This is a genomic window from Ruegeria sp. CI5, from assembly GCF_056536885.1.
This window is the reverse complement of sequence record NZ_JBQFQN010000006.1, coordinates 57,672-113,291: the sequence shown is the minus strand read 5'-3', so window position 1 is coordinate 113,291 and position 55,620 is coordinate 57,672. Positions and strand designations below refer to the sequence as shown.

At 62.5% G+C, this 55,620-nt stretch carries 56 protein-coding genes and 1 riboswitch (2 of these 57 running past the window's edge); of the genes, 38 read left to right on the top strand and 18 right to left on the bottom strand.

Going from position 1 to position 55,620, the window contains the following annotated elements; all coding sequences use genetic code 11:
- The 4 genes from msrA to ACR0BA_RS16505 all read right to left on the bottom strand — a co-directional run.
- On the bottom strand, window positions 1-276 hold the beginning of the coding sequence (gene msrA, locus ACR0BA_RS16520) for a peptide-methionine (S)-S-oxide reductase MsrA (protein WP_170510640.1). It extends 390 nt beyond the left edge of the window; the window shows 276 of its 666 coding nt (coding positions 1-276); it begins with the start codon at window positions 274-276; the stop codon falls past the left edge of the window.
- Between the two features lie 95 nt (window positions 277-371).
- Entirely contained in the window at window positions 372-653 is a 282-nt protein-coding gene (locus ACR0BA_RS16515) for an SCP2 sterol-binding domain-containing protein (protein ID WP_005979840.1), read from the bottom strand.
- A gap of 74 nt (window positions 654-727) precedes the next feature.
- Window positions 728-1,126: a DUF1810 domain-containing protein gene (locus tag ACR0BA_RS16510; RefSeq protein WP_480729088.1), complete on the bottom strand. Its 399-nt coding sequence runs from the start codon at window positions 1,124-1,126 to the stop codon at window positions 728-730.
- Between the two features lie 32 nt (window positions 1,127-1,158).
- Window positions 1,159-2,385 carry an argininosuccinate synthase gene (locus tag ACR0BA_RS16505; RefSeq protein ID WP_093963907.1) on the bottom strand — a complete coding sequence of 409 codons (1,227 nt, stop codon included), beginning with the start codon at window positions 2,383-2,385 and terminating at the stop codon, window positions 1,159-1,161.
- Window positions 2,386-2,519: 134 nt separating this feature from the next.
- On the opposite strand from ACR0BA_RS16505, the gene ACR0BA_RS16500 reads away from it, so the two are divergent.
- Together ACR0BA_RS16500 and ilvA are read left to right on the top strand one after the other, a co-directional pair.
- Window positions 2,520-3,287 carry a hypothetical protein gene (locus ACR0BA_RS16500; RefSeq protein ID WP_480729031.1) on the top strand — a complete coding sequence of 256 codons (768 nt, stop codon included), beginning with the start codon at window positions 2,520-2,522 and terminating at the stop codon, window positions 3,285-3,287.
- A gap of 59 nt (window positions 3,288-3,346) precedes the next feature.
- A complete protein-coding gene (ilvA, locus tag ACR0BA_RS16495; protein ID WP_480729029.1) occupies window positions 3,347-4,573 on the top strand; it encodes a threonine ammonia-lyase IlvA in 1,227 nt (408 codons plus the stop codon).
- Between the two features lie 4 nt (window positions 4,574-4,577).
- Here the strand turns inward: ilvA and ACR0BA_RS16490 are convergent, their stop codons facing one another.
- Window positions 4,578-4,904, bottom strand: coding sequence for an Hpt domain-containing protein (locus tag ACR0BA_RS16490; protein ID WP_480729028.1), 327 nt, complete (start codon window positions 4,902-4,904; stop codon window positions 4,578-4,580).
- 157 nt (window positions 4,905-5,061) lie between these two features.
- Between ACR0BA_RS16490 and ACR0BA_RS16485 the strand changes: the two genes are divergently transcribed.
- On the top strand, window positions 5,062-6,327 hold the full coding sequence (locus tag ACR0BA_RS16485) for a PP2C family protein-serine/threonine phosphatase (RefSeq protein ID WP_480729026.1): 1,266 nt from the start codon (window positions 5,062-5,064) through the stop codon (window positions 6,325-6,327).
- On the opposite strand, the gene ACR0BA_RS16480 is transcribed toward ACR0BA_RS16485, so the two are convergent.
- Complete coding sequence (locus ACR0BA_RS16480; RefSeq protein WP_170363967.1) at window positions 6,324-6,767, bottom strand: NUDIX hydrolase; 444 nt, start codon at window positions 6,765-6,767, stop codon at window positions 6,324-6,326. The genes ACR0BA_RS16485 and ACR0BA_RS16480 overlap by 4 nt on opposite strands.
- 77 nt (window positions 6,768-6,844) lie before the next feature.
- On the opposite strand from ACR0BA_RS16480, the gene hslO reads away from it, so the two are divergent.
- The 8 genes from hslO (at window position 6,845) to ACR0BA_RS16440 (ending at window position 16,092) form a co-directional block, all read left to right on the top strand.
- A complete protein-coding gene (gene hslO, locus ACR0BA_RS16475; protein WP_093963913.1) occupies window positions 6,845-7,831 on the top strand; it encodes an Hsp33 family molecular chaperone HslO in 987 nt (328 codons plus the stop codon).
- Window positions 7,821-8,420 carry a CoA pyrophosphatase gene (locus ACR0BA_RS16470; RefSeq protein ID WP_480729024.1) on the top strand — a complete coding sequence of 200 codons (600 nt, stop codon included), beginning with the start codon at window positions 7,821-7,823 and terminating at the stop codon, window positions 8,418-8,420. The genes hslO and ACR0BA_RS16470 overlap by 11 nt, the downstream gene beginning before the upstream one ends.
- Entirely contained in the window at window positions 8,420-9,571 is a 1,152-nt protein-coding gene (locus ACR0BA_RS16465) for a CCA tRNA nucleotidyltransferase (protein WP_170434078.1), read from the top strand. Before ACR0BA_RS16470 ends, ACR0BA_RS16465 begins: the two co-directional genes overlap by 1 nt.
- A gap of 191 nt (window positions 9,572-9,762) precedes the next feature.
- The gene (locus tag ACR0BA_RS16460) at window positions 9,763-11,613 is read left to right on the top strand and encodes an ABC transporter ATP-binding protein (RefSeq protein WP_480729022.1); all 1,851 of its coding nucleotides are present in this window, start codon (window positions 9,763-9,765) and stop codon (window positions 11,611-11,613) included.
- A complete protein-coding gene (locus ACR0BA_RS16455; protein WP_480729021.1) occupies window positions 11,610-13,442 on the top strand; it encodes an ABC transporter ATP-binding protein in 1,833 nt (610 codons plus the stop codon). Before ACR0BA_RS16460 ends, ACR0BA_RS16455 begins: the two co-directional genes overlap by 4 nt.
- A gap of 39 nt (window positions 13,443-13,481) precedes the next feature.
- A complete protein-coding gene (locus ACR0BA_RS16450) occupies window positions 13,482-14,711 on the top strand; it encodes a class I SAM-dependent RNA methyltransferase (RefSeq protein ID WP_480729019.1) in 1,230 nt (409 codons plus the stop codon).
- A 20-nt stretch (window positions 14,712-14,731) separates the two neighbouring features.
- Entirely contained in the window at window positions 14,732-15,517 is a 786-nt protein-coding gene (locus tag ACR0BA_RS16445) for an ion transporter (protein WP_170391366.1), read from the top strand.
- A 56-nt stretch (window positions 15,518-15,573) separates the two neighbouring features.
- Window positions 15,574-16,092, top strand: a complete 519-nt coding sequence (locus ACR0BA_RS16440; RefSeq protein WP_480729018.1) for a L,D-transpeptidase family protein — start codon at window positions 15,574-15,576, stop codon at window positions 16,090-16,092.
- Here ACR0BA_RS16440 and ACR0BA_RS16435 read toward each other — a convergent pair.
- The 7 genes from ACR0BA_RS16435 to cysQ form a co-directional block, all read right to left on the bottom strand.
- Window positions 16,076-17,512 carry a nodulation protein NodH gene (locus tag ACR0BA_RS16435; RefSeq protein WP_480729016.1) on the bottom strand — a complete coding sequence of 479 codons (1,437 nt, stop codon included), beginning with the start codon at window positions 17,510-17,512 and terminating at the stop codon, window positions 16,076-16,078. The genes ACR0BA_RS16440 and ACR0BA_RS16435 overlap by 17 nt on opposite strands.
- Window positions 17,513-17,518: 6 nt before the next feature.
- Window positions 17,519-19,222 carry a DUF5927 domain-containing protein gene (locus tag ACR0BA_RS16430; RefSeq protein ID WP_480729015.1) on the bottom strand — a complete coding sequence of 568 codons (1,704 nt, stop codon included), beginning with the start codon at window positions 19,220-19,222 and terminating at the stop codon, window positions 17,519-17,521.
- Window positions 19,219-20,205 carry a glycosyltransferase family 2 protein gene (locus tag ACR0BA_RS16425; protein WP_480729014.1) on the bottom strand — a complete coding sequence of 329 codons (987 nt, stop codon included), beginning with the start codon at window positions 20,203-20,205 and terminating at the stop codon, window positions 19,219-19,221. Before ACR0BA_RS16425 ends, ACR0BA_RS16430 begins: the two co-directional genes overlap by 4 nt.
- Before the next feature lie 185 nt (window positions 20,206-20,390).
- A complete protein-coding gene (locus ACR0BA_RS16420; RefSeq protein WP_480729013.1) occupies window positions 20,391-21,434 on the bottom strand; it encodes a glycosyltransferase family 2 protein in 1,044 nt (347 codons plus the stop codon).
- Between the two features lie 7 nt (window positions 21,435-21,441).
- On the bottom strand, window positions 21,442-22,425 hold the full coding sequence (gene galE / locus ACR0BA_RS16415) for a UDP-glucose 4-epimerase GalE (RefSeq protein ID WP_480729011.1): 984 nt from the start codon (window positions 22,423-22,425) through the stop codon (window positions 21,442-21,444).
- A 73-nt stretch (window positions 22,426-22,498) separates the two neighbouring features.
- Window positions 22,499-23,299: a 3-deoxy-manno-octulosonate cytidylyltransferase family protein gene (locus ACR0BA_RS16410; RefSeq protein WP_480729009.1), complete on the bottom strand. Its 801-nt coding sequence runs from the start codon at window positions 23,297-23,299 to the stop codon at window positions 22,499-22,501.
- Complete coding sequence (gene cysQ, locus ACR0BA_RS16405; protein WP_170361150.1) at window positions 23,299-24,096, bottom strand: 3'(2'),5'-bisphosphate nucleotidase CysQ; 798 nt, start codon at window positions 24,094-24,096, stop codon at window positions 23,299-23,301. Before cysQ ends, ACR0BA_RS16410 begins: the two co-directional genes overlap by 1 nt.
- Before the next feature lie 122 nt (window positions 24,097-24,218).
- On the opposite strand from cysQ, the gene ACR0BA_RS16400 reads away from it, so the two are divergent.
- On the top strand, window positions 24,219-25,040 hold the full coding sequence (locus ACR0BA_RS16400) for an ABC transporter permease (RefSeq protein WP_093963926.1): 822 nt from the start codon (window positions 24,219-24,221) through the stop codon (window positions 25,038-25,040).
- Here ACR0BA_RS16400 and ACR0BA_RS16395 read toward each other — a convergent pair.
- Entirely contained in the window at window positions 25,037-25,639 is a 603-nt protein-coding gene (locus ACR0BA_RS16395; protein WP_480729007.1) for an alpha-ketoglutarate-dependent dioxygenase AlkB family protein, read from the bottom strand. The two genes, ACR0BA_RS16400 and ACR0BA_RS16395, sit on opposite strands and share 4 nt — an antisense overlap.
- Before the next feature lie 213 nt (window positions 25,640-25,852).
- Between ACR0BA_RS16395 and dnaK the strand changes: the two genes are divergently transcribed.
- From dnaK to radC, 13 genes are all read left to right on the top strand, one after another.
- The gene (dnaK, locus tag ACR0BA_RS16390; protein ID WP_170342692.1) at window positions 25,853-27,760 is read left to right on the top strand and encodes a molecular chaperone DnaK; all 1,908 of its coding nucleotides are present in this window, start codon (window positions 25,853-25,855) and stop codon (window positions 27,758-27,760) included.
- Between the two features lie 74 nt (window positions 27,761-27,834).
- On the top strand, window positions 27,835-28,977 hold the full coding sequence (gene dnaJ, locus ACR0BA_RS16385; RefSeq protein ID WP_170361153.1) for a molecular chaperone DnaJ: 1,143 nt from the start codon (window positions 27,835-27,837) through the stop codon (window positions 28,975-28,977).
- 126 nt (window positions 28,978-29,103) lie between these two features.
- Window positions 29,104-29,206: riboswitch (TPP riboswitch) on the top strand.
- Between the two features lie 46 nt (window positions 29,207-29,252).
- Window positions 29,253-30,056, top strand: coding sequence for a bifunctional hydroxymethylpyrimidine kinase/phosphomethylpyrimidine kinase (gene thiD / locus ACR0BA_RS16380; protein ID WP_480729004.1), 804 nt, complete (start codon window positions 29,253-29,255; stop codon window positions 30,054-30,056).
- Window positions 30,053-31,030 carry an FAD-dependent oxidoreductase gene (locus ACR0BA_RS16375; RefSeq protein WP_480729002.1) on the top strand — a complete coding sequence of 326 codons (978 nt, stop codon included), beginning with the start codon at window positions 30,053-30,055 and terminating at the stop codon, window positions 31,028-31,030. The genes thiD and ACR0BA_RS16375 overlap by 4 nt, the downstream gene beginning before the upstream one ends.
- Window positions 31,014-31,208: a sulfur carrier protein ThiS gene (gene thiS, locus ACR0BA_RS16370; RefSeq protein ID WP_480729000.1), complete on the top strand. Its 195-nt coding sequence runs from the start codon at window positions 31,014-31,016 to the stop codon at window positions 31,206-31,208. Before ACR0BA_RS16375 ends, thiS begins: the two co-directional genes overlap by 17 nt.
- Before the next feature lie 2 nt (window positions 31,209-31,210).
- Window positions 31,211-31,981, top strand: coding sequence for a thiazole synthase (locus tag ACR0BA_RS16365; protein ID WP_480636990.1), 771 nt, complete (start codon window positions 31,211-31,213; stop codon window positions 31,979-31,981).
- Window positions 31,978-32,574: a thiamine phosphate synthase gene (locus tag ACR0BA_RS16360; protein ID WP_480728998.1), complete on the top strand. Its 597-nt coding sequence runs from the start codon at window positions 31,978-31,980 to the stop codon at window positions 32,572-32,574. The genes ACR0BA_RS16365 and ACR0BA_RS16360 overlap by 4 nt, the downstream gene beginning before the upstream one ends.
- Window positions 32,571-33,533 carry a ThiF family adenylyltransferase gene (locus ACR0BA_RS16355; RefSeq protein ID WP_480728996.1) on the top strand — a complete coding sequence of 321 codons (963 nt, stop codon included), beginning with the start codon at window positions 32,571-32,573 and terminating at the stop codon, window positions 33,531-33,533. The genes ACR0BA_RS16360 and ACR0BA_RS16355 overlap by 4 nt, the downstream gene beginning before the upstream one ends.
- A 20-nt stretch (window positions 33,534-33,553) precedes the next feature.
- Window positions 33,554-34,489, top strand: a complete 936-nt coding sequence (locus tag ACR0BA_RS16350) for an ABC transporter substrate-binding protein (RefSeq protein ID WP_480728994.1) — start codon at window positions 33,554-33,556, stop codon at window positions 34,487-34,489.
- Complete coding sequence (tenA, locus tag ACR0BA_RS16345; protein ID WP_480728992.1) at window positions 34,486-35,160, top strand: thiaminase II; 675 nt, start codon at window positions 34,486-34,488, stop codon at window positions 35,158-35,160. Before ACR0BA_RS16350 ends, tenA begins: the two co-directional genes overlap by 4 nt.
- Window positions 35,157-35,885 carry an ABC transporter ATP-binding protein gene (locus ACR0BA_RS16340; protein WP_170361166.1) on the top strand — a complete coding sequence of 243 codons (729 nt, stop codon included), beginning with the start codon at window positions 35,157-35,159 and terminating at the stop codon, window positions 35,883-35,885. Before tenA ends, ACR0BA_RS16340 begins: the two co-directional genes overlap by 4 nt.
- Entirely contained in the window at window positions 35,882-36,616 is a 735-nt protein-coding gene (locus ACR0BA_RS16335) for an ABC transporter permease (RefSeq protein ID WP_170361167.1), read from the top strand. The genes ACR0BA_RS16340 and ACR0BA_RS16335 overlap by 4 nt, the downstream gene beginning before the upstream one ends.
- A gap of 36 nt (window positions 36,617-36,652) precedes the next feature.
- The gene (radC, locus tag ACR0BA_RS16330) at window positions 36,653-37,408 is read left to right on the top strand and encodes a RadC family protein (RefSeq protein WP_480728989.1); all 756 of its coding nucleotides are present in this window, start codon (window positions 36,653-36,655) and stop codon (window positions 37,406-37,408) included.
- Between the two features lie 3 nt (window positions 37,409-37,411).
- Here radC and ACR0BA_RS16325 read toward each other — a convergent pair whose 3' ends face one another.
- The 3 genes from ACR0BA_RS16325 to secA form a co-directional block, all read right to left on the bottom strand.
- On the bottom strand, window positions 37,412-38,968 hold the full coding sequence (locus ACR0BA_RS16325; RefSeq protein WP_480728988.1) for a phosphate ABC transporter substrate-binding/OmpA family protein: 1,557 nt from the start codon (window positions 38,966-38,968) through the stop codon (window positions 37,412-37,414).
- Between the two features lie 24 nt (window positions 38,969-38,992).
- Window positions 38,993-39,910, bottom strand: a complete 918-nt coding sequence (locus ACR0BA_RS16320; protein WP_480728986.1) for a hypothetical protein — start codon at window positions 39,908-39,910, stop codon at window positions 38,993-38,995.
- A gap of 100 nt (window positions 39,911-40,010) precedes the next feature.
- The gene (gene secA / locus ACR0BA_RS16315; protein WP_480728985.1) at window positions 40,011-42,716 is read right to left on the bottom strand and encodes a preprotein translocase subunit SecA; all 2,706 of its coding nucleotides are present in this window, start codon (window positions 42,714-42,716) and stop codon (window positions 40,011-40,013) included.
- Window positions 42,717-42,892: 176 nt separating this feature from the next.
- Here secA and ACR0BA_RS16310 point away from each other — a divergent pair, with 176 nt between their 5' ends.
- Genes ACR0BA_RS16310 through mutT form a run of 3 tightly spaced genes read left to right on the top strand, consistent with a single transcriptional unit; the run spans window position 42,893 to window position 45,428 of the window.
- On the top strand, window positions 42,893-43,741 hold the full coding sequence (locus tag ACR0BA_RS16310; RefSeq protein ID WP_480728983.1) for a peptidylprolyl isomerase: 849 nt from the start codon (window positions 42,893-42,895) through the stop codon (window positions 43,739-43,741).
- Window positions 43,742-43,747: 6 nt separating this feature from the next.
- Window positions 43,748-44,974: a bifunctional glutamate N-acetyltransferase/amino-acid acetyltransferase ArgJ gene (gene argJ, locus ACR0BA_RS16305; protein WP_480728981.1), complete on the top strand. Its 1,227-nt coding sequence runs from the start codon at window positions 43,748-43,750 to the stop codon at window positions 44,972-44,974.
- Window positions 44,975-45,029: 55 nt separating this feature from the next.
- Window positions 45,030-45,428 carry an 8-oxo-dGTP diphosphatase MutT gene (mutT, locus tag ACR0BA_RS16300; protein WP_170340762.1) on the top strand — a complete coding sequence of 133 codons (399 nt, stop codon included), beginning with the start codon at window positions 45,030-45,032 and terminating at the stop codon, window positions 45,426-45,428.
- A gap of 101 nt (window positions 45,429-45,529) precedes the next feature.
- On the opposite strand, the gene ACR0BA_RS16295 is transcribed toward mutT, so the two are convergent.
- A complete protein-coding gene (locus tag ACR0BA_RS16295) occupies window positions 45,530-45,946 on the bottom strand; it encodes a MerR family transcriptional regulator (protein ID WP_170600833.1) in 417 nt (138 codons plus the stop codon).
- A 72-nt stretch (window positions 45,947-46,018) separates the two neighbouring features.
- Between ACR0BA_RS16295 and ACR0BA_RS16290 the strand changes: the two genes are divergently transcribed.
- The 10 genes from ACR0BA_RS16290 to ACR0BA_RS16245 form a co-directional block, all read left to right on the top strand.
- Entirely contained in the window at window positions 46,019-46,654 is a 636-nt protein-coding gene (locus ACR0BA_RS16290; protein ID WP_170600835.1) for a cation efflux transmembrane domain-containing protein, read from the top strand.
- Window positions 46,651-47,202, top strand: coding sequence for a methyltransferase family protein (locus ACR0BA_RS16285; RefSeq protein WP_170600837.1), 552 nt, complete (start codon window positions 46,651-46,653; stop codon window positions 47,200-47,202). Before ACR0BA_RS16290 ends, ACR0BA_RS16285 begins: the two co-directional genes overlap by 4 nt.
- Before the next feature lie 400 nt (window positions 47,203-47,602).
- Entirely contained in the window at window positions 47,603-49,546 is a 1,944-nt protein-coding gene (locus ACR0BA_RS16280) for an AMP-binding protein (protein WP_480729086.1), read from the top strand.
- A gap of 77 nt (window positions 49,547-49,623) precedes the next feature.
- A complete protein-coding gene (locus ACR0BA_RS16275) occupies window positions 49,624-50,445 on the top strand; it encodes an ABC transporter ATP-binding protein (RefSeq protein ID WP_093963943.1) in 822 nt (273 codons plus the stop codon).
- Window positions 50,446-50,474: 29 nt separating this feature from the next.
- Window positions 50,475-51,461, top strand: coding sequence for a branched-chain amino acid ABC transporter permease (locus ACR0BA_RS16270; RefSeq protein WP_170340766.1), 987 nt, complete (start codon window positions 50,475-50,477; stop codon window positions 51,459-51,461).
- A 3-nt stretch (window positions 51,462-51,464) separates the two neighbouring features.
- The gene (locus tag ACR0BA_RS16265; protein ID WP_170340767.1) at window positions 51,465-51,722 is read left to right on the top strand and encodes a hypothetical protein; all 258 of its coding nucleotides are present in this window, start codon (window positions 51,465-51,467) and stop codon (window positions 51,720-51,722) included.
- Window positions 51,723-51,725: 3 nt separating this feature from the next.
- Complete coding sequence (locus ACR0BA_RS16260; protein ID WP_005979938.1) at window positions 51,726-52,802, top strand: branched-chain amino acid ABC transporter permease; 1,077 nt, start codon at window positions 51,726-51,728, stop codon at window positions 52,800-52,802.
- A 71-nt stretch (window positions 52,803-52,873) separates the two neighbouring features.
- Window positions 52,874-54,157 carry an ABC transporter substrate-binding protein gene (locus ACR0BA_RS16255; protein WP_170391347.1) on the top strand — a complete coding sequence of 428 codons (1,284 nt, stop codon included), beginning with the start codon at window positions 52,874-52,876 and terminating at the stop codon, window positions 54,155-54,157.
- 83 nt (window positions 54,158-54,240) lie between these two features.
- Complete coding sequence (locus ACR0BA_RS16250) at window positions 54,241-55,074, top strand: ABC transporter ATP-binding protein (RefSeq protein ID WP_170342738.1); 834 nt, start codon at window positions 54,241-54,243, stop codon at window positions 55,072-55,074.
- Between the two features lie 19 nt (window positions 55,075-55,093).
- Window positions 55,094-55,620, top strand: partial view of a phenylacetate--CoA ligase family protein gene (locus tag ACR0BA_RS16245; RefSeq protein ID WP_480728976.1) — the start only. The gene runs 691 nt beyond the window's last position; only the first 527 of its 1,218 coding nucleotides appear in the window; it begins with the start codon at window positions 55,094-55,096; its stop codon lies off the right edge, out of view.

Below are 55,620 nucleotides of genomic sequence, written 5' to 3'. Positions count from 1 at the left end.
ATCGAAGGTGATCTGCACCGCCTCGTAATGGCCGGTGCCGCCGCTCGTGACCTGGCTGTAGGTGGGGTTCGGAGTCGTGCCGCCGGTGTAACCCGAAACCGCCTCGATCACGCCGGGCACGGATTCGAAATCGGCCTCGACGCACCAGAAACAGCCGCCCGCCACGGTCAGCGTCTCGGTTCCGGCCGCCGGGGAAGGCTGAGCGCGCAGGATCAGCGCCAGCGCAATCAGCGCAAACAGAAGGGTCAGCTTGATCTGGTCGAGGCAACGGGTCATGGCGGATCTCCTTTCCGCCTCAGGCTGCCGCGCAACGGGGCGGCTGACAATCGGCTGAAACCGTTTGTCACGCGGTGGTGAGACGAGTTTATCGCCTAGCCCAGCAACTGCCCCAGCTTCATCGCGACGCCCATGTCGCCCGAGATCTTGAGCTTGCCCATCATCACCCCGGTCATCGGGTTCAGCTTGCCGGTCAGCAGTTTGCCCAGGTTTTCGCGCGAGATGCGGATGGTGCAATCGGTTTCGCGGTCCTGGGTTGTGGCCGTGTTGTCGGCCAGAACGATCACGCCATCGGCGCCGCAATCGAATTTCAACGAGCCGTCAAAGCGTTTGTCGGCCAGCCCTTTCTGGATTCCCTCGGCGATCTCCTGCAGCATCCCTGCCTCCCTTTTTCGCACTTGCCTTCGGGGTGACAGAGGGCAGGGTCCGGGGCAAGCGTGACCTTACGTGTTCAGCCCAGGGCCTGCTGCGTGCGCGGGCAGGGCTGCCCCCCATAGAACGCATCCAGAACCGCCTGGAATTCGGAGGGCGCATCGGGCACGGCGGAAAACAGGGTCATGGATGATCGCAGCTTCTTGGCATCCACCTTGCCGAGAATCTCGGCCGGGTCCTTGCCCGCATGGGTCAGCATCAGCTGGGCCACCTCGGTCAGGCGGCGGCGCAGTTCGGGGTGGGCAAGATAGGCCGCAGCCTCGTCCAGATCCTCGATCCCGTAGAGCTGCGCCATATGCGACTGGCCCAGCTCGGCCAGTTGCGGAAAGACGAACCACATCCAATGGCTGGTCTTCTGCCCCTGTTCCAGTTCACGCAGGACATCGGACCAGACCGTGTCCTGCGCTTCGATGAACATTTCCAGTTCGTCGTCTATGCCGTCATCCTCGGTCACTTGGACAACCGCTTGTCGCGTGCCGCCAGCAGTTTCAGTCGCAGCGCGTTCAACTGGATGAAGCCTGCGGCGTCTTTCTGGTCATAGGCGCCGGCGTCTTCCTCAAAAGTCACATGCGCCTCGGAATACAGCGAGTGATCCGACCAGCGGCCGACGGTCGAGGCCAGACCCTTGTACAGCTTCACGCGGACGGTGCCGGTGACATGTTCCTGGCTCTTGTCGATGGCGGCCTGCAGCATCTCGCGCTCGGGGCTGTACCAGAAGCCGTTGTAGATCAGCTCGGCATATTGCGGCATCAGTTGGTCCTTCAGGTGCATCGCGCCGCGGTCCATGGTGATGGATTCGATGCCGCGATGCGCCTCCAGCAGGATGGTGCCGCCCGGTGTCTCATAGATGCCGCGCGATTTCATGCCTACGAACCGGCCCTCGACCAGATCCAGACGGCCGATGCCGTGCTTGCCGCCGTATTCGTTCAGCTTGGTCAGGATGGTGGCGGGGCTCATCGCCTCGCCATTGATGCTGACCGGGTCGCCTTTTTCGAAGCCGATCTCGATATATTCGGGCTCGTTCGGGGCGTCCTCGGGGTGGACGGTGCGCTGATAGACATAGTCGGGCGCCTGAACGGCGGGATCTTCCAGAACCTTGCCCTCGGACGAGGTGTGCAGCAGGTTCGCATCGACCGAGAAGGGTGCCTCGCCGCGCTTGTCCTTGGCGATCGGGATCTGGTGCGCCTCTGCAAATTCCAGCAGCTTGGTGCGGCTGGTCAGGTCCCACTCGCGCCAAGGCGCGATCACTTTGATGTCGGGGTTCAGCGCATAGGCCGCCAGTTCGAACCGCACCTGGTCATTGCCTTTGCCGGTGGCGCCATGCGCCACCGCGTCAGCGCCGGTTTCCTTGGCGATCTCGATCAGGCGCTTCGAGATCAGCGGACGCGCGATCGAGGTACCCAGCAGGTACAGCCCTTCGTACTGCGCATTGGCGCGGAACATCGGGAAGACGAAATCGCGGACGAATTCCTCGCGGATGTCCTCGATATAGATGTTCTCGGGCTTGATCCCCAGCAGCTCGGCCTTCTGTCGGGCGGGCTCAAGCTCTTCGCCCTGACCCAGATCAGCGGTGAAGGTCACCACCTCGCAGCCATACTCGGTCTGCAGCCATTTCAGGATGATCGAGGTATCAAGGCCACCGGAATAGGCCAGAACAACTTTCTTGGGCGCGGACATCTGACTTCCCCTTATGCGTAAGACGATTGGCCCCTAGCGGGTTTTCGACGTGGGGGCAAGAAGCTGTGGATTGACCGGGCGGCGGAATTGCAGTCAAACGGTATCAACCATGGATTGATTAAGGAAATTTCGGAATGCTCGGATGGAATATTTTTGCCCACTCGCTTCGGATGGTTTTTTGCAATCTCAAGCAGGTGGCGCAAATCGTTATCGGTCCGGCCGTAATCGGAACGGTTGCAATCATCGGCCTGTTCATGGTGTCCGGAATTCCACTCGAGGCATTTGATGACAACCCGAACGGGCTACCGCCGGGGGTGAATCCGGGGGCCCTTATTCTGTTCGCGTTTCTCGTGTTCGTCGTGATGGTCCTCATCATGGGCTGGATCGCGGTGGCCTGGCACAGATACATTCTTCTGGAAGAGTATCCTTCCGGCGTGCTGCCCACCTTTCGGTTCGATCGCATTCTGGCCTATTTCGGACGCGGGCTGATGCTGGGGATCCTGATGGCAATTGCGTTTCTGCCGATGGGGATCCTGACAGGCATGCTGGGCGAAGGACTGATCGCCGTTTCGATCATCCTGACCATCGGCTACATGGTTTTCCTGGCTATTTGCTTCTATCGGCTGTCCATCATCCTGCCGGCTGCGGCAATCGGCCAGCCGATCACGCTGACCGAGGCTTGGAACAACACTCCGGGCACCGCAGGAACAATCGTCGTTCTTATCGTGGTCTCGTTCCTGTTTCAGTTCCTTGTTCAGCTGGCGATCGGAGTTTTGTCGATCATTCCGGTACTGGGTGTATTGATCGCCCTGTTTTTCGGGATCCTGATCCTGCCGATGATCAACGTCAGCATCCTGACCACGATGTACGGCGTGTTCATCGAAAAGCGCGAACTGGGCTGATCGCCCGTACACCGATGTATTCCTTGCCCTTGTCGGCCTGATGGGGCAGGGAATGCGGCATGAGTGATTTCATGACCCGCGCCCGCGCCGCCGAACAGGCGATGCGCACCGTGTTTCCTGCAACACCGTTGCAGCGCAATGCCCATCTGTCCGAGAAACATGAAGCCGACATCTGGCTGAAACGCGAAGACCTCAGCCCGGTGCGATCCTACAAGATCCGCGGCGCGTTCAACGCCATGCGCAAGCAGCAGGGACAGGACCTGTTCGTCTGCGCCAGCGCTGGCAACCACGCGCAGGGCGTGGCCTTTATGTGCAAGCACATGGGGGTCAAAGGCGTGATCTTCATGCCGGTGACGACACCTCAGCAAAAGATCCAGAAGACCCGAATCTTTGGTGGCGACAACGTCGAGATCCACCTGACTGGCGACTATTTCGACCACACGCTTGCCGCGGCTCAGGACTGGTGCGCGCAGCAGGGCGGGTATTTCCTGTCGCCCTTCGACGATGACGACGTGATCGAGGGGCAGGCCTCATTGGCCGTCGAAATCGAGGAACAGCTGGGCCGCCTTCCCGATCACGTGGTGCTGCCGGTGGGTGGTGGCGGCATGTCCTCGGGTGTGGCGACATGGTTCGGCGACCGCACCCATTGCCTGTTCGTCGAGCCCGCGGGCGGGGCCTGTCTGCGCGCGGCGCTGGCGGCGGGCCATCCGGTGGCGCTGGACAAGGTGGACAATTTCGTCGACGGCGCGGCGGTGGGCCGGATCGGAGACAAGCCGTTCCAGCTGTTGCGTGACCGGCACCTGTCGGACGTGATCGTTCTGTCCGAGGACCGCATTTGCACCACCATGATCGAGATGCTGAACGTAGAAGGCATCGTGCTGGAACCCGCCGGCGCTCTGGCGATCGAGGCGGTGGGCGACGTCCAAAGCTTTGTGCGCGGCAAGACGGTCGTCTGCGTCACCTCGGGCGGGAATTTCGATTTCGAGCGTCTTCCCGAGGTCAAAGAGCGCGCGCAGCGCTACTCGGGCGTCAAGAAGTACTTCATCCTGCGCCTGCCGCAGCGGCCCGGAGCGCTGAAGGAATTTCTGAACATCCTCGGCCCCGAAGATGACATCGCCCGGTTTGAATACATGAAGAAATCGGCGCGCAATTTCGGTTCGGTCCTGATCGGGATCGAGACCAGCAAGCCGGACAATTTCCTGCGCCTGTTTGCGCATCTCGACGATGCCGGGTTCGTCTATACCGACATCACCGAGGACGAGACGCTGGCGCAGTTCGTGATCTGACCGATTACAGGATGTCCTTTAAGCCGGACATGAATTCCGCGCGCGAGCGGTCAAAAGCCGCGATGACCGCGTCCAGATCGACTTCCGCCCCATGGCCCGCAGCAGCGCGCCGTTCGCCATCCTGACAGAGTTTGGACAGGCTCTCAAAACCAAGGCTCAATGCACTGCCCTTGAGGAAATGCAGGTTCTGCTCAAGCGCGGATCGGTCGGTGTCCGACGTCAAGCGGCCCATGACCTCACCGACTTCATCCAGAAAAATCCGGACGACCTCGTCGAACTCCTCGGACCCGACTTCATCACGCAGCTGGCGCACCCTTGGCCAGTGTATCATCACCGTCCTCCACCTTGACCGAAACCGTCTCTGAATACCGGTCCGGGGTAAAATCCGGGTTAAGCCGCTGCGGTGAACAGCTTTCATCGGTTGTTAAGCCGTGCGCCATAGCTTTGCCGCACCCCCGTAGGAAAATGCGCAGAGGTTTCGCGTGCGAGTGTCCAGCCAAATTGAGGCCAAGGCTGACCTGGATTTTGGAGCCATCCGGACTGTGCTGGTGGTCGATGACAGCCGCCTGCAACGCCGTATTCTGGTGGCGTCGCTGAAGAAATGGGGATTCACGGTTGTCGAGGCCGACAGCGGTGAAGAAGCGATCGAGATCTGCAAGAAGGGCCTGCCCGATCTGGTGCTCAGTGACTGGGTGATGCCGGGCATGGGCGGGCTGGAATTCTGCCGCGCGTTCCGCGCGTTGGAGAACGACCAGTACACCTATTTCATCCTTCTGACCTCAAAAAGTGAGAAGCAGGAAGTCGCGCGCGGTCTGGATGCCGGTGCGGATGATTTCCTGATCAAACCGCTTGAAGCAGACGAGTTGCGGGCCCGCATTTCGGCAGGGGCCCGCATTCTTGATATGCAGCGCGAACTTTCGGACAAGAACCGGTTGATCGAAACCGCTTTGGCCGAACTGCGCCTTGCTCATGACGCCATCGACAAGGATCTGATCCAGGCGCGCAAGATTCAGGAATCACTGGTGCCGGAACTCTATCGGGAATTTGGTAGGTCCCGGGTCAGCCTGCTGCTCAAACCCTGCGGTCACATCGGAGGTGACCTGGTGGGGATGTTTTCGCCGGGCGCGAACCGGATCGGGTTCTACAGCATCGACGTCTCCGGCCACGGTATCACGTCAGCAATGATGACAGCGCGGTTGGGCGGGTATCTGACCAGCCAGCATTTCGATCAGAACGTCGCAATGGAGAAGCGGTTCAACAAGTTCTACGCCTTGCTGCCACCCGAGCAGGTAGCCGCCATCCTGAATGCCCGCCTGATGGCCGACACGGGGATCGAGGAATATTTCACCATGGTCTACGCCATCGTGGATCTGCGGAACGGCCACCTGAGAATGGTTCAGGCTGGGCACCCCCATCCACTGCTGTTGCGCCGGACCGGCCGGGCGGAGTTCCTTGGGGATGGCGGCCTGCCCATCGGATTGCTGCCCGATGTGGCGTTCCAGCAGACCGAAACCTATCTGCAGCGCGGTGACAAGCTGCTGTTGTACTCGGACGGCTTCACTGAATGTCGTGTCAAAAACGGTGATCTGCTGGATGAGGATGGGCTACAACGGATGGCGCTGGAATGTCTTGGAGCAAACAGCGGGCCTGAGTTTCTGGACGACATGTTCTGGCGATTGACTCAAGGCATGCCGCCGGGCACCGGGATGGAGGATGACGTATCAGCCGTGTTTTTCGAGTACAACGGAAACTAAAGCCCGGATAGATGCAGCCGCGCGAAGTGCCGGTCGCCTGCATTGCCCAACATGTGAACCGCATCGCCGGTATTCATCCAAACCGCCTCGTGAAAGGGCTCGGTCGGTGGTCCTTTGCGTTGAACCGGGCGGGCTCGGTAGATGAGGCAGACCTTCTCGGCCCACAAATCATATTCGGGCATGTAGGTGAATCGCCGGAACGCGCCAACCCGCCGCGGGTCCGCGATCGACCAACCGGTTTCTTCGAACACCTCGCGATGCAGGGCGACAATCGGCGACTCGCCGGCGTCGATCCCGCCACCGGGCAGCTGCAAGTCGGGTCCGGGTTCGGTCTGGCAGGTCAGCAGCAGGCTGGCCCCGCGCGGCAGCAGCGCATAGACGCCGACCCGGCGCGTGTATTTCCGCCCCGGTTCCGGGGTTTCGCCGAACCGTCTGATCATGTTAAGGACCCTTCCAACCCCGAATGTACGACCTATATGGTGGCGATATGCCAACTTGCGGCGCTTAAGGAAACCCCATGTCTCTTGGAACGAAAATCGCGTGGGACGATACCGTCCTGCCCTTTCAACTTGATGTATCGGATATGCGTGGCCGCGTGGCCCGGCTGGACGGGGTGCTGGACGGCATCCTGAAGCAGCACAACTACCCCGCGCAGGTCGAGGCGCTGGTGGCCGAGATGGCCTTGCTGACCGCGCTGATCGGCCAGACCGTCGCGCTGCGCTGGAAGCTGTCGCTGCAGGTTCAGTCCAAGGGGCCCGTGCGGATGATCGCCACTGACTATTACGCCCCGCGCGAAGAGGGTCAGCCCGCCCAGATCAGGGCCTATGCCAGCTTTGACCGCGACCGTCTGACCGAAGGTGCTCCCTTTGATCAGGTGGGCGAGGGATACTTTGCGATCCTGATCGACCAGGGCAAGGGGACGCAACCCTATCAGGGGATCACGCCGCTGGCCGGAGGATCGCTCAGCGCCTGCGCCGAGGCGTATTTCGCGCAGTCCGAACAGCTGCCGACCCGCTTCTCGCTCAGCTTTGGCCGGTCGACCGAGCCGGGTGTGGGCGAACGCTGGCGCGCCGGCGGCATCATGCTGCAGCACATGCCAAAGGCGTCTCCGTTTGTCGCCAGCGGCGAGGGTACGGGCGAAGTTCTGACAGCCGCCGATCTGGTCGATGGTCAGGAAGAAGAGAACTGGGGCCGGGTCAACATACTGCTGGACACGGTCGAGGATCTGGAAATGATCGGACCATCCGTGGCGCCGACCGATCTGCTGGTGCGCCTGTTCCACGAGGAACAGCCCCGCGTGTACGAGGCCCAGTCGGTGCAGTTCGGCTGCACCTGCTCCGAGGACCGCGTGCGTCAAAGCCTGTCGATCTACTCGGCCCAGGACATCGAGAAGATGACCACGGATGAAGGCACCGTGACCGCCGACTGCCAGTTCTGCGGCGCGCATTACGTGCTGGATCCGAAATCCGTCGGGTTCGAGGCAGAAGATCCGGATGCCGGCTGACCTGATCCCGCGTCTGAGCGCGGCGCTGGCCCGTCCCGGTGACGGGTCCAGCGACTTCGACCTCAATCCCGGGACGGTTCTGCCTGCGAGGCGCAAGCTGCGCCCCGCAGGTGTTCTGATCGCCGTGGACCTGGCCCGCGACGATCCGCGCCTGATCCTGACCAAGCGGTCTTCGGCCCTGAAACACCATCCGGGGCAGATCGCCTTTCCGGGTGGCAAGCAGGATGACACCGATGCGGATGTGACCGCAACCGCCGTGCGCGAGGCGCAGGAGGAGATCGGCCTGCCGCCGGACCTGCCACGCATTCTGGGTACCTTGCCGGTGCATGAAACCGTCACGTCATTCGCCGTGACACCGGTGGTGGCGGTTCTGGAGCGCGGCTTTGACCCGGTGGCCGAACCGGGTGAGGTGGACGAGGTGTTTTCGGTTCCGCTTGCGCATGTGCTGAACCCTGCGAATTATGTGGTTGAATCGCGCATCTGGCGCGGAACACGGCGGTATTACTTCGCGGTGCCCTTTGGCCCCTACTACATCTGGGGCGCCACGGCCCGCATGTTGCGCGGGTTGGCGGCACGGATGAACGAATGATGCGGATCACCGAAGACTGGATCACGAACCCGGCCACGCAGAACGTGTGTGCGGCGCTGACCGAGGGCGGCGCGCTGGCGCTGTTCGTTGGGGGTTGCGTCCGCAATGCGCTGCTGGGGGCCCCGGTCTCGGATCTCGACATCGCCACCGATGCCCGCCCGCAACAGGTGATGGACCTGGCTGAACGGGCTGGGCTGAAGGCGATTCCGACGGGGATTGATCATGGCACCGTGACCGTGGTCAGCGACGGCAAACCACATGAGATCACAACCTTTCGCCGCGACGTCGAAACCGACGGGCGGCGCGCGGTCGTGGCCTTTTCGGACCAGGTGGAAGAGGACGCCGCCCGCCGCGATTTTACGATGAACGCGCTCTATTCCCGCCCCGACGGCACCATTCTGGATCCGCTGGGCGGCCTGCCCGACCTGCAGGCGCGGCGCGTGCGGTTCATCGGTGCGGCCCAAGATCGCATCCGCGAGGACTATCTGCGCTCGTTGCGGTATTTCCGGTTTCACGCCTGGTATGGCGATGCGCAGGCCGGGATGGACCCGGATGCTCTGGCGGCGATTGCGGCCGATCTGGATGGGCTCGACCGGCTGTCGCGCGAACGGGTCGGGGCCGAGATGCTGAAACTGCTGGCCGCGCCCGATCCGGCCCCATCAGTGGCGGCCATGCGCAGCATCGGCGTTCTGGCGCATCTGCTGCCCGGCGCCGACGATCGGGCGCTGCCGATCCTGATCCATCTTGAATCACAGGCCGGGCTTGCCCCCGACGCGCTGCGCCGTCTGGCAGCCATCGCTGCGCCCGAGGTTGCTGGGACTCTGCGCCTCAGCAAGGCGCAACTGGCCCGCCTGACCCGGATCCGGGACGGCGCGCAATGCGGTGCCGGGGCGGCCGAATTGGGGTATCGGCTGGGCCAGCCAGACGGACAGGACGCGGCCCTTCTGCGCTGCGCCTTTCTGGAACAGCCCTGGACGGCTGAGACGGGCGCGGCCGTTGAAAAAGGGGCCGCAGAGACATTCCCGGTCAGGGCCGCCGATCTGCTCGGGCGCTACTCCGGCCCTGCGCTGGGCGCGAAACTGGCCGAACTGGAGAGCCGCTGGATCGCCTCGGAATTCACGCTGGACCGGGACGCGCTGCTGCAATATTGACGGGAAGTCTCAAAAGGGGATGACAAGCCCGCAGGTGTTCGGCTAGGTTGCGCCTGTCACATGGATGGAGGACTGCGAATGTATTACGGGATCTGGTTCGGCTAAAGCCAGAACACCTGACCCGTACGGGTGGTGTTTTGGCGCCATCTGCTTTCGCATTTTCAATTTTCCTGCTCAATCGGAGCACCTCCATGTTTCGCTATTTCGAAAACCTCGTAGACCCTTTTGTTGCATATGAAGAGGTGGACACGCCGCCGACGCGGCTGTGGCCTTTCATGCTGGATTATTCCCGCCCTTTTCGGCGCGTCTTCTTCTGGGCCGCGCTGATGTCGATCATCGTGGCCGCGGTCGAGATCGGGCTGATCTATTATATGGGCCGGGTCGTCGACCTGCTGGGCGGATCGCCGTCCGAAGTCTGGCAGGCCCAGGGGACCGAGCTGGTTCTGGTGGCGCTGTTCATCCTGTTCCTGCGCCCGATCCTGCATGTGCTGGACGTGCTGTTGCTGAACAACGCGATCCTGCCCAATTTCGGAACGCTGATCCGCTGGCGGGCGCACAAGCACGTTCTGCGCCAGTCGGTCGGTTGGTTCGAGAATGATTTTGCCGGGCGAATCGCCAACCGCATCATGCAGACCCCGCCCGCCGCGGGCGAGGTGGTGTTCCAGGTGTTCGATGCGATCTCGTTCTCGCTGGCCTATCTGATCGGCGCGGCGATCCTGCTGATGGCTGCCGATCCGCGCCTGCTGCTGCCGCTGCTGATCTGGTTCGCGCTCTATGCGCTGCTGGTGCGCTGGACGGTACAGAGGGTCGGGCCGGCGTCGCAGGCCGCGTCCGATGCGCGGTCCACGGTGACGGGTCGGGTGGTGGACAGCTATACCAACATCCACTCGGTGAAGATGTTCGCCCATGCTCAGCAGGAGCTCGACTATGCGCGTGAAGCGATCGAAGAGACCCGGCGCACCTTCCAGACCGAAATGCGTATCTTCACCATCATGGATGCCGTTCTGGTCGCGCTGAACGGCGTGCTGATCATTGGTGTGGTCGGCTGGGCCATTTACCTGTGGATGCAGGGCAGTGCCTCGGTCGGGGTGGTGGCGGCGGCCACCGCGCTGACGCTGCGGCTGAATGCCATGACCGGCTGGATCATGTGGGCGCTGACCAGCTTCTTCCGCCAACTGGGCGTCGTGGCCGAAGGGATGGAGACCATCGCCCAGCCCGTCGACCTGCTGGATGCGCCGGGCGCCAAGGCGCTGCAACTGACCGATGGCCGGATCGAGATCCGCGACCTGTCGCACCACTACGGCCGCGAGACCGGCGGGCTGGATCATGTCAATCTGACCATCCAGCCGGGCGAGAAGGTCGGGCTGATCGGGCGCTCGGGGGCCGGGAAGTCGACCTTGGTCAAGCTGCTTTTGCGGTTCTACGACGTGGAAAGCGGTGCGATCCTGATCGACGGGCAGGACATCCGCACCGTCACCCAGGACAGCCTGCGCCGCAATATCGGCATGGTTCAGCAGGACAGCGCGCTGCTGCACCGCTCGGTGCGCGACAACATCCTGTATGGCCGCCCCGATGCCACCGAAGACCAGATGATCGCCGCCGCCAAACAGGCCGAGGCGCATGACTTCATCCTCGACCTGCAGGACCCGCAGGGCCGCACCGGCTATGACGCCCATGTGGGCGAGCGCGGCGTCAAGCTGAGCGGCGGGCAGCGGCAGCGGGTGACGCTGGCGCGGGTGATCCTGAAGGACGCGCCGATCTTGTTGTTGGACGAGGCCACATCCGCCCTAGATTCCGAGGTCGAAGCCGCTATCCAGGAGACGCTATACGGTATGATGCAGGGCAAGACCGTGATCGCCATCGCGCACCGGCTCAGCACCATCGCCCAGATGGACCGCATCCTGGTGATGGACGGAGGCCGGATCGTCGAGGAAGGCACCCATGCCGATCTTTTGGAGCAGGGCGGTCTTTACGCCCAGTTCTGGGCGCGCCAATCTGGCGGCTTCATGAACCCCGAGGCCGCGGACGAGGCAGCAGAATGACGGTCGCAGACCTGATCAAACCGTTTGAACCCACCCAGACGCCCCCGCCGCAAAGGCTGGGGGCGTTCATTCGCTGGTGCCTGACAGGGGCCTGGCCCATGTTGTTCGCCGCTGCGCTGTTTTCGGCCCTGGCAGGCGCGATGGAGGCCGGAACCGCCTGGATTCTGGGCTGGGTGATCGACATCGCGACCGCCAGCGGCCCCGAGAACTTTCTGACACCGAGAAACCTGTGGATGATCCTGGGCGCCGTGGCGTTCTTCATGCTGATCCGGCCGCTCCTGTTCGGGCTATCCTCGGTGTCGAACAACTATATCGTCATGCCCAACATCCCGCCGCTGGTGCTGGCCAAGCTGAACCGCTGGACGCTGGGCCAGTCCGTCACCTATTTCGACGACGATTTTGCCGGCCGCATCGCCCAGAAACAGATGCAGACGGCCAATGCCCTGACCTCGGTCGTATCGGAAACCATCAGCGCCATCGTCTTTGCCTTGGCGTCGCTCGTGGGATCTTTGCTTTTGTTAGGGTCTATTCATCCCCTGGTCATGCTGCCCTTCGTGGCCTGGCTGGCAGTGTATTTCCTGCTGGTGCGCTGGTACCTGCCACGGATCCGCACGCGCTCGGCCGCGCGCGCCGGGGCACGGGCGATGGTGTCGGGACAAGTGGTGGACACGATCACCAACATCAAGACGGTCAAGCTGTTTGCCCATTCCGAGTTCGAGGATCAGGCCGCCCGCGACTCGATGGTTGCGCTGCGCGACAAGTCGCTGGCTTTTGGCAAACTGTCGGCCAGTTTCCGGTTCATTTTGATGACCTTGGCGGGGCTTCTGCCGGTCCTGCTGTTGGGCGCGACGCTGTGGCTGTGGCAGGCCGGGTCGGCGACCACCGGGGATATCGTGGCGGCGGGCGCCATTTCGATCCGCATCGCGCAGATGACGGGCTGGGTCAGCTTCACCCTGATGGGGATCTACGCCCATGTGGGCGAGATCGAGAACGGCATGAAGACCCTGGCGCGGCCCGACCGGGTCGAGGATGCGCCGGACGCCACCGAGCTGACGGTGCCCGAGGGCCGGATCGAGTTTCGCGATGTCAGCTTTGCCTATGGTCGCGACGTGGGCGGGGTCTCGGACCTGACGCTGACGGTGCAGCCGGGGGAGAAACTGGGAATCGTCGGTGCCTCGGGGGCGGGGAAGTCCACCCTGGTTTCGCTGCTTCTCAGGCTCTACGACAGGGAAAATGGGCAGATTCTGATCGACGGGCAGGACATTGCCCGCGTCACGCAGGACAGCCTGCGCCGCCAGATCGGCATGGTCACGCAGGAAACCGCGATGTTCAACCGCTCGGCCCGCGACAACATCTTGTACGGCCGGCCCGATGCTAACGAAGACCAGATGAATGCCGCCGCCAAAAAGGCCGAGGCGCATGATTTCATCCTCGATCTGCAGGACGGCCAAGGGCGCAAGGGCTATGACGCCCATCTGGGCGAGCGCGGCGTCAAACTGAGCGGCGGCCAGCGTCAGCGCATCGCGCTGGCCCGCGCGATCCTGAAGGACGCGCCGATCCTCGTGCTGGACGAGGCGACCTCGGCGCTGGATTCCGAGGTCGAGGCCGCGATCCAGACCGCGCTGCACCGGGTGATGGAGGGCAAGACCGTTCTGGCCATCGCCCACCGCCTGTCCACGCTCAGCGAGATGGACCGGATCATCGTTCTGGATCACGGGCGCATCGTGGAAAGCGGGCCGCATGACACTCTGCTGGCGCAGGGCGGGTTGTATGCGCGGTTCTGGCACCGTCAATCGGGCGGGTTCATCCAGACCGAGGCCGCCGAATAAGGGTTTTGTTGGCGCATCAGCCCGGCTATCAGGCAGGCCATGACGCAGGAATACACCATTCTCCGCCTCGGGCATCAGGGCGACGGCATCGCCGAGGGCCCGGTCTATGCCCCCCGAACGCTGCCCGGCGAGCGGGTCAGCGGCGCGCTGGACGGCTCGGTGCTGAGCGATATCAAGGTGCTGACGCCATCGGACGATCGGGTCAAGCCGCCCTGCCGCCACTACAAAAGCTGCGGCGGCTGCCAGTTGCAGCATGCCTCGGACGCCTTCGTGGCCGAGTGGAAAGTCGAGGTGGTGCGTACCGCGCTGGCCGCTCAGGGGCTGCAGGCCGAGATGCGCCCAATCCTGACGTCGCCGCCGCGGTCGCGTCGCCGCGCCACCATCGCTGTGCGCCGCACAAAGAAGGGCGCGCTGGCGGGGTTCCACGGCCGCGCGTCGGACGTGATCACCGAGATCCCGGATTGCCAGCTGCTGGACCCGGCGCTGACCGCCGCCATCCCCGTGGCCAAGGCGCTGGCCGAACTGGGTGGCAGCCGCAAGGGCGTGTTGTCGGTCACCCTGACCCTGTCCGAACCCGGACTGGACGTGGCGGTGCAGGGCGGCAAGCCGCTGGATGGCCCGCTGGAACTGGCGCTTGCGCAGGCGACCGAGCAGCACGGGCTGGCGCGGCTGGCCTGGGATGGCGAGGTGATCGCCATGCGCAACCCACCCACACAGCGGTTCGGTCCGGCGACGGTGGTCCCGCCGCCGGGGGCCTTCCTTCAGGCCACGAAAGACGAAGAACAGGCTCTGACACAGGCGGTTTTGGAGATTATCGGCCCAGCCAAACGAGTGGTTGATCTGTTCGCGGGCTGCGGCACGTTCTCGTTGCCGCTGGCGCAACGGGCCGAGGTTCATGCCGTTGAAGGCGCGGCCGACATGACCCGCTCGCTGGATCAGGGCTGGCGCAAGTCCACGGGACTGAAACAGGTCACGACCGAGGCGCGCGACCTGTTCCGCCGCCCCTTGATGCCGGACGAGCTGTGCCGCTTTGACGCCGTGGTTCTGGACCCGCCACGCGCCGGCGCCGAGGCCCAGGTGGCCGAGCTGGCTCAGGCCCGCCGTCCGGTCATCGCCTATGTGTCCTGCAACCCTGTGACCTTTGCGCGGGATGCAAAAATCCTGGTTCAGGCGGGCTATGCCCTTGAATGGGTCCAAGTGGTTGACCAATTTCGATGGTCATCCCACAGCGAACTGGTGGGCAGCTTCAAACTGGCAAAGACCCCATGACCCAACAGGAGACCCTCCGCATGACGATCCGGCAACGCCTGCAGGCCTTTGTCGAAAACCCTCGGTTTGCGCAATTCATCACCGGCGTCATCCTGGTGAACGCGGTTCTGCTGGGCATGGAAACCTCGGACGGCCTGATGGCCAAATTCGGGCCGGCGATCGTGCTGCTCGACACCATCTGCCTGACCATCTTCGTGGCCGAGATCGCGATGAAACTGGTGGCCAACGGGCGCCGGTTCTTCCTCAATGGCTGGAACATTTTCGATTTCGTGATCGTCGGTATCGCCTTGGTGCCCGGCGGTGCGGGTCTTTCGGTGTTGCGTGCGCTGCGGATTCTGCGGGTGCTGCGGGTGATCTCGGTTGCGCCACGCCTGCGCCGGGTGGTCGAGGGGTTCATCTCGGCGTTGCCGGGTATGGCAAGCGTGTTCTTGTTGATGGCGATCCTGTTCTATATCGGCGCGGTGATCTCGACCAAACTGTTCTCGGACAGCTTTCCGGAGTGGTTCGGTGATCTGGGTCTGTCGGCCTATACCCTCTTCCAGATCATGACGCTGGAAAGCTGGTCGATGGGCATCGTCCGCCCGGTCATGGAGGTCTACCCCTACGCCTGGCTGTTCTTTGTGCCCTTCATCATGGTCACGACCTTTGCGGTCGTGAACCTGTTGGTCGGTCTGATCGTGAATTCGATGCAGGACGCCCACCATGCCGAGGATGAAGTCAAGACGGATGCCTATCGGGACGAGGTGCTGGACCGGCTTGAGTCGATCGAACGCCGCCTGACCGAGCATATGAACAGCAAAAAGTGATTTCCGTTTCTGCCGGATTTTGGCATTATGCGAAAAAACGAGCAGGCAGTGAAATCATGGATCGTCGAGCATTTGGATTGGGTGCACTGGCAACACTGAGCCTTTCGGCTTGTGGAAGTGCGGGGCCCCGGTTTCTGACCTACAACGGACCCGAGGTGACATCCATTGTGGTGAACAAGGGCGCGCGCAAGATGTACCTGCTGCATCACGAGCAGATCTTGCGCGAATATGATGTCGAGCTTGGGTTCGCTCCAAGCGGCACAAAGGTCAAGCGCGGCGACGGTCGCACACCCGAAGGCACCTACCTGATCGACCGCCGCAATCCTCGCAGCCGATATCACCTGTCGCTGGGGATTTCCTATCCCAACAGCCGGGATATCGCCAAGGCAAAGGCGATGGGCTTCGACCCGGGTGGAGACATTTTCATTCACGGCCAACCGAACCTGCGCAAGGAGTTCAAGCGCGCGAAGAAGACGCCGGATTGGACCGCTGGCTGCATCGCCGTCAAGAACGAAGAGATCGAAGAGATCTATGCGATGGTGAACGAAGGTACGTTGATCACCGTGCGTCCCTGATAGGCCGCCATTTCCCGAATCCGAACTGCAGATAGTCGCGCTGATAGGTTTCCTCGGCCAGCGCCTCGAGCTTGTCATCGTAGATCTGATCCAACGAATAGGGCTGGTCCGGCGCGGGCACGCCGGGCTTCGGCGGGGCATTGTGCCCCAGGCCGCGGGCCAGATCCGGTAGCGCGGTGGCCATCTCTTCCTCGCGCATTATGAGGTCGGGCAAGGCAAAGCCCGCAATCCCCTCCAGCATGCGGGCCTGCGTGCACCACAGCCCGTCGACCCGGATTGGGGTCTGGCCAGAAAGATTCAGCTGCAGAAACTCAAGAAACGCCGAAAACGCCTGATAGTGCTGCTCGAGCGAATAGTTTCCATCGCGCACCTGTCCCGGGATCGGCAACTTGAACCCGTTGCGCAGCCGGTTGCGGATTCCGGCATATGCGCCGGGCCCGGTGCCCAGGATCCGTTCGCAAAACACCGAATGTGCCCGCGCCAACGGGTGTCGCAGGACCGTGAATTTCCGGTGACCCGGATGCGCCTTCATCCAGCGGCGCACCTGTTTCTGGTTTCGGTCGGTGATCAGCTCGCCGCCATCCAGTTCGGACATCCATTGAACCACGATCTGTTCCGGTCCACCACGGATCGGCAGATACATCAGCGGCGTTTCCGCGGCCGCGATATGACGCGAAACGGCAGGCCCCCGTCGTGGTTCGAAGTTCGGCGTTCGGTGCAGGTTGAACCGGTCCAGCGCCGCAAGGGCCGCATCCATGGCTTCGGGATTGGTCACCTTTGACAAAGCCGGTTCCGGGTTCTGAGGTTTGAGATCCGGGGCCAGTTGATCCAGACGCGCCTCAACCCCCAGCCATGCCGCCAGTCCGTTCAGAACATCCAGTTGGGTCAGATCCTCGTAACCGATGTAAAATGCGGTCTGGCCAGTTTTTTGCAGCTGATTGACTAAACTCAGCTGAAACGCCTGCTGCTCATCCACGTAGTGCCGAAACTCGTCCCCATCAAACGCAACCTTGGTGGCGCGCCTGCGTTTCACGTTGGTCAGCATCCACTGTTGGGTCTCCCGCGCAATCTTGAGCGAGATGTAGCTGTCCAACGGGTTGCGGTTGAGAATGATCTTTGCGCAGCGCGGATCGTTCAGCGCCATCGCCAGGGCCCGCGGGTCGTGCGAGTGAAAAAACCGGAACCCGTGCAGACCCTCCGGCGCGGAACGCATTGCTTCGATCAGGCGGTCCGGCGCAGCATCCCTGTCTTCCAGTGAAAGCCCCAGCACTTCGGTTGCTTTCGGGTATCCGATGAAGTGCGGATTGAACGCCTCGCCATGACACTGCACGCCGTCCAACGCATTCAGGTTTGCCTCCAGCAGGTTCGACCCGGTGCGCATTTCGGCAAGAATGATGAAATAGTCAAAGTCGGTCGGCATGCGGGGTCATTGCACCAGGTAGGGCTTGCGATACGGGCGGGTCTGATTGCCGAATACATCGTCGGCAGGAAAGTCGCCCATCAGGTGAGGGTGCATTCCCTGGTTCTTGAGGTTTTGCAGGAACTTTCCAAACCCGGCCAGATCAACCATCGTCGGCGCCTCGATCAGATGGCTGGGCTGCGTCGCGCCCATCCCTTCAAGAACGGTTTGCAGGTGTTCCATCGGGGATTCAACGAACTCGGCCATTGACCAAACATGCACGCGCGCTTTGGTCCACACGGAATCCAGCACCTCAAGCTGTTCGGTCTCAATCTTTTGCAGGCGGGCCGCTTCGGCGCGGATGTCGGCGAAATTCATGTTCGACCGAAACAGGGGAACAGCCCAGGCACCGGTGACCACGCAGACCTGTGCGTTCTTGTCTCTCGCCAGAAACCAATTGATCTTCTGGGTGTCAGCGGGGCCGAATTGAAAACACTGACGTTCGCCCCGGGTGTTCCAGATCAGGTTCGACAGAAACGCCGTCGGATTGTAGTCGCGCAAAATGGCGTTGTCGCTGAGGGACCCGTTCAGGATAGTCTCTCCTTCGGCGAATTCGGCGCGCTTGGGGTTGAAAAGATGCCCATGGACGCGGGCGCCTGACGCATTGCCCAGCCAGCTTTCAAAGCCCTCAAACAACTCGGAAAAACCCTGAAACACGGAGTAAGGAAACGCGGTCAGGCCGTTTTCGCTGCCATGGCGGGGAAAACGGCTTTGCATGTACAGGCCGTCGCGGCCGCGGGTACGACGCTCGACCGCTTTGGAAAATACGCGGTCAATCTTGCCGGGATTGGGCTCGGCGGGTTTTCCGGCGAGGGACTGATCGTTCAGAAACGCCTGATACAGCCGGTCGGCGCGCGGCCAGATCTTGCGGGCGACGAAACAATCGGATCGGCGCAGCAACTGCAGGTGATCGTCATAGAACATGTGCGGGCGGCCCTGATAGTCGAATTTCGACAGGGTCAGCGATCGGCTTTCGATCTGGGTGGAATAGAGCCGCGCCAGCGTCTGGAAATAGCTTTCGTCGGGGATCCAGACATGCCGGAAATATCGATCATAGACACCTCGCTTGGGGTCCTGCAGGATCGCGGTCAGGGTCTGCCGCGTCAAGCACCACCACTGGCTGCCCATATGCGGGATCAGCCCGTTGGGGATTGTCCGCCGATATCCGACCGCGCGCTGAAGCTTGACGAAGCGGTCAAACAGCTTGCGGTGTTTGCGCCACGAGAAGGGAAACCGCAGGGTAAAACGTTCGAGGTCCAGCCCGCCCACGGTCCAGCTGACATCGGCGGTGGTGGCGCTTTCAATGAAATCCACGCGGGGCCGGTCGCTCAGGTAATCGATCAGGTCCTGAACCGGGCGCAATGGCAGGCAAGAGCCGGATGACAGAAAGACATGGCGTGTGTCGGGAAAGCGCTCCAGCATCAGTGTCGCGGCCGATTGCGAAGCGGCAACGATGCCCCAGCCGCCCCACTCGCAGATCTGGCGGTCGCAGAACAGGATCAGCGGATCATCCCCGCAGGCCGCGACAAAGTCTTTGAACACGGCCGGGTCGACCTTGCGGTCGACGTGGATGACCACCGGACAACCTGCCGCGGTCCAGTGCCGGGCAACCTGCTCAGCCCGGTCCAGCGCAGTGTGGACCAGCATCACGATGCCCAGGGTCCCGCTCATGCCCAGTTCCCTTTGGACATCAGACCCAGAATCTCAAGTTGGCGCCAGTTGATGTATTTCTCGGACCATTTGCACCAGAAAACCGGTTTGCTCTCCAACTGGTCGACATAGGCCCTGTATTCGCCGGACGCGCGGTAGTGTTCACCGCGCTGCAGTTCTTCGCGGGCTTTGTCACCCAGCGTGTTGATCAGCTTGGCATGCAGCAATGCGCCGCTGGTTTTCTCGCCGCCCCACTCGTCGTAGACCTGGTTCAGGCCGCGCGGCAGCAGCGCATGGGTCGAGCTGACATAGACATAGCGCCGATCCCACTTGACCAGAGGGATCTTGTTCAGCGCGGGCGCTTTCGCGGGCTTGTCCTGAAAGAAAACCCGTGCCCGTGGCCCACCCTGGATCCACAGGTTTCCATAGGCCGGGTTCTTGGTGATCATGTAGTTGCCCGAGTCGAACCATGCGGCAATCTCGAACGGGTCCTGCCCCTCGTGATAGGTGGCGTCTTGAATCGGCCCCTCGGGATACATGTCCAGCAGCATCGTCCCGAAACTGCGCACCCCGGTGCCGTCCAGCCAGTCGGTCAGCGCGTCGATGGGACGTGTGTCGCAGAACGGATAGATGAGAAACTCGTCCGGATCTACGGCCAGGACCCAGTGTCCATGGGCGTATTTCCGCAGCAAGTAGTTGGACCAGTCGATGCCGAATGTGGAACGGCGATAGCTGGCATTCGTATACCAGACCGAGACATCGGGCTGCGCCTTGAGATAGTCCAGCGTGCCATCCGTGCTGTCATTGTCGACGAACAGGAAATGCCGGACGCCCAGCTTGCGGTAATAGTCCAGAAAATAGGGCAGGCGGATCTTTTCGTTGCGCACGACGCTCATCAGCAGAACATCACCGGACCGGATCTGCCGGGTGTTGTTGCGGACGGTGCGCAGATCGCGTCTTCGGCGGATGCAGCGCACAAGACGGCGCTTGCGCCGCAGTCTCATCCGGTAAGAATCCAAAAGGCTCACGCGCTGCCCAACCTTCTTGTAATACGCGAGCATGTCCGGGGTCCGCATTTGGTCAGACGGGAGCCGGACACTAACGTTTTATGACATTTTCGCACCTTGCGAAGCAATCTATTTAAAAGCCGTTAGCCAAGCATGGGTTTTTGGGGCACAGGATTCCCCGTTCACGTCCACCCGCCCGCTGACAGCAGTCCAAGGCTCTGCAGATGCGCCCAGCCTGAATACCGTTCTGATTGTGGAGTCCAAAGGTCGGGCCCGGCAATGATGCCATCATAGTATGGCCCGAATTGGTCGGGATCATGAAAATGCTGGCGCCTTTGTTTTTCGATGCGCGACTTCTCGACGACTTGCGGCAGGAATTTCGTGTGCAACAGGACGCCCGAGGGGGTTTGCCCGGAAGGCCCGTCATAGGCAAAATTCAGGTGTCGGGGCAGGGCCGAGTGACAGGAGTTCACGAAGGCATAGCGACGGTCCCACTTCACCAACGGAATCTTGTTCAGGGTCGGAGACCGGTCCGGGCAATCGGCAAAGAAGGCGCGTTCGCGAACGCCGCCTTGCACCCACAGGTTTCCCAGCGGCTCTTGCCGGCGGGCCCTGTAAGGGCCGGAATCGAACCAGTTCAAAGTTTCGGTCGGGTCGGTCTCGGGATCATAGGGCGCCGCGCCCAACGGGCCTTTCGGGTATAGATCAAGCATCAGCGCGCCAAAGGCCGGCTGTCCGATTTGGTCCAGCCATCCCGTCAGATCGCGCAGGTCGCGGCTGTCGTGATGGGCATAGATCAGCAGTTCGTCCGCATCCACCATCAGCGTCCAATGACCATGGCCATGCCGCATCTGCAACCAAGTCAGCCAGTCCAGCCCGAACCGCGCCTCGCGATAGCTGGCCTGCGTTTGCCACAGCGACACGTCCGGCTGGTTCAGCAGATAGGTGGTCGAACCGTCATCGCTGCCGTTGTCGACCATCAGGAAATGATCGACCCCCAGCCGGCGATAGTGGCGCAAGAACCAGGGCAGGCGCTCGATCTCGTTGCGCAGGGTGGTAAAGGCCAGAATGTCGGTGGGCGCGATCAGCCGGGTCTTGTCCGAAACCGGCGTCAACGCGTGGCGGCTGCGGAAGGACCGCCACAACAGGCGCTTGCGTTTCAGGCGCAGGCGGTATCTGCGAACCCAGCCCGGGGCGTTTTCGTCATGGTGGTGCGCGGCGCCCATGGCTCGATCACTTTTCGTAATGGCCATTCTGATGCCAGCGCCAGGCATCGGCGATCATCACTTCCAGCCGCGACCGTTCGGGCCGCCAGCCCAGTTCGGCCTCGGCCCGGGTCGAGCCTGACACCAGCTTGGTGCAATCGCCCGCCCGGCGCGGACCGGTGATGAAGGGCACCTCGCGATTGGTCACGCTGTGCGACTGCGCGATCACCTCTTTTACTGAAAACCCGGTGCCGGTGCCCAGGTTGAACACCCGGCTGCCCTTGCCCTGTTCCAGCCAGCGCAGGCCCAGCACATGCGCATCCACCAGGTCGCAGACATGGACATAGTCGCGGATGCAGGTGCCGTCGGGCGTGTCGTAATCGGTGCCATAGACGGTCAGCGCGTCGCGCTTGCCGTCGATCGCGTCCAACAACAGCGGAACCAGATGGGTCTCGGGGCGGTGGAACTCGCCCACGTCGCCGTCAGGGTCGGCACCGGCCACGTTGAAATAGCGAAAGATCACGTGGTTCAGCCCGTGCGCCTGTTCGAAATCGCGCAAGATGTCCTCGATCGCGCGTTTGGAGGCGCCATAGGCGTTCAGCGGGTGTTGCGGCGTGGTTTCGTCCAGCACCACGTTGTCGTGGTCGCCATAGGTTGCACAGGTGGACGAGAACACGAAGTCCAGGCAGCCGGCGGCCACGGCCGCCTCAATCAGGTTCAGCGATCCGGTGACGTTGTTGCGCCAGTACCGGCCCGGCTCGCTCATGGCTTCGCCGACCTGGCTGAGCGCGGCGAAATGCATCACCGCCGCCGGTTGGTACTTGGCAAAGACCTGGTCTAGCCGCGCGCGGTCCAGAAGATCGCCCTGTTCGAACGGGCCGAATTTCACCGCATCCTGCCAGCCGGTGACAAGGTTGTCATAGGTCACGGGCACATAGCCCGCCGTCGCCAGCGCCTTGCAGGCATGGGATCCGATATATCCGGCGCCGCCGGTCACGAGTATGTTTGTCATCCGTGGTCCTGCCGAATGTCTGCCCGTCATGGATTAGCTGCCCGGCCGCCCGCGCGGAACGGGGAATTTGCGCCTATTCCAACCCCATCGCGGCCATCATGCTTTCGATCCTGGCCACGTCCTGCGGATTGTTCAACTCCCAGAACTGACGGCCTTTTGCCTCGACCTCGACACACAGAACCTTGCGCCCGTTTTCCATGAACCGCAGCTGTTCCAGCCCCTCGAGCCGTTCCAGCGGCCCGACCGGCCAGCCCGGATAGGCGGCCAGCGCGTCGGGCCGGTAGGCGTAGACGCCCACATGGTGGAACACCGGCGTCGGATCCGACCCGGCATAGGTTTCGGCGGTGAAGGGGATCACTTCCTTCGAGAAATAGAGCGCGCTGTGATCGGTCGCGAAGACGACGGTGGTGCCGCCCACCCGGCCATGCCTGCGGTCGTTCAGCAGCCCGTTCAGCGCCTCGCCGTCGCACCGCAGCACCGGCGTGGCCACGCCGGCCTCGGGCGCGGCGCGCAGGCCATTGACCAGATCCTCGATGAACCAATGCGGGGTCAGGGGGGCGTCGCCCTGCAGGTTGACCACGATCTCGTAGCCGCCGCCCAGCCTGTCATGCGCCTCGGCGCAGCGTTCCGTGCCGTTGGCGCAGCTTTCCGAGGTCATCACCACCTCGGCGCCAAAGCCCTCGGCTGCAGCGCGGATACGGTCGTCATCGGTGGCCACCACCACCCGGTCGACGTCTGAGACCGACATGGCCGCGCGCCACGACCTTTCGATCAGGGTCATGGGCTTTCCCGTTGCGCCGGTCAGCGGCACCAGCGGTTTGCCCGGATAGCGGGTCGAGGCATAGCGGGCGGGGATCGCGATCAGAACCGACATCAGGCCTCCTTGAGTTCGACGCCGGGGGCATAGGCGATGAAGAACGGGTTGGCATAGCCCTCCTTGCCGTAGGTCAGCGGCGTGTGGTCGTCGAAACGCACCACATGGCCCCCGGCACCGGCCAGAACCGCGTGGCCTGCGGCAGTGTCCCACTCCATCGTGCGGCCGACACGCGGGTAGAGGTCGGCCTCGCCCGTGGCCACAAGGCAGAATTTCAGCGAGGAGCCCGCCGACTTGCTGTCTTTGACCTGGTATTTGTTGATGTAGTCATCCGTAGCCTGGTCGCGATGCGATTTCGAAGCCACCACCAAAAGCGCCGAATTGTCAGGATCAGAGACTGAAATCGGGGTCACTTCGCCCGGTTTGTCCTTGTCCAGGGCGCCAGTTTCCTCGGCCGAGCGGCCATCGGCCAGGGTATAGAACATGCGCCCGCGGGCCGGGGCATAGACCACGCCGCGGGTGGGCACGCCGTTTTCGACCAGCGCGATGTTCACGGTGAAATCGCCACGTCGGTTGATGAATTCCTTGGTGCCGTCCAGCGGATCGACGATCAGAAAGGTGTCGCCCTGCTTGCTGTGCGATGCGGCCTGTTCCTCGGTCACCAGCAGGATGTCGGGGAAGGCGGCGCGCAGCCCGGCCGAGATCAGGGCATCGGCAGCTTCGTCGGCTTCGGTCACGGGGCTGGAATCGGACTTGACCTTCACGTCAAAATCATCGGCATCGTAGATCTCCATGATCTTGTCGCCCGCTTCCAGGGCCAGGCGTCTGATCACGGGGATGAGGTCGTCATAGGTCACAAAAATGCTCCGTTTCCATGGTTTGTTGATCCGAAAACCTGACGAACTTATGCTGTGCCGGATACGGAACGGCAAGGAATTCGTGCCACGCTGGCGGAACAAAACCGGGAAAGAGCGTTCGAGTGTTCTATTACAAGCGAAGCAGCAGCCTTGTGGGTGGGGCATTCAACCTTGCGGAACTGGTGTTTCATGCCGTGGTCCGCAACATCCGCTCGCAGCATTCCAACGCCGTAATCGCCATCATGATGAACATCGTCCAGGTCGTTTTGATGGCGACCGTGTTCTATTTCATCATGTCGTTTCTGGGCGGGCGGGTTGCCAAGATACGGGGTGAGTTCATCCTGTACATCCTGTCCGGCATCTTTCTGTTCATGACGCATATCAAGTCCGTCGGTGCGATCGCGGGGCTTGGAGGCACCAACAATCCCATGATGCTGCATTCGCCGATGAACATGATGGTTCTGCTATTGGCCGCCGCCTTCGGGACCTTGTACACGCAGGTCGTTTCAATCCTGGTGATCCTGTTCGTCTACAGCGTCGCGGTCAATCCGATCGAGATGCAGGACCCGGGCGGCGCGTTCGCGATGCTGATCCTTGCGTGGTACACCGGCTGCGCGGTCGGTTTGGTCTTCATGGCGCTCAAGCCGTGGATGCCGCAGACCTCCACCATACTCAGCAATGTCTATCGCCGGATGAACATGATCTTCTCGGGCAAGATGTTCGTGGGCAACGCGCTGGGCGGCTGGATGCTGGCCATGTTCGCCTGGAACCCGTTGTTTCACGTGATCGATCAGTGCCGCGGTTTCGTGTTTCGCAACTACTTTCCGCGCAACTCCAGCTGGGAATATGCGCTTTGGGTCGGTATCGCCCTGATGATGATCGGGTTGCTGGGAGAATTCTTTACCCGCAAGCACATCTCGAAAAGCTGGGATGCCCGCCGCTAGGTTGCCACGCGCAGCGTCAGGTTGATCCGGCCCCCTTTGGGCAGCAGGCGCGAAGACCCGAACCGGATCCGGTCGATGCCGTGATAGGCCAACCGGGCGGGACCGCCCATGACGACCACGTCGCCGGAACTCAGCCAGACGGACTCGGTCTTGCCGCCGCGGGTCGTGTTGCCGATGCGGAACAGGGCGTCATCGCCCAACGAAACCGACAGGACAGGCCACGAGAAATCGGCCTCGTCCTTGTCCTGGTGCATCCCCATCTTTGCGCCTTCGCCGTAATAGTTGATCAGACAGCAATCGGGATCTCGAGAGTTTCCGGCAAGGCCGCGCCAGATCGACAGGATCGGGTCCGGAATGGCGGGCCACGCCATGCCCCTGGGGTGCGCGTCCTGGTACCGGTATCCGGCCCCGTCCGACACCCAGCCCAACGTTCCGGCAGACGTCATGCGAACCGACATTTTGCGCCCCGAAGCGGTGCTGGGATGAAACAGCGGAGCGGCTTTCAGAATCGGCCGCAAAAGCTCGATGATCTGCCGCTGAGCAGCGCCGTCCAGATGGCCTTTTCGGATGTCGAACCCCCGTAAATTCAGGCGCGTCATGACAGAAACCTCATTCCTTTCGAAATCCTTGCCAAAAAAGGCCCAAGATTCCCGAAAACCTGCATTTCACAACGCTTGCAGGCCTCAGGCCTCGCCCTTATATACGCCGGGACGCGCGATGGTGTAGACCTGTCGCGCCCAGCAGATCGGGGCAGGGATGCCGTAACGGGTTCCGGCCTCGGGACATCGCCTTGAAAAGAAAGGGATCAAAAAATGGGAAAAGTAATCGGGATTGACCTCGGGACCACCAACTCGTGCGTAGCCATCATGGACGGCGCGCAGCCGAAGGTCATCGAAAACGCGGAAGGGGCGCGGACCACGCCCTCGATCGTCGCCTTCACCGAAGACGAGCGACTGGTCGGGCAGCCGGCGAAACGCCAGGCGGTCACCAACCCCGACAACACGATTTTTGGCGTCAAGCGCCTGATCGGGCGTCGTGTGGATGACGCAGAAGTCCAGAAGGACAAGAAAATGGTGCCCTACGCCATCGTCGATGGCGGCAACGGCGACGCTTGGGTCGAGGCCCGCGGGCAGAAATACTCTCCAAGCCAGATCTCGGCCTTCATCCTCGGCAAGATGAAAGAAACCGCTGAAAGCTATCTGGGTGAAGAAGTCACGCAGGCCGTGATCACCGTTCCGGCCTATTTCAACGACGCTCAGCGTCAGGCCACCAAGGACGCAGGCAAGATCGCCGGTCTGGAAGTGCTGCGGATCATCAACGAACCGACTGCCGCCGCGCTGGCCTATGGCCTGGACAAGCAGGACAGCCAGACCATCGCGGTCTATGACCTTGGCGGTGGTACCTTCGACGTGACCATTCTGGAAATCGACGACGGCCTGTTCGAGGTCAAATCGACCAATGGTGACACCTTCCTGGGTGGTGAAGACTTTGACATGCGCATCGTCAACTACCTGGCCGACGAGTTCAAAAAGGAACACGGCGTCGACCTGAGCCAGGACAAGATGGCGCTGCAGCGTCTGAAGGAAGCCGCAGAGAAGGCCAAGATCGAGCTCAGCTCGACCACCCAGACCGAGATCAACCAGCCGTTCATCTCGATGGGCGCGAACGGTCAGCCGCTGCACATGGTCATGAAGCTGACCCGTGCCAAGCTGGAATCGCTGGTCGGCGACCTGATCAAGAAGTCGCTGAAGCCCTGCCAGGCCGCTCTGAAAGACGCCGGCATCTCGGCCAGCGATGTGGATGAGGTTGTTCTGGTCGGTGGTATGACCCGGATGCCGAAAGTCATCGAAGAGGTGACCAAGTTCTTCGGCAAGGAGCCGCACAAAGGTGTGAACCCGGACGAAGTCGTGGCCATGGGTGCTGCGATCCAGGCCGGTGTTCTGCAAGGCGACGTCAAGGACGTGGTTCTGCTGGACGTGACCCCGCTGTCGCTGGGCATCGAAACTCTGGGCGGCGTGTTCACCCGCCTGATCGACCGCAACACCACGATCCCGACCAAGAAGTCCCAGGTCTTCTCGACCGCCGAGGACAACCAGAACGCCGTGACCATCCGGGTGTTCCAGGGTGAGCGTGAAATGGCTGCGGACAACAAGATCCTGGGCCAGTTCAACCTTGAAGACATCCCGCCGGCCCCGCGCGGCATGCCTCAGATCGAGGTGACCTTCGACATCGACGCCAACGGCATTGTTTCGGTTTCGGCCAAGGACAAAGGCACCGGCAAGGAACAGAAGATCACGATCCAGGCCTCGGGCGGACTGTCGGAAGAAGACATCGAAAAGATGGTCAAGGACGCCGAGGAAAACGCCGAAGCCGACCGCAAGCGCAAGGAGCTGGTCGAAGCCAAGAACCAGGCCGAAAGCCTGATCCACGCGACCGAGAAATCGATCGAGGAGCATGGCGACAAGGTCGATCCGTCGACCATCGAGGCCATCGAACTGGCGCTGGCGGCCCTCAAGGACGAGGTCGAGTCGGACAATGCCGACAAGATCAAGGCCGGCATCCAGAACGTGACCGAAGCGGCCATGAAACTGGGCGAGGCGATCTACAAGGCGCAGTCCGAAGAGGCCAGCGACGAACCGGCAGCCGCGGATGCGGGTCCCGGCGATGACGACATCGTCGATGCCGAGTTCGAAGACCTGGACGATGACAAGCGCAACTAACGGGTAACCGGGCCAATTCGGGCCGGTCCGGATGCCGGGCCGGCCCGTTTACGTTGAGGCAGAAGGAAATACCGATGTCAAAACGCGACTATTACGAAGTGCTCGGCGTGTCCAAGGGTGCTTCGGCGGATGAGATCAAGAAAGCTTTTCGCCGGAAGGCGAAAGAGCTGCACCCCGATCGCAACAAGGACAACCCGGACGCCGAGGCCCTGTTCAAAGAGGCCAACGAGGCCTATGACGTTCTGCGCGACGCTGACAAAAAGGCCGCCTATGACCGGTTCGGCCATGCTGCGTTCGAGAATGGCATGGGCGGAGGCCAGCGTGGTGGCGGCTTTGGATCGGGCGATTTCTCCAGCGCGTTTTCCGATGTGTTCGATGACCTGTTCGGCGATTTCATGGGTGGACAGCGTGGCGGCGGCGGACGCCGGGCTGCTCGCGGTTCGGACCTTCGCTACAACCTGAGGGTTTCGCTGGAAGAGGCCTATTCCGGCCTGCAGAAAACCATCAACGTCCCGACAGCCGTGGCCTGTTCGTCCTGCGAGGGCACCGGCGCCGAGGGCGGAGTTGAACCAACCACCTGCCCGACCTGTTCCGGCATGGGTAAGGTGCGCGCGCAACAGGGCTTTTTCACTGTCGAGCGCAGCTGCCCGACCTGTGCGGGTCTGGGGCAAATCATCAAAAACCCCTGCAAATCCTGCCACGGCTCGGGCCGGGTCGAGAAGGAACGCGCGCTGTCGGTCAACATTCCGGCAGGCGTCGAAACCGGCACCCGCATCCGTTTGGCGGGCGAGGGCGAGGCCGGCATGCGCGGCGGTCCTCCGGGTGATCTCTACATCTTTGTCGAGGTGACTCCGCACAAGCTGTTCGAGCGGGATGGCCCGAACCTGTATTGCCGCGTGCCTGTCAGCATGGCGAAGGCGGCGCTGGGCGGCTCGATAGAAGTGCCCACCATCGACGGTGGCCGCGGCCGGGTGCAGATTCCGGCCGGCAGCCAGTCGGGCCGGCAGATGCGCCTGCGCGGCAAGGGTATGCCTGCGCTGCGGGGCGGCGGTATCGGTGACATGTTCATCGAGCTTGCGGTCGAGACTCCGGTCAACCTGACCGCGCGGCAAAAAGAGCTGCTGCAGGAGTTCGACGATCTGGGAGAGGACAACCACCCGGAATCGAAAAGCTTTTTCTCGTCCGTTAAATCCTTCTGGGAAAGGATGCAAAGCTGATCCCAGCGTTCCAGACCCCGAAAGGCCGGCGTATCATCGCCGGCTTTTTTGTTTTCTAAGTCCAGATTGGCCCGAAACTGCGCGGAATTGGCCCTTGATTCTCGGCCTCAGCCTTGAGAATGTCCGCGCCAACCGTTGGGGTGCCCCGGAACCGGGGCTGAGAGGCGCGAGCCAACCCATCGAACCTGATCCGGGCAATACCGGCGGAGGGAACGGTCTAAAACACTCAGACGTTTTCCATGCCCGCGTTGCCCCACATGCAAGAAGGGAGCGACATGGCGCATATCGCTTTGACCATCGCAGGATCCGACAGCGGCGGAGGGGCCGGTATTCAGGCCGATCTCAAATCGATGTCGGCGCTGGGTGTGTTCGGTGCCAGTGTCATCACCGCGGTCACCGCCCAGAACACGCAGGCGGTCACCGCTGTGCATGGTATCCCGCTGGACGTGATTGCCGCGCAGATCGACGCGGTTCTGTCCGATCTGGACGTGCGCGCGGTCAAGATCGGCATGTTGGCCACGCCCGAGATCATCCAAACCGTCGCCGACGGCCTGTCCGGCTTTGCCGGGCCCATCGTGCTGGACCCGGTGATGATCGCCAAATCGGGCGATGCCCTGCTGGCGCGCGAGGCGGTGCAAACGTTGCGCGAGGTGCTGCTGCCCCGCGCCACCGTCCTGACCCCGAACCTGCCCGAGGCCGCCTGTCTGCTGGACCGGCTGGTCGCCGAAACGCCCGAGGAGATGGTCGCGCAGGGCCATGACCTGTGCACCCTGGGGGCTGGGGCCGTCCTGATGAAAGGCGGACACGGCAAGGGCGATACCTGCCATGATCTGCTGATCGATCAGAACGGCGTCATCGGTGAATTTACCGCGCCCCGTCAGGACACGCGCAACACCCACGGCACCGGATGCACCCTGTCCTCGGCCGTCGCGGCCGGTCTGGCCAAGGGGCTGCCTCTGGTCGATGCGGTGGCGCAGGCGCATGACTACCTGCAAGGCGCGATCACCCGCGCGGATGAGTTGCAGGTCGGCTCGGGCCACGGGCCGGTACATCACTTCCACCGGGTATGGCCGGCGTGACGGTCTGGTCGGTCATAGGTGCAGGCGTCGCCGGCTTGGCAGTGGCCTCGGAACTGGTGACGCGGGGCGCGCGGGTGCGGGTCTTTGATCCCGGCGGGCCGCCCGGTCCGCATGGGTGTTCCTGGTGGGCCGGCGGCATGCTGGCGCCGTGGTGCGAATATGAAAATGCCGAGGAACCGGTGCTGAGGCTGGGCCAGCAGGCGATCGACTGGTGGGCGGCCCGCACCCCGGTCGCGCGGCAGGGAACGCTGGTCGTGGCCAACACGCGCGACCTGCCCGACCTGCGCCGCTTTGCCCGCCGGACCGAGGGATTCACGCAGGTCGATCAAGCGAAAATCGCCAAATTAGAGCCTGATCTGCACGGGTTTTCCCAAGGCCTGTTCTTCGCCGACGAGGCCCATCTGGACCCTCGCCGGGCATTGCAGGACCTCTATCGCGGCCTGCAGGACAAAGGGGTCGAATTCCACCGCAAGCTGGCCCCGTCGCGGCTGGACAACGCCATCGATTGCCGGGGCCTGCACGCACGCGACATCCTGCACGACCTGCGCGGCGTGAAGGGGGAAATGCTGGTGATCCGCTGCCCCGACGTGACGCTGACCCGGCCCGTGCGGCTGTTGCATCCCCGGATGCCGCTCTATGTCGTACCGCGGGGCGAGGGCATCTACATGCTGGGCGCCACGATGATCGAATCCGAGGACAGCAGCCGGATCACCGCGCGCTCGATGCTGGAACTGCTCAGCGCGGCCTATGCGCTGAACCCGGCCTTCGGCGAGGCCGAGGTGCTGGAAATCGGGGTCGATCTGCGCCCGGCCTTTCCCGACAACCTGCCGCGGATCCGCCGGCTGGGGCGGACGATCTATGCCAACGGGTTGTATCGCCACGGCTACCTGCTGGCCCCGGCGCTGGCCCGGGGCGTGGCCGATCTGGCGCTGAACAATACACATTCGGAGATGGTCGATGAAGATCGTGCTTAACGGCGCGCCGCGCGAGGTGCGCGCCGAAACCCTTGGCGAGCTGCTGGCGGAATGTGGCTTTTCCGGCCGCGTCGCCACCGCGGTGAACGAGGAATTCGTGCCCTCCAGCCTGCGCATCGCGCACAATCTGGCCGAGGGCGACCGGGTCGAGGTCGTCGCACCGATGCAGGGGGGATGAAGATGAAGACGTTTTACGGCACCGAACTGCCCAACCCGCTGATGCTGGGCACCGCGCAATATCCCAGCCCGGCGATCCTGGAACAGGCGTTCCGGGCCAGCGTCGCGGGTGTCGCCACCGTCTCGTTGCGGCGCGAGGGCGCGGGCGGGGCCGGTCAGGCATTCTGGTCGATGATCCGCGATCTGGGCGTGCTGATCCTGCCCAATACCGCCGGCTGTCACACCGTCAAAGAGGCCGTCACTACCGCCCACATGGCGCGCGAGGTGTTCGACACGCCGTGGATCAAGCTGGAGCTTATCGGCCACACCGACAGCCTGCAACCCGACGTGTTCCAACTGGTCGAGGCCGCGCGCGTTCTGACTGACGAGGGGTTCCAGGTGTTTCCCTACACCACCGAAGACCTGATCGTGGCCGAGCGCCTGCTGGCCGCCGGGTGCCAGGTGCTGATGCCTTGGGGTGCGCCGATCGGGTCGGGGCGGGGCCTGAACAACGAATACGCCCTGCGCGCGATGCGGGCCGAGTTTCCCGACGTGCCGCTGGTGGTGGATGCGGGCATCGGTCTGCCCAGCCACGCCGCCCACGCGATGGAGCTGGGCTATGACGCGGTTCTGCTGAACACCGCCGTCGCCCGCGCGGGCGATCCGGTGGCGATGGCGCAGGCCATGGCGCTGGCGGTGCAGGCCGGGCAACTGGCGCATCAGGCCGACCCGATCGAGCCGCGCGACATGGCCGAACCCTCGACCCCGGTGATCGGAAAGGCCTTTCTGTCATGACGCTCGATCGCTTCTATCCGATCTTCGATCATACCGACTGGCTGCGGCGGATGCTGCCTCTGGGCGTGAAACTGGTGCAGCTGCGCATCAAGGACCAGCCCGACGCGGTGGTGCGCGCGGAAATCGCCACCGCGCAGGCGCTGTGCCGCGACCATGGCGCGGTGCTGGTGGTGAACGACTATTGGCAGGCGGCCATCGACGCGGGATGTGACTGGATTCATCTGGGGCAGGAGGATCTGGACGACGCCGACCTGCCCGCCATCCGCAAGGCCGGGCTGAAACTGGGCGTGTCCACCCATGACGATGACGAGCTTGAACGCGTGCTGTGGATGGATCCGGACTATGTGGCGCTGGGGCCGGTCTATCCGACCATCCTGAAGAAGATGAAATGGCACCAACAGGGCCTGCCCCGCGTGACCGAGTGGAAGCGGCGCGTGGGTGACATCCCCCTGGTCGGCATCGGCGGTATGAGCGTCGAACGCGCGCCGGGCGTGTTTCAGGCCGGGGCCGACATCGTCTCGGTCGTGACCGACATCACCCTGAACCCCGACCCCGAAGCGCGGGTGCGCCAGTGGATCGAGGTCACGGGATGAGCCGCTACGCCCGCCAGATGATCCTGCCCGAGGTCGGGGTCGGGGGGCAGAACCACCTTGCCCACGCACGGGTTCTGGTGGTGGGCGCCGGCGGGCTGGCCGCGCCCGCCCTGCCGCTGCTGGCCGGGGCCGGGGTGGGGCATCTGACTATCGTCGATCCCGATACGGTGGACCTGTCCAACCTGCACCGCCAGACGCTGTTCATCGAATCCGATTGCGGCCGCCCCAAGGCCGAAGTGGCCGCCGAACGCTGCCGGGCCCTGAACAGTGAGATCACTGTCGAGCCGCAGAAACACCCTCTGACACCGGCGAATGCCGCCGATCTGGTGGCCGAGGCTGAACTGGTTCTGGATTGCGCGGACAGCTACGCGGCCAGCTATACGCTGTCGGATACCTGCCTGGCGCAGGGCACGCCGCTGATCAGCGCCTCGGTCCTGGGCCTGTCGGGGTATGTCGGCGGGTTTTGCGGCGGCGCGCCGTCCCTGCGCGCGGTGTTCCCCGACGCGCCCGACAGCGGGGCCAGTTGCGCCACCGCAGGCGTTCTGGGACCGGTCGTGGCGATGATCGGCGCGATGCAGGCGCAGATGGCGCTGGGCGTGATCCTGGGCTTCGATCCCTCGCCGCTGGGCCAGATGGTGCAAGTGGACGGGCTCAGTTGCACCAGCAGCGGATTCCGAATTGACACCGCGCCGGAGCCGGACGGCTATTTTCCCTTTGTCGCTCCTTCGCAGCTGGCCCCGGACGACCTGATCGTCGATCTGCGCAGCGTCGATGAAGCCCCCCAGCCGATCCACCCCGACGCCCGCCGCCTGACGGTCGACGCGCTGAAAACAGACCCTAACAAGGACAAAACGCTGGCTCTCTGCTGTGCCACCGGGCTGCGCGCCTGGCGCGCGGCCGAGGAACTCCACCCCCATTGGCGCGGCCGGATCGTTCTGGTCGCCGCCGCAACGTCGTGAAGCAAAAGGAAACGCAAACCATGAAGAAGCTGATCACCGCCATTGCCCTGCTGGCCGCCGCGCCTGCCTGGGCTGAGGACAAGATGACCGTCCTGCTGGACTGGTTCGTGAATCCCGACCACGGGCCGATCATCGTGGCGCAGGAAAACGGCTATTTCGCCGAACAGGGGCTTGAGGTCGAAATCGTCCCGCCCGCCGATCCGTCGGCCCCGCCGCGCCTTGTGGCCGCCGGTCAGGCCGATCTGGCCGTGTCGTACCAGCCGCAGCTGCACCTGCAGATCCACGAGGGCCTGCCGCTGAAACGGGTCGGGACGCTGGTCGCCACGCCCCTGAACTGCCTGCTGGTTCTCGAGGACGGCCCGATCAAATCGCTGGCCGACCTCAAGGGCAAGAAGATCGGCTTTTCGGTCGCCGGCGTCGAAGAGGCGATCCTGACCGCGATGCTGAACGCGCATGGCGTGTCGCTGGACGATATCGAGATGATCAACGTCAACTTCTCGCTGTCGCCATCGCTGATGACGGGGCAAGTGGACGCCGTGATCGGCGCCTTCCGCAATTTCGAGCTGAACCAGATGGATATCGAAGGCGTTCCGGGCCGCTGCTTCTACATCGAGGAAGAAGGCGTGCCGCCCTATGACGAGCTGATCTATGTGGCCAACCCCGAGACGATGGACAAGGACATGATCGCCCGTTTCCTGGCCGCAACCGAGAAGGCCACTCAGTATATCGTGAACAATCCGGAAAAAAGCTGGGAGATCTTCGCCGCCACCTCGCCCGAGCTGCAGGACGAGCTGAACGCCCGCGCCTGGGTCGATACCCTGCCGCGTTTCGCGCTGCGCCCTGCGGGCTTTGATGCCGGCCGCTATGCCCGGTTCGAGGCCTTTCTGAAAGACTCCGGCATGATCGACAGCATCAACCCGGTCAGCGACATCACCATCGACGTGACCGCGCAATGAGCGACTATGGCAAAGCCTTCGCACTGATGCGCGATGCGGCGCAGGGGCCGTGGCGGGACTATACCCGCCACGCCTTTGTCGAGGGGCTGAAGGACGGCACCCTGCCGCGCGAGGCGTTTCTGCATTATTTGCGGCAGGATTACGTGTTCCTGATCCATTTCTCGCGCGCCTGGGCGCTGGCGGTGGTGAAATCGGAAACCCATGCCGAGATGCTGGCCGCGTCGCGCACGGTGAGCGGTCTGATCAGCGAAGAGATGAAGCTGCATATCGGCATTTGCGAGGCCGAAGGCATCAGCCAGGACGAGCTGTTCGCCACACCCGAACGCCCCGAGAACCTGGCCTATACACGCTATGTACTCGAGGCCGGCTACAGCGGTGATCTGCTGGATCTGCTGGCGGCGCTGGCGCCCTGCGTGATGGGATACGGGGAAATCGGCACACGGCTGGCGGCCGAGGCCGCCTCGGACACCTATCGCGACTGGATCAACGCCTATTCCAGCAGTGAATATCAGGAAGCCTGTCAGGCTGTGGGTGAACTGCTGGATTCGGCTCTAACAAGGCGACTTGGGGCGGATTTCCGTACCACACCGCGTTGGGATCGCCTGTGCCAGACCTTCCGCACCGCGACCGAGCTCGAGGTGAATTTCTGGCAGATGGGTCTGACCCCATGACCCCGCCCCCCGATCTGACCATCAGCGGACAGGCCAGCATCGACGGCGCGCCTCTGTTCGCGCCGCTGACCCTGTCGCTGAAGGCCGGGCAGTGGACCTGTCTGCTGGGCGGATCGGGGGTCGGCAAGACCACGGTTCTGCGCCTGATCGCCGGGTTGGCGACGGGGGCAGAGTTCACCGGCGAGATCCGCGCCAGCGACGGGCTGCCGGTGGCCGAGCGTGTGGCCTACATGGCGCAGGATGATCTGCTGCTGCCCTGGGCCACGGTCGCGCAGAACGTGGCGCTGGGCGCGCGCCTGCGCGGCGAACGGGTCGATCAGGACCGCCGCGCCCGGTTGATCGAACGGATGCGGCTGCAGGATCACATGGCCAAGAAGCCCTCGGAACTGTCGGGCGGGCAGCGTCAGCGGGTGGCATTGGCCCGGACCCTGATGGAAGACAAGCCGATCATCCTGCTGGACGAGCCGTTCTCGGCGCTGGATGCGCGCACCCGTGCAGACATGCAGGACCTGGCCGCCGAAGCGTTGCAGGGTCGCACCGTGCTGCTGGTCACCCACGATCCGGCCGAGGCCGCGCGTCTGGGCCAGTCGATCATGGTGATGACGCGACACGGCCTGACCCCATGCCAACCGCCTCACGCGCCGGTGCCGCGGAAGGTGGACGATCTGGAAACGCTGGAAACGCAGGGGGCGCTGCTGAAACTGCTGCGCGAGGAGGTGGCATGAAGACGCTCTCGGCCCTTGCCGCGACGTTGTTTGCGCTGGCCATTTGGCAGGCGATCGTCACCCTGACCGGCCTGCCGAAGTTTATCCTGCCCGGCCCGGCATTGGTGGCCGAGACCTGGTGGCAGAACCGCTGGCTGATCGCCGAACACACCTGGATCACTGCAATCGAGGTGCTGATCGGTTTGGCCTGCGGCACCGTGCTGGGCGTCGTCACCGCGCTGCAGCTGGCCAATTCCCGCGCCGCGCGGGTGCTGGTGCAGCCGATGCTGGTGTTCACCCAGGCGCTGCCGGTCTTTGCGTTGGCACCGTTGCTGACCCTGTGGCTGGGCTATGGGCTGTGGTCCAAGGTCGCGATGGCGGTGCTGATCATCTATTTCCCCATCACCTCGTCGTTTTTCGACGGGCTGATGCGCACGCCGCCCGGCTATCTGGACCTGGCCCGCACCATGCAGGCCAGCCCGCGCAGCGTGTTGTGGCATATCCGCATCCCGGCGGCGCTGCCCTCGCTGGCCTCGGGGATGCGGCTGGCGGCTGTCTATGCCCCGATCGGAGCCGTGATCGGCGAATGGGTGGGCTCGTCGCAGGGGCTGGGATACCTGATGCTGCTGGCCAATGGCCGCGCCAAGACCGACCTGATGTTCGCCGCGATGCTGACGCTGGGGGTGTTTTCGATCCTGCTGCATCTGGCGGTGCGCCGCGCCACGGCCCGCATGGCCGGTGAGGCACGTTAACCATTCGGAAACCGATTCTGAGGCAATCATGGGCGCATGACCAAGGACGCCTTTGCCGAAGCCCCATCGCTGTTCGAAAGTGACGAAGCGCCGGTCACGCCGCTGCCCACGGGTCGGCTGCCCTCGTATATCAAGGACCACCGCAAGCGCCTGCGTGAACGGTTCATGTCGGGCGGCGCCGGGGCGATGCCGGATTACGAGTTGCTGGAACTGGTCCTGTTCCGCTCGATCCCCCGGCAGGACGTGAAACCGCTGGCGCGGCTGCTGCTGGATACATTCGGCGATTTCAACCGGGTGCTGACCGCCCCTGTGGAACGCCTGCGTCAGATCAAGGGCGTGGGCGATACGGTCATCACCGACCTCAAGATCCTCGAGGCCTGCGCCCATCGCATGGCCCGCGCCCGGGTGATGCAGCGGCATGTGATTTCCAGCTGGGACGCGTTGCTGGATTATTGCCACACCACCATGGCGCATCGCGAGATCGAGCAGTTCCGCGTGTTCTTCCTGGACCGCAAGAACGTGCTCATCGCGGATGAGGAGCAGGCCAAGGGCACCGTCGATCACGTACCCGTCTACCCGCGCGAGGTCGCCAAACGCGCGCTGGAACTGAACGCCTCGGCGTTGATCCTGGTGCACAATCATCCGTCGGGTGATCCAACCCCGTCGCAGTCGGATATCGACATGACCAACCGCATCAACGATGCCTGCGCCGCACTGGGGCTGACCTTGCACGACCACCTGATCATCGGCAAATCGACCGAGCTGAGCTTCCGCTCGGAAGGTTATCTCTGACCGCTAGCGCACCCAGACTTCGACACGACGGTTGGCCTTGCGGCCCCATTCCGTGTCGTCGCAGGCCATTGGCATGGCTTCACCAAAACCTTCGACGGCGATCTCGACGGTTTCGGGGACTGCGGTCTCGATCGCGGCCAGGATCGCGTTGCGCACGGTCTGTGCGCGCCGCAAGGCGATGCGGGCATTGGTTTCCGCGGCACCGTCCCCGTCACTGAAACCGACGAAGACCAGTTTGCGCCCGTCATACTGGCCCGATTCAAGCGCCTGCGCCATTTGCAGGATGTTCGACCGCGACTGCGCGTCTGGCCGCGACGATCCCGGCTCGAACCGGAAAGACACCGACAGGCGCGACAGCGGGCGCAGTGTTTCGATCATCCGTTGCAGTTCTTCCAGACCCACCTCGGACCCACCCGAGGTGATGGCGTTGGCCAACCGGTCGCCCTGAAGCCCAAGACGTACCAGTTCGTGGGACTGGTCGACGAAACCGGCTTGCCGGATGACCATCTGTGCCTCGGGGCTTTGGACATACGCCAGAAACTGGCGGGCGATCTTCGGGAGGCGCCGCTGTGGAAGATACAGGAACATCGGCAGGGTCAGCGGATAGTCCTCGGTCTTGATGGCGGCGCGCGTGGCGCGCAATGCGTGACCGCATCCGCCGGCCAGCGGCAGACTGCGCACGTTTTGCGGGTCAGCGTGGCTGACGATACCGAGTGCGAACGGATCGCGCGCAACCGCTGCTGCCAGTTCCGCGCTGCGGGTGTGGCGGATCACGTCCTCATGCGCCTGCACACCGGCTGGCTGCATCACCTGGTCTTGCACGGCCTGACCAACACCGGTTGTCACATCCGGCAGATGAACGGCGATGGGGGCATCCGGGCCACCGAGCTGTGCCCAGTTGGCGACCTCGCCATTTATGACCCGCGCCAGGTCCGAAACCGAGATCTGCTGGATCGGATTGTCCAATGAGACCACCGGCACCAGCGCGCCAAGAGCCACCACCCGCGACCGGCGCGGTCGGGACAGGTCGCCCAGACCGTTTTCCTGCGCCGCCGCGGCCTCCTGCGGGCGGATTTCGCGCATCGCCAAAGCGATGTCTGCCTGATCGGCGGTCAGATCGGCAAAACCGCGGTTGGTGTCCGAAACGCGCAGGAAAAACCGCGCCAAAGGGGCGGTTCGTTCCGGCTGACTCAGGGCAAAGACAAGCTGCGCAGGGTCCGTGCCTTCGCTTAGCACGTTCAGGTTTTCTCGTTGCGCAAAGCCTTCGATCAGGGCCGGAAGTAGGGATTCGGCCATCACCGATGCGCCAGAGAAGTGCACTTCGGCCACAAAGTCGATCAGGTTGGGGCAAGCCGGACCGTCGCAGGTGACGCCGGATCCATCCACGGTCAGTTCGCCGAACTGGGTGTCCACACGGTAGAATTCACCATCAAACCCCAACAGGTTCCCGGTGATCTCGACCTTGCCGTCATGCGAGGTCAGTGTGATGTCCTGAGCGAGGGCGCCTGAAGCGCCAGCCATCAACGACAACACCGTCATCGTCGCGTGAAGATACTTCATAAAGACCTGTAGACCTGCCTGCCGTTACTTTGCGGCGATTGTCAGGTCTTGGAACAGATTATTCAACACCAGAAAGTCCTGTCCGCTGTCGCAGGCCGGCAGGGTGATCGACAACTCTCGCGACCGCAGCCCCTGATCGTCCAGCAACTCGAGAGCTTGCAGATCCAGGTCCTGCCCACAATTTCGGGGAGTCACTTCGGCTTCGACGCTCAGGGCGACGGTGCCATTTGCGTCGGCCAGGTTGCGGGGGACCGAATAGATCTCGACATTGCGCTCGCCGGCCATGCCGAAGTGGACAACCTGCCCGGTGCCGGAACTGCTGGCGTTCGACCAGACATGCCCGGCCTCGCCATAGGATGCACCGAACTCCAACGCGTGCAGTTGCAAATCGGTGTCCCCCGTCCATTGCAGCGCAACCCGGTCATAGTCTGAAAAATCAGGAATGTGAGTGGTGGCGACAGTGCCGCGCTGGTTTTTGAACGAGATCAGGAAAATGGCATATTCCGACAGGGCGGGAATGGACAGGTCCAGACGGCCGTCCTTGTCGGTTCGGGCGCTGAACGTCATGCCGCTGTGGTGCAGCTCGACGGTTTCATCGGGATTGCAGGGGGCCTTCAGGGTCAAACGTGCTGTCGCATTGGGGGCCGCCATTGCGCGGGCCCGGAGATCGCAGTTGACCTGCGCCTGAGGAGCGGCAGCCTCTGCCCGGGGCGGAACCTTGGCCGAGGTTTCGGGGGCCGTGGACGTATTCGGCGTCGCCGAAGTCAGAACGATACCTTCCAACCCGGCAATCACGGTGCCTTCTCCAGATGGCTGGATCATCGCTTGACGTGTTTCCTGCACGTCCGGCTGCGAGGCCGGTCCGTTCTGCATCAGGTAGCCGATGGCCAAGGCGCATGCGACCGTGCCACCTGTGGTCACGTAGTTCCGAATTACAAACAAGACACCCTCCCCAGTTGAAGGAGCGAGTCGGAGAGTGCTTAACAATCGCGGCCAATATGTGGCCGCGACGCGGACTCATTATGTCGGGAATCTGACCGGATCAGGCAAGCCGACCATGGCAGTGCTTGAACTTCTTGCCGGACCCGCAGGGGCAGGGATCGTTGCGCGACGGATTACCCCAGGTTGACGGGTCGTCCTCGACAAAGCCGGGCCGCGCATCGCCTGAGGCCTGCGCCTCGGCCACCGCTTCGGCCTGTTCGGCGGCTTTCTTGATCTGGGCCTGCTGCGCCTGCATCTGCGCCAGCATCTCGCGCTGCTCTTCTTCAGTCAGCGGGCGGACGCGGGCCAGTTGCTGGGTAACCGTTTCGCGCAGGCTGTCGAGCATGTTCTCGAACAGCTGGAAGCTTTCGGTCTTGTATTCGTTCAGCGGATCGCGCTGGGCGTAGCCGCGGAAGCCCACGACCGAGCGCAGATGTTCCAGGGTCAGCAAGTGCTCGCGCCACTTGCTGTCGATGGTCTGCAGCAGCACCTGCTTTTCGATGTTGCGCATGTTCTCGGGGCCGAAGGCGGCGGCCTTCTGGGCCATCATCTCGTCGGTGGCCTTGATCAGGCGCTCGCGAACCACGTCGTCGTCGACCCCATCCTCGGCTGCCCACTCTTGCACCGGAACATCAATGTTCAGCTTTTCCTTGAGGGTCGCGTGCAGCCCGTCGGTGTCCCACTGGTCGGCGTAGGTTTTGGGCGGCATGTACTGGTCGATCAGATCGTCGATGACCTGTTCGCGCATGTCCGAAACGATTTCGGACAGATCGTCGGTCGACATAATTTCACGTCGCTGGTTGAAGATCACCTTGCGCTGATCGTTCATCACGTCGTCGAACTTGAGAACGTTCTTGCGCATGTCGAAGTTGCGGCCTTCGACCTTGGCCTGCGCACGTTCCAGCGATTTGTTCACCCAAGGGTGGACGATCGCTTCGCCTTCTTTCATGCCCAAGGTGGTCAGAACCTTGTCCAGCCGTTCTGAGCCGAAGATGCGCATCAGGTCGTCTTCCAGGCTGAGGAAGAACACGGTGCGGCCTGGGTCGCCCTGACGGCCCGAACGGCCGCGCAGCTGGTTGTCGATGCGGCGGCTTTCGTGGCGCTCCGAGGCCAGAACGAACAGACCGCCGGCCTCAAGCACCTTTTGCTTTTCTTCCGCATGGCGCGCCTCTTCCCGGGCGCGCAGTTCGGCCGGGTCGGCGTCGGGGTTCTCGGCCAGCGCTTGCATGACGCTCATTTCCACGTTGCCGCCCAGCTGGATGTCGGTGCCGCGGCCGGCCATGTTGGTGGCGATGGTTACCGCGCCCAGACGTCCGGCCTCGGCCACGATCTGGGCCTCCTGCTCGTGCTGGCGGGCGTTCAGGACGTTGTGCTTGATGCCTTCCTTGGTCAACATCTCGCTGAGCATCTCGGACTTCTCGATCGAGGTCGTGCCCACCAGAACCGGCTGGCCCTTGGCGTTGGCCTTCTTGATCTCTTCGATCATGGCCGCGTATTTCTCGGCCGCGGTGCGATAGACCTGATCGTCCTCGTCGGCACGGGCGATCGGCTTGTTGGTCGGCACTTCGACTACGCCCAGGCCATAGATTTCGGCGAATTCCTCGGCCTCGGTCAGGGCGGTACCGGTCATGCCGGCCAGCTTGTCATAGAGGCGGAAATAGTTCTGGAAAGTCACGCTGGCCAAGGTCACGTTTTCGGGCTGGATCGGCGCGCCTTCCTTGGCTTCGATGGCTTGGTGCAGACCTTCGGACAGACGGCGGCCCGGCATCATCCGGCCCGTGAATTCGTCAATCAGAACCACGTTGCCGTCGCGCACAATGTAGTCCTTGTCCCGCTGGAACAGCTTGTGCGCGCGCAGGCCCTGGTTGACGTGGTGCACCACCGTGGTGCTTTCGGGGTCGTACAGCGACTGGCCCTCGGGCAGCAGGCCACTGGCGTGCAGCTGCTCTTCGAGGAACTCGTTGCCTTCATCGGTGAAGGTCACGCTGCGGGACTTCTCGTCGATCGTATAGTGATCGTCCTGCAGGGACGGAATCAGGCCGTCGATGGCCGTGTAAAGATCGGACCGGTCCTGAGATGGACCCGAGATGATCAGCGGGGTCCGTGCCTCGTCGATCAGAATCGAGTCGACCTCGTCCACGATCGCGAAATTGTGGTGCTTCTGGTAGACCTCGTTCAGATCCGCCTTCATGTTGTCGCGCAGATAGTCGAAGCCCAGCTCGTTGTTGGTGGCGTAGGTGATGTCACAGGCATAGGCCGCTTTTTTCTCGGCATCGGGCTGGCCCGACCAGATCACGCCGGTGGTCATACCCAACGCGCCGAACACGTTGCTCATCCATTCGGCGTCACGCTTTGCCAGATATTCGTTGACTGTGACGACATGCACGCCCTTTCCGGTCAGTGCGTTCAGATAGGCGGGGAAGGTGGCGACCAGGGTCTTGCCTTCGCCGGTCTTCATCTCGGCAATGTTGCCCTGATGCAGGAAGATGCCGCCCATGAGCTGCACGTCAAAGGCCCGCAAACCCAGCGCGCGCTTGGCGCCTTCGCGCACGTTGGCGAATGCCTCGGGCAGCAGGTCGTCCAGGCTCTCACCCTCGTTGGCCCGCTTGCGCAGCTCTTCGGTCTTGGCTTTCAGATCGTCATCCGAGAGTTTTTCGAACTCCGGCTCCAGCGCGTTGATCTTTTCGACCAGCGGGCGGGTTGCCTTGATCTTGCGGTCGTTCGGTGTTCCGAACACCTTTTTGGCAAGCGTACCGAGTCCCAGCATGTTCACTCCAGCGGATCTTTTCTTGTCTTGGTTGCGACAGGCTTGCCCACCTTGCGCGCAACCCATAGATAGCTGGGAGGAAAAGATGGTCCTGTCAAAGGCTGCAAGCGATGTAAGCGGCAGGTTCCAGAGTGTCAACGCCACGCCCTGTCGCGGCCAGAATATAGGATGAATTCATGCCCAAAGGTCTCACTTTTCTGCCATCGCTGGCTCTTGCGGCCATGATGGCCCTGCCTGTCGCCGCTGAAACCGAACCCTCTGCCGATACGGTTGTGGCGCGCGTCAACGGCGACGAGATCACTTTGGGTCACGTGATTGCCACTGCGGCTGGCCTGCCGCCGCAATATCAGCAGTTGGAAGACGAGGTCCTGTACCAGTTCATCGTCGAGCAGCTGATACAGCAACAATTGCTCAGCCAGGAGCAGGTCGAGCTGACCCGCCTGAACGCGCTGATGCTGACCAACGAAGAGCGCTCGCTGAAAGCGGTGCAGACGGTGAACCAGATCACCGATGCCGAGGTGACCGACGACGCGATCCAGGCCGCCTATGACGCGCAGTTCGCCGAGTTCCAGGGCGAGGACGAGTTCAACGCCAGCCACATCCTTGTCGCGACCGAGGACGAGGCCAAAGAGATCAAGGCGCAACTGGACGACGGCGCCGATTTTGCCGAGCTGGCCAAAGAGAAATCCACCGGCCCGTCCGGCCCCAACGGCGGCGCGCTGGGCTGGTTCGGCAAGGGCCAGATGGTGCCCGAATTCGAACAGGCCGTGATCGGGCTGGAAAAAGGGCAGGTCTCGGACCCGGTGCAGACCCAGTTCGGGTGGCATGTCGTGATCCTGAACGACAAACGCAAATCCGAAGCGCCCGAGTTTGCGGCGGTGCGGGATGAACTGGCCCAGTCCGTTCGTCAGGAGGCCATTCAGGCCAAGATCGACGAGCTGACCCAGGCGGGCAGCGTCGAGCGCCCCGAGGTCGAGGGCCTGACCCCGGATGTGGTCCGCAAGCTGGACTTGGTTCAGGAGTAACCCAGCGTGGCCAAGATCACCAAGGTGTCTCCGCTGGCCCCCGCGGCCTTTCCTGATCTGCCGGTCATCGACGGTGTGCGGTTCGCCACCGTCGCCGCCGGGGTGCGGTATCAGGGCCGCACCGACGTGATGCTGGCGGTGCTCGATCCGGGCACCGCGGTGGCCGGTGTGTTCACCCGTTCGGCCACACGTGCGGCGCCAGTGCTGGATTGCCAGGACAAGATCGGCGGGCCCAGTGACGGGCCGGCGGCGATCCTGGTGAACTCGGGCAATGCCAATGCCTTTACCGGACAGTACGGGCGGGCTTCGGTCGAGCAGATTACCGCTGCCGTGTCGCAGGTCACCGGCGTGGCGCAGAACCGCGTGTTCACCTCGTCCACCGGGGTGATCGGCGAGCCGCTGCCGCATGACCGGATCGTGGCCCGGCTGGACGAACTGACCGCCGGCCTGCGCGCCGACGCGTTGGAAGAGGCCGCGCGGGCGATCATGACCACCGACACCTTCCCCAAAGGCGCCAGTGCGCAGGTTGAGATTGACGGTAAAACAGTCTCTATTGCGGGGATTGCCAAAGGGTCGGGCATGATCGCACCCGACATGGCGACGATGCTGGTCTATATCTTCACCGATGCGAAGATCGACCAGTCGGCGCTGCAACGGATGCTGTCCGAGCAGACCGACCGGACCTTCAACTGCATCACCGTGGACAGCGACACCTCGACCTCGGACAGCCTGCTGCTGTGCGCGACCGGCGCGTCGGGCGCGGATGCCACCGGCAATGCCTATTTCGCGCGGGCGCTGGAATCGGTGATGCTGGATCTGGCGCATCAGGTGGTGAAGGACGGCGAAGGCGCCACCAAATTCGTCGAGATCCGCGTGACCGGCGCTGCCTCTGACGCCGATGCCAAGGTCCACGGCATGGCCATCGCCAATTCACCGCTGGTCAAGACCGCCATCGCCGGCGAAGACCCGAACTGGGGCCGTGTCGTCATGGCGATCGGCAAATCCGGCGCGGCGGCCGATCGCGACACGCTCAGCATTTCCTTCGGCGATATTCTCGTGGCCGAAAAAGGCTGGGTCAGCCCGACCTATCGCGAGGAAGACGCCGCCGCCTACATGAAGGGCCGGGAACTGGTGATCGCGGTCGATCTGGGGCTGGGCGAGGGCAAGGCCACTGTCTGGACCTGCGATCTGACCCACCGATACATCGAGATCAACGCGGATTACCGGTCGTGACATCAAAGCAATTCCAGCAAAAGTGGAGCCCGGTTTTGCGTACGGGGTTGCGACCATGAAAACGGTTCTCGTCTCTGCCGTCGCCCTGATCGACGTGGATGGGCGGGTGCTGCTGGCGCAGCGCCCGGAGGGCAAGGCCATGGCTGGCTTGTGGGAATTTCCCGGCGGCAAGATCGAGCCGGGCGAAACCCCCGAGGCTGCCCTGATCCGCGAATTGCACGAGGAACTTGGCATCGACACCTGGGCCTCGTGCCTTGCACCGCTGACCTTTGCCAGCCACAGCTATGACGATTTCCATCTACTGATGCCGCTGTTTGCCTGCCGCAAGTGGCAGGGCATTCCGCAGTCGAAAGAGGGTCAGGCGCTGAAATGGGTGCGGGCGAACGAGCTGCGCAACTATCCGATGCCGGCGGCGGATGTTCCATTGATCCCGATTTTGCGGGATTGGTTGTAGGGCGCAAAGCCAGGGACATTCGAGTTGATAGGTCTGGATGTCTTGTATGCGGACAAAGCTGCCGTTCGTTCTCGACAGTCTAATGTCTGCATTCACGGTTTCTAATGTTCTCGGTCGCACAAATTGTGATCGGCCAGTGACGCCAATACATAACAGTCTTCCGACACGCCTTCACCGTCGCAGCCTTTCGATATCCGGCTGAGTTCCTTCTCAAGCGTTCTTAGTCGCCTGATCTTGGCGCGAACCTCTTCTAGTTGCGATGTGGCAATGCCCGTTGCAGCCTCGCACGACCGGTCTGGATGCTCCTGCAGTTCTATCAATGACGAAATCGCTTCAATCGAGAAGCCAAGGTCACGCGCATGGCGAATAAAACTGAGTCGCTCCAAACCAGCCTTATCGTAACGTCGTTGGTTACCCGATGTGCGCTCAGTCTCGGGCAACAACCCCATTTCCTCGTAATAACGGATGGTCGGAACCTTGACCTTTGTGCGCTTCGAAAGCTCGCCGATGGAAAACATAAAGAAACCCCTTGAACCTCTAGTCACTAGAGACATTACACTATGAGTAACCAAAGATGAAAGAGGATTCCCATGGCTGGTTGCTGCGGACATGACGCCAAGTTTGACGGCGTTTCAGATGATTACAAAAGACGGCTGTGGATCGTCATTGCGCTCAATGCGACGATGTTTTTTGTCGAGATGACGGCAGGCCATCTCGCCAAGTCTCAAGCGTTGCAAGCCGACGCGCTCGACTTTGCAGGCGATGCGCTGACCTACGGAATTTCACTTGCAGTCATCGGGGCATCGCTCCGAGCGCGAACGAACGCAGCATTGTTCAAAGGCGTCAGCCTTCTTCTGATGGGGCTTTGGGTGTTCGGATCGACGGTCTATCGCGTCTTCTACGTTGGCGTCCCCACCGCAGAGATCATGGGCATTGTCGGCTTTCTTGCGCTGCTCACCAATTTGGCAAGCGTATTGCTGTTGGTTCGCTACAAGGACGGTGATGCCAATGTCAGGTCAGTTTGGCTATGTTCGCGCAATGACGCGATTGGGAATGTGGCAGTGATGTTTGCAGCACTTGGTGTGTGGGGGACGGCGACGGGTTGGCCTGACCTGATTGTGGCGACGATCATGGCCGGGTTGTTCCTTTCATCAGCTTTCCAGATCGTACGCCAAGCCTTGGCGGAGCGACGCGAGATGACCCAGCATGAACATGAGGTCGTATGATGCCGACGGTCTTAGTCTTCACCGGCCTTATGATCGCGGCAGCTACGTTTGCCGCCATGCTTTGGTCCATCGTATTTCCTAACCGCCGCCTTTGGCCGCCAAAGCGCTATACCATGGCCACTCCCATTCTGGTTTGGGTTCCGACATTCACCCTCTTTGGGATCTTGATCGTCCTCGGCGTCATGGAATGGGGAAACCTGCCAATCCCAAATTGGTTGCGGTTTGGCGTAGGCGTTTCCCTGATTGTCGCCGGAAACGTGGTTGTCTGGTCAGAAGCCGCAAAGTTTGGTGTTGCCCAGACTGGCGGTGCAAAAGGAACGCTTCGAACAAGCGGCATGTATCGCTATTCGCGCAACCCACAATACTTGGCGGACATTGCAATGATAATCGGCTGGATCGTACTTTGTGCGTCGTCTGGGGCGGCGCTTGTCGGTTCTGCCGGAATAGCCGTTCTAATCGCCGCGCCTTTCGCCGAGGAACCATGGCTCAAGGGGCAATACGGTTCCGCGTTCGAGAACTACCGAACAAAGGTCCGACGTTTCTTGTAGGCAAACGACCAAGTGCAAAAGCAGACCTTAGCCATGGTGCGGCATCTTGGTAGCTTTGGGCTCAAAGCTACCATTTACCACGCTCTGCAAATAGACCGTTATGATATTCTCTTTAGCGTTTCGGCGTAGAAGCAGAATGCAAACCCACGCCGCTCTTTTTTGAAGCGTGCTGTTTCGCAGTTTGTACAAGACGTACAAATCGGAACATCACCCCGGCATCCCTGTTACAATTCGTAAGATTCCGGAAAACATCACGAAAAAGTTGACGCTGATCGTCCTCCTTGTCCTTAATCGGGGCAGCGACGCGCGGGTCTGACCCGGCGACGTCGTTCCGGCCCAAACCGGGGCCGGATGGGGAGGAGAGATAGAATTGGCTCAGACGCAGTCGGGCGCCGAAGGGATGCACTCCCTTCCGGCGCTTCTACACCGCAATGCGACGCAGTTCGGGGATGCCCCGGCCTACCGCGAAAAGGAATTCGGGATCTGGCAGTGCTGGACCTGGGCGGAAACGGCCGCCGAGATCCGTGCGCAGGCACTGGGATTCCTGGAGCTTGGCGTTGAAAAGGGCGACCATATCGCCGTGATCGGGCGCAACCGTCCGGCGCATTACTGGTCGATGGTCGCGGCCCAGATGGTGGGCGCGGTGCCGGTGCCGCTGTATCAGGACTCGGTCGCAGAAGAGATGGCCTATGTGCTGGAACACTGCGGCGCGAAATACGTGGTCTGCGGCGACCAGGAGCAGGTCGACAAGGTTATCGAGATCCAGCAGGACATGCACCAGGTCAAGCACATCCTGTACACCGACAAACGCGGCATGCGGAAATACGACCACAGCCAGATGAACGCGCTGAGCGACATCATGGCCGAGGGGCGCGCCGGGCATCACCGGTTCGATGCCGAGCTTGACCGCCGCATCGCCGAGATCACCTATGACGACACCTGCGTGATGCTCTATACCTCGGGCACAACGGGCAAGCCCAAGGGCGTGGTTCTGTCGAACCGCAACGTGATCGAAAGCGCAAAGAACTCGGCCGAGTTCGACCACCTGACCCGCAACGAGGATATCCTGTCCTATCTGCCGATGGCTTGGGTGGGCGATTTCATCTTTTCGGTCGGTCAGGCCTATTGGTGCGGGTTCTGCGTGAACTGTCCCGAAAGCGCCGACACGATGATGACCGACTTGCGCGAGATCGGCCCGACCTACTTCTTCGCGCCGCCGCGCGTGTTTGAGACCCAGCTGACCAACGTGATGATCCGGATGGAGGATGCCAGCCCGATGAAGCAGCGGATGTTCCGCTATTTCATGGATCACGCCAAAAAGGTCGGCGGGCGCATCCTGGACGGCCACCCGGTCGGCTTCGTGGATCGCCTGAAATACGCGATCGGAAATGTCCTGGTTTATGGGCCGCTCAAAGACACGCTGGGCTACGGCCGGTTCCGTGTCGGGTACACCGCGGGCGAGGCGATCGGGCCCGAAATTTTCGATTTCTACCGCTCGCTGGGGATCAACCTGAAGCAGCTGTATGGTCAGACCGAGGCGACGGTGTTCATCACCGTCCAGCCCGACGGCGAGGTGCGCGCCGACACGGTGGGCGTCCCGGCCCCTGATGTGGAGCTGAAGATCGCCGAGAATGGCGAGATTTTCTATCGCTCGCCCGGAGTGTTCGTTGAATACTTCAAGAACCCCGAATCCACTGCCTCGACCAAGGACCCCGAAGGTTGGGTGGCCACGGGCGACGCGGGGTTCATCGAGGAAAGCAGCGGCCATCTGCGGATCATCGACCGCGCCAAGGACGTGGGCAAGATGGCCGACGGTTCGATGTTCGCGCCGAAATATGTCGAGAACAAGCTGAAGTTCTATCCCGACATCCTCGAAGCAGTGCTGTTCGGCAATGGACGCGACCGCTGCGTGGCCTTCATCAACATCGACCTGACGGCGGTGGGCAACTGGGCTGAGCGCAATAACATCGCCTATGCCTCGTATCAGGAACTTGCGGGCCATCCGCGGGTGCTGGAGACGATCCGCAGCCATGTGGAAGAGGTCAACAAGTCGGTTGCCGCCGACGAGATGCTGTCAGGCTGCCAGGTGCACCGGTTCGTGGTGCTGCACAAGGAACTGGACCCCGACGATGGCGAGATCACCCGCACCCGAAAGGTGCGCCGCAAGTTCGTCGAGGACAAATACGCCGACATCATCGACGCGCTCTATGACGGGTCCGAGGCGGTCTCGACCACGACCGAGGTGACCTATGAGGACGGGCGCAAGGGATCGATCAGCGCCACGTTGCAGATCGTCGACGTGCCGGTCGTGCCGGTGTCGCATCAGAAGGTGGCCGCGGAATGAGGCCGATCGCGCGCCGCTCGGCCTGCGGCCATCGCCCCGCCCGCCGTCCCGTTCACCCGCAGTTTGAGGAGTAGACGATGCTGGATGCATCCGACGACGGATATGTCACCGAGGATGGCCGCAAGATCGGCGGCGTGGTGATGGAGATGAAGAACATCACCCTGCGGTTCGGCGGCGTGGTGGCGATCAAGGACATCTCGTTCGACATCCGCCAGGGCGAGATCCGCGCGATCATCGGGCCCAACGGCGCGGGCAAGTCCTCGATGCTGAACGTGATTTCCGGCTTCTACATCCCGCAGGAGGGCGAGGTCTGGTTCCACGGGGCGAAACGCCCGCAGATGAAACCCTACGAAGTGGCCCGCCAGGGCATCGCCCGGACTTTTCAGAACATCGCCCTGTTCGAAGGCATGAGCGTTCTGGACAACGTGATGACCGGCCGCCTGAACTTCATGAAGACAAACATTCTGCAGCAGGCGATCTGGCGCGGCAAGGCCGAGGCGGAAGAGGTGGAAAACCGCGAGGCGGTCGAAAAGATCATCGACTTTCTGGAAATCCAGCACATCCGCAAGACGCCGGTGGCGCGCCTGCCCTATGGCCTGAAGAAACGCGTCGAACTGGCCCGCGCGCTGGCCGCCGAACCCAAGCTGCTGCTGCTGGACGAGCCGATGGCCGGCATGAACGTCGAGGAAAAAGAGGACATGAGCCGCTTTATCCTGGATGTGAACGACGAATTCGGCACGACCATCGCCCTGATCGAGCATGACATGGGCGTGGTGATGGACCTGAGCGACCGCGTGGTCGTGATGGATTACGGCAAGAAGATCGGGGACGGCACGCCCGACGAGGTGCGCAACAACCAGGAAGTCATCGACGCCTATCTGGGGGTCAGCCATGACTGAGCACCGCACAGAATTGAGGGGAGGCGCAGATGCCTGATCAGTTGATTTTCGCGATGGAGGTCTTTCTGAACGGCCTCATGGCCGGGGTGCTGTATGCGTTGGTCGCGCTGGGCTTTGTGCTGATCTACAAGGCGTCGGGGATCTTCAATTATGCTCAGGGGGTTATGGCCCTGTTTGCGGCGATGACCCTGGTGGGGATCATGAACGGGCAAGTTCCGTTCTCCCATCTGATCAACGCGATCTTCGGCACGCATATTCACTACTTCGGCTGGAACGTGCCGGCGCTGCTGGCCATTCTGCTGACGATGGGCGTGATGGTCCTGCTTGCCTGGGCGGTGCAGCGCTTTGTCATGCGCCACCTTGTGGGGCAGGAGCCCATCATCCTGTTCATGGCCACCATCGGTCTGGCCTACTTCCTGGAAGGCGTGGCCGACCTGATGTGGGGATCCGAGATCAAGACGCTGGACGTGGGTCTTCCGCAGGGCATCAACCTGTGGATCGACGAGACCACCTACAACATCTTCGGCTACGGCTTCTTCATCGACAACCTGGACATCGTGGCGACGGTCATCGCGGCGCTTCTGGTGGCGGCACTGGTTGCGTTCAGCCAGTACACCAAGCAGGGCCGCGCCATGCGGGCCGTGGCCGACGACCACCAGGCCGCGCTGTCGGTGGGCATTTCGCTCAACTTCATCTGGATCATGGTGTGGTCGGTGGCCGGGTTCGTGGCGCTGGTCGCGGGCATCATGTGGGGCACCAAGTCGGGCGTTCAATTCTCGCTGTCGCTGATCGCGCTGAAGGCGTTGCCGGTTCTGATGCTGGGCGGGTTCACCTCGATCCCCGGCGCCATCGTCGGCGGGCTGATCATCGGCGTGGGCGAGAAGCTGTTCGAGTTCGCCGTGGGCCCGCTGGTGGGCGGCGCGACCGAGAACTGGTTCGCCTATGTGCTGGCGCTGATCTTCCTGGTGTTCCGGCCGCAGGGCCTGTTCGGCGAGAAGATCATCGAGAGGGTGTAGGCCATGACCAAGCTGATCGCCATCATCAACGTGATCGCGTGGGCGGGGTTCTGGGCCTTTGGGTACATCGCCCTGACCTCGAACGATCTGACCGCCAATCAGCTGACCGTGGCCGCGCTTTTGGCCTTTGCCGGGCTGGTGATGGGTGTTCTGGCCTACATGAAACTGGTGCGCGCCTCGGAGGCGAGCGGATATGCCAAACGGTCCAACCAACTGGACGCCGAAGCCCGCAACCGGGCGCAGGAACAATGGGGAAAGTAAGACATGTTCTATCGTGAGGCCGGAGACTTCAAGACCTCCTACAGGGACGACAACCAGACTTTCCCGATCAAGTTCGACCGGTATCGGTACTATGTGGTGCTGGCGGTGGCGTTCGGGATCATCCCGTTCATCATCAACGACTATTGGGCCAACGCGCTGCTGCTGCCCTTCCTGATCTATGCGATTGCGGCGATCGGGCTGAACATTCTTGTGGGCTATTGCGGGCAGGTTTCCTTGGGCACCGGAGGGTTCATGGCCGTGGGCGCCTACGCCTGCTACAAGCTGATGACCGCCTTTCCCGACGTGTCGATGTTCATCCATGTGATCCTGGCCGGCGGCATCACCGCCATCGTTGGCGTGTTGTTCGGCCTGCCCAGCCTGCGGATCAAGGGGTTCTATCTGGCGGTGGCGACGCTGGCGGCGCAGTTCTTCCTGGTGTGGCTGTTCAACCGGGTGCCGTGGTTCTACAACTATTCGGCCTCGGGGCAGATCAACGCGCCAGAGCGTGACGTGTTCGGCATCATCATCACCGGCCCCAACGCGCCGGCCTGGGCGACCTATCTGTTCTGCCTGATCTTCCTGACCGCCTGCGCGATCATCGCCCGCAACCTGACCCGCGGCACCACCGGGCGCACCTGGATGGCGATCCGCGACATGGACATCGCCGCCGAAATCATCGGTGTGAACCCGCTGCGCGCCAAGCTCAGCGCCTTTGCCGTCAGCTCGTTCTTCGTGGGCGTGTCGGGGGCGCTGTTCTTCGCCATCTACCTGGGCGCGGTCGAGGTGGGCGAGGCCTTCGGCATCCAGAAATCCTTCCTGGTGCTGTTCATGGTCATCATCGGCGGGCTGGGCTCGATCTTCGGATCCTTTGCCGGCGCGGCCTTCCTGGTCCTGCTGCCGGTGGTGCTCAAGGTCGTGGGCGCGGACATGCTGGGCTGGCCCACCGATATCGTCGCGCATCTGCAGCTGGTGATCGTGGGCGGGCTGATCATCCTGTTCCTGATCCTAGAACCGCACGGTCTGGCGCAGCTGTGGCGCGTCGCCAAGGAGAAACTGAGACTCTGGCCTTTCCCGCACTAGGGACCGGCCCAATCAAGAAAGGGGCGCAAAGCCCGAACCAACATCGGACAAACCAAGGGAGGAGACACCCGATGAACAAGAAACTGGCAACAATGGCGCTGGGTGCGCTGATGGCCGCAGGTCCGGCAATGGCCGACCTCGTGTTCCCGTCGCTCAGCTACCGCACCGGGCCTTACGCCGCGGGCGGCATCCCCTTCGCGGATGGCTACGCGGACTATTTCACTCTGCTCAACGAGCGGGACGGCGGCATCGGTGGTGTTCCGGCCAAGGTCATCGAGTGCGAAACTGGCTACAACACCGAAAAGGGTGTGGAATGCTATGAATCTACCAAAGGCGAAGGTGCGCTGGTGTATCAGCCGCTGTCGACCGGCATCACCTATCAGCTGATCCCGAAAACCACCGCTGACGACATCCCGATGCACACGATGGGATATGGCCGCACCTCGGCCAAGAACGGCAAGGTGTTCAGCCACACGTTCAACTATCCGGCCAACTACTGGGACGGTGCCTCGGGTGCGGTCAACTATCTGCTCGAGGAAAACGGCGGTGATCTGAGCGGCAAGAAGATCGCGCTGGTCTACCACAACTCGGCCTACGGCAAGGAGCCGATCCGCACGCTGGAAGAGCTGTCCAAGAAGCATGGCTTCGAGCTGGTGGCCCTGCCGGTCGACCACCCCGGCCAGGAGCAGAAATCGCAGTGGCTGCAGATCCGCCGCGATCGTCCCGATTATGTCCTGATGTGGGGCTGGGGCGTGATGAACCAGGTGGCCATCCAGGAAGCCGCGAACATCCGGTTCCCGATGGAGAACTTCATCGGCATCTGGTGGTCGGGCGCTGAACATGACGTCATGCCCGCCGGTGCGGCCGCGAATGGCTACAAGGCGCTGACCTTCCACAACGTCGGCTCGGACTATCCGCTGTATGACGACCTGCAGAAATACGTCATCGACGCTGGCAAGGCCGCCGGCGCCGGCGATCAGGTCGGTACGGTCCTGTACAACCGTGGTCTCTATGCTGCGATGCTGGCCGCCGAAGCCGCCAAGAAGGCACAGGAAATCTCGGGCAAGGCTGACATCACCTCGGGCGACATGCGCGACGGTATGGAAGCACTTGAGATGACCGAAGCGAAGATGGCCGAACTGGGCCTGCCCAACTTTGGTCCGACCTTCTCGGTCAGCTGTGAAAACCACGGCGGGGATGCCCTTGTGGGCGTGACCCAGTGGGATGCAGACAGCAAGACCTGGACTCTGATCTCGGAGTTCAAGGCTACCGATACGGACGTGATCGGCCCGCTGATCGAGGAAGACTCGAGCGCATACGCGGCTGAGAACAACATCGAACAGGGCTGCAACTAAGCGGCACGAACACCGGGGCGGCGGCTGACCGCCGCCCCGAACCGGACAAGCCTCGAACGGGGCAGGCATGAGGACACGCGCTGATGCTGGATGCGGCACAAACCACTGACGTGCAGGCGGAAACCCTGCTTGAGGTCAACAATATCGAGGTGATCTACAACCATGTGATCCTCGTGCTGAAAGGCGTCAGCCTGACCGTGCCCAAGGGCGGGATCACCGCGCTGCTGGGTGGCAACGGGGCCGGCAAGACGACGACGCTCAAGGCGGTGTCAAACCTGCTGCATTCCGAACGCGGCGAGGTCACCAAGGGCTCGATCAAGTATCGCGGCCAGAACGTGCACGAGAGCGATCCGGCCGATCTGGTGCAGAAGGGCGTCATCCAGGTGATGGAAGGCCGCCACTGTTTCGAACATCTGACCGTCGAGGAAAACCTGCTGACCGGGGCCTATACCCGCAAGGACGGCAAGGCCGCCATCCAGCAGGACCTCGAACTGGTCTACAACTATTTCCCCCGCTTGAAAGAGCGGCGTCGGTCCCAGGCAGGCTACACCTCGGGTGGGGAACAGCAGATGGTCGCCATGGGCCGCGCGCTGATGAGCCGCCCCGAGACGATCCTGCTGGACGAGCCCTCGATGGGTCTTGCGCCGCAGCTGGTCGAGGAGATCTTCACCATCGTGAAGGACCTGAACGAACAGGAAGGCGTGTCTTTCCTGCTGGCCGAACAGAACACCAACGTGGCGCTGCGCTTTGCCCATTACGGATATATCCTGGAATCGGGGCGCGTGGTGATGGACGGCCCTGCCGCCGAACTGCGCGAGAACCCGGACGTCAAGGAATTCTACCTCGGTATGTCCGACGAAGGCCGCAAGAGCTTCCGCGACGTGCGGTCATATCGTCGCCGCAAGAGGTGGCTGTGAGCGGATGGAGGATCTGGCGATGACATTCTACGACGCTCTGGAAACCCGTTCGGCCGATCAGCGCGCTGCCGAGCACTCGGCCGGTCTGCGCGAACAGCTGGCGCGGGCGAAATCCGCGCCCGGTTTCGCGGCCCATTTCGCCGATGTCGATCTGGATGCGGTCCAGACCATCGCGGATCTGCCCAAGCTGCCGGTTCTGCGCAAGTCCGACCTGACCAAGGCGCAGGGACAGCACCCGCCCTTTGGTGGCTTTACCGTCAAACCTGCGCATGGCTTTGCCCATGTGTTCCAGTCGCCGGGGCCTATCTATGAGCCCGGCGGAGTCGATCACGACTGGTGGCGCATGGGCCGGTTCCTGCATGCGGCGGGCGTGGGGCAGGGCGATATCGTGCAGAACTGCTTTGGCTATCACCTGACACCCGCGGGCATGATCTTTGAAAACGGCGCGCGTGCCGTGGGCGCCGCCGTGCTTCCCGCGGGGACCGGCCAGACCGAACTTCAGGTGACCGCCGCGCGCGACGTGGGCTGCACCGCCTATGCCGGCAC

What these genes read in the sequence shown, in the direction of transcription:
- ACR0BA_RS16515 (WP_005979840.1), bottom strand. Translation starts at nt 653, where the DNA reads ATGCTGCAGGAGATCGCCGAGGGAATCCAGAAAGGGCTGGCCGACAAA.
- ACR0BA_RS16510 (WP_480729088.1), bottom strand. Translation starts at nt 1,126, where the DNA reads ATGTTCATCGAAGCGCAGGACACGGTCTGGTCCGATGTCCTGCGTGAA.
- ACR0BA_RS16505 (WP_093963907.1), bottom strand. Translation starts at nt 2,385, where the DNA reads ATGTCCGCGCCCAAGAAAGTTGTTCTGGCCTATTCCGGTGGCCTTGAT.
- ACR0BA_RS16500 (WP_480729031.1), top strand. Translation starts at nt 2,520, where the DNA reads ATGCTCGGATGGAATATTTTTGCCCACTCGCTTCGGATGGTTTTTTGC.
- ilvA (WP_480729029.1), top strand. Translation starts at nt 3,347, where the DNA reads ATGAGTGATTTCATGACCCGCGCCCGCGCCGCCGAACAGGCGATGCGC.
- ACR0BA_RS16490 (WP_480729028.1), bottom strand. Translation starts at nt 4,904, where the DNA reads ATGATACACTGGCCAAGGGTGCGCCAGCTGCGTGATGAAGTCGGGTCC.
- ACR0BA_RS16480 (WP_170363967.1), bottom strand. Translation starts at nt 6,767, where the DNA reads ATGATCAGACGGTTCGGCGAAACCCCGGAACCGGGGCGGAAATACACG.
- hslO (WP_093963913.1), top strand. Translation starts at nt 6,845, where the DNA reads ATGTCTCTTGGAACGAAAATCGCGTGGGACGATACCGTCCTGCCCTTT.
- ACR0BA_RS16470 (WP_480729024.1), top strand. Translation starts at nt 7,821, where the DNA reads ATGCCGGCTGACCTGATCCCGCGTCTGAGCGCGGCGCTGGCCCGTCCC.
- ACR0BA_RS16465 (WP_170434078.1), top strand. Translation starts at nt 8,420, where the DNA reads ATGCGGATCACCGAAGACTGGATCACGAACCCGGCCACGCAGAACGTG.
- ACR0BA_RS16460 (WP_480729022.1), top strand. Translation starts at nt 9,763, where the DNA reads ATGTTTCGCTATTTCGAAAACCTCGTAGACCCTTTTGTTGCATATGAA.
- ACR0BA_RS16455 (WP_480729021.1), top strand. Translation starts at nt 11,610, where the DNA reads ATGACGGTCGCAGACCTGATCAAACCGTTTGAACCCACCCAGACGCCC.
- ACR0BA_RS16450 (WP_480729019.1), top strand. Translation starts at nt 13,482, where the DNA reads ATGACGCAGGAATACACCATTCTCCGCCTCGGGCATCAGGGCGACGGC.
- ACR0BA_RS16445 (WP_170391366.1), top strand. Translation starts at nt 14,732, where the DNA reads ATGACGATCCGGCAACGCCTGCAGGCCTTTGTCGAAAACCCTCGGTTT.
- ACR0BA_RS16440 (WP_480729018.1), top strand. Translation starts at nt 15,574, where the DNA reads ATGGATCGTCGAGCATTTGGATTGGGTGCACTGGCAACACTGAGCCTT.
- ACR0BA_RS16435 (WP_480729016.1), bottom strand. Translation starts at nt 17,512, where the DNA reads ATGCCGACCGACTTTGACTATTTCATCATTCTTGCCGAAATGCGCACC.
- ACR0BA_RS16430 (WP_480729015.1), bottom strand. Translation starts at nt 19,222, where the DNA reads ATGAGCGGGACCCTGGGCATCGTGATGCTGGTCCACACTGCGCTGGAC.
- ACR0BA_RS16425 (WP_480729014.1), bottom strand. Translation starts at nt 20,205, where the DNA reads ATGAGACTGCGGCGCAAGCGCCGTCTTGTGCGCTGCATCCGCCGAAGA.
- ACR0BA_RS16420 (WP_480729013.1), bottom strand. Translation starts at nt 21,434, where the DNA reads ATGGGCGCCGCGCACCACCATGACGAAAACGCCCCGGGCTGGGTTCGC.
- galE (WP_480729011.1), bottom strand. Translation starts at nt 22,425, where the DNA reads ATGACAAACATACTCGTGACCGGCGGCGCCGGATATATCGGATCCCAT.
- ACR0BA_RS16410 (WP_480729009.1), bottom strand. Translation starts at nt 23,299, where the DNA reads ATGTCGGTTCTGATCGCGATCCCCGCCCGCTATGCCTCGACCCGCTAT.
- ACR0BA_RS16395 (WP_480729007.1), bottom strand. Translation starts at nt 25,639, where the DNA reads ATGACGCGCCTGAATTTACGGGGGTTCGACATCCGAAAAGGCCATCTG.
- dnaK (WP_170342692.1), top strand. Translation starts at nt 25,853, where the DNA reads ATGGGAAAAGTAATCGGGATTGACCTCGGGACCACCAACTCGTGCGTA.
- dnaJ (WP_170361153.1), top strand. Translation starts at nt 27,835, where the DNA reads ATGTCAAAACGCGACTATTACGAAGTGCTCGGCGTGTCCAAGGGTGCT.
- thiD (WP_480729004.1), top strand. Translation starts at nt 29,253, where the DNA reads ATGGCGCATATCGCTTTGACCATCGCAGGATCCGACAGCGGCGGAGGG.
- thiS (WP_480729000.1), top strand. Translation starts at nt 31,014, where the DNA reads ATGAAGATCGTGCTTAACGGCGCGCCGCGCGAGGTGCGCGCCGAAACC.
- ACR0BA_RS16365 (WP_480636990.1), top strand. Translation starts at nt 31,211, where the DNA reads ATGAAGACGTTTTACGGCACCGAACTGCCCAACCCGCTGATGCTGGGC.
- ACR0BA_RS16360 (WP_480728998.1), top strand. Translation starts at nt 31,978, where the DNA reads ATGACGCTCGATCGCTTCTATCCGATCTTCGATCATACCGACTGGCTG.
- ACR0BA_RS16355 (WP_480728996.1), top strand. Translation starts at nt 32,571, where the DNA reads ATGAGCCGCTACGCCCGCCAGATGATCCTGCCCGAGGTCGGGGTCGGG.
- ACR0BA_RS16350 (WP_480728994.1), top strand. Translation starts at nt 33,554, where the DNA reads ATGAAGAAGCTGATCACCGCCATTGCCCTGCTGGCCGCCGCGCCTGCC.
- tenA (WP_480728992.1), top strand. Translation starts at nt 34,486, where the DNA reads ATGAGCGACTATGGCAAAGCCTTCGCACTGATGCGCGATGCGGCGCAG.
- ACR0BA_RS16340 (WP_170361166.1), top strand. Translation starts at nt 35,157, where the DNA reads ATGACCCCGCCCCCCGATCTGACCATCAGCGGACAGGCCAGCATCGAC.
- ACR0BA_RS16335 (WP_170361167.1), top strand. Translation starts at nt 35,882, where the DNA reads ATGAAGACGCTCTCGGCCCTTGCCGCGACGTTGTTTGCGCTGGCCATT.
- radC (WP_480728989.1), top strand. Translation starts at nt 36,653, where the DNA reads ATGACCAAGGACGCCTTTGCCGAAGCCCCATCGCTGTTCGAAAGTGAC.
- ACR0BA_RS16325 (WP_480728988.1), bottom strand. Translation starts at nt 38,968, where the DNA reads ATGAAGTATCTTCACGCGACGATGACGGTGTTGTCGTTGATGGCTGGC.
- secA (WP_480728985.1), bottom strand. Translation starts at nt 42,716, where the DNA reads ATGCTGGGACTCGGTACGCTTGCCAAAAAGGTGTTCGGAACACCGAAC.
- ACR0BA_RS16310 (WP_480728983.1), top strand. Translation starts at nt 42,893, where the DNA reads ATGCCCAAAGGTCTCACTTTTCTGCCATCGCTGGCTCTTGCGGCCATG.
- mutT (WP_170340762.1), top strand. Translation starts at nt 45,030, where the DNA reads ATGAAAACGGTTCTCGTCTCTGCCGTCGCCCTGATCGACGTGGATGGG.
- ACR0BA_RS16295 (WP_170600833.1), bottom strand. Translation starts at nt 45,946, where the DNA reads ATGTTTTCCATCGGCGAGCTTTCGAAGCGCACAAAGGTCAAGGTTCCG.
- ACR0BA_RS16290 (WP_170600835.1), top strand. Translation starts at nt 46,019, where the DNA reads ATGGCTGGTTGCTGCGGACATGACGCCAAGTTTGACGGCGTTTCAGAT.
- ACR0BA_RS16285 (WP_170600837.1), top strand. Translation starts at nt 46,651, where the DNA reads ATGATGCCGACGGTCTTAGTCTTCACCGGCCTTATGATCGCGGCAGCT.
- ACR0BA_RS16280 (WP_480729086.1), top strand. Translation starts at nt 47,603, where the DNA reads ATGCACTCCCTTCCGGCGCTTCTACACCGCAATGCGACGCAGTTCGGG.
- ACR0BA_RS16275 (WP_093963943.1), top strand. Translation starts at nt 49,624, where the DNA reads ATGCTGGATGCATCCGACGACGGATATGTCACCGAGGATGGCCGCAAG.
- ACR0BA_RS16270 (WP_170340766.1), top strand. Translation starts at nt 50,475, where the DNA reads ATGCCTGATCAGTTGATTTTCGCGATGGAGGTCTTTCTGAACGGCCTC.
- ACR0BA_RS16265 (WP_170340767.1), top strand. Translation starts at nt 51,465, where the DNA reads ATGACCAAGCTGATCGCCATCATCAACGTGATCGCGTGGGCGGGGTTC.
- ACR0BA_RS16260 (WP_005979938.1), top strand. Translation starts at nt 51,726, where the DNA reads ATGTTCTATCGTGAGGCCGGAGACTTCAAGACCTCCTACAGGGACGAC.
- ACR0BA_RS16255 (WP_170391347.1), top strand. Translation starts at nt 52,874, where the DNA reads ATGAACAAGAAACTGGCAACAATGGCGCTGGGTGCGCTGATGGCCGCA.
- ACR0BA_RS16250 (WP_170342738.1), top strand. Translation starts at nt 54,241, where the DNA reads ATGCTGGATGCGGCACAAACCACTGACGTGCAGGCGGAAACCCTGCTT.